Source organism: Pseudomonas sp. P39-UII1 (genome assembly GCF_039672635.1).
In the GTDB taxonomy this organism is placed as follows: Bacteria; Pseudomonadota; Gammaproteobacteria; order Pseudomonadales; family Pseudomonadaceae; genus Aquipseudomonas.
Genome location: NZ_JBDFPP010000017.1, coordinates 57,672 through 98,235, shown reverse-complemented (window position 1 = coordinate 98,235; position 40,564 = coordinate 57,672). Strand labels below are relative to the sequence as shown.

The 40,564-nt window shown below is 61.7% G+C and carries 41 protein-coding genes (1 of these 41 running past the window's edge); 20 read left to right on the top strand and 21 right to left on the bottom strand.

The genetic code is table 11. From position 1 onward, the window contains the following. Positions 1–359 precede the first annotated feature (359 nt). Positions 360–641, bottom strand: a complete 282-nt coding sequence (locus ABEH27_RS20000; RefSeq protein ID WP_346615223.1) for a hypothetical protein — start codon at positions 639–641, stop codon at positions 360–362. 504 nt (positions 642–1,145) lie between these two features. On the opposite strand from ABEH27_RS20000, the gene ABEH27_RS19995 reads away from it, so the two are divergent. Then, the gene (locus ABEH27_RS19995; protein WP_346615220.1) at positions 1,146–2,078 is read left to right on the top strand and encodes a KpsF/GutQ family sugar-phosphate isomerase; all 933 of its coding nucleotides are present in this window, start codon (positions 1,146–1,148) and stop codon (positions 2,076–2,078) included. Between the two features lie 96 nt (positions 2,079–2,174). Here the strand turns inward: ABEH27_RS19995 and kdsB are convergent, their stop codons facing one another. The 7 genes from kdsB to ABEH27_RS19960 all read right to left on the bottom strand — a co-directional run bounded on the left by kdsB (position 2,175) and on the right by ABEH27_RS19960 (position 10,675). Then, complete coding sequence (gene kdsB, locus ABEH27_RS19990) at positions 2,175–3,461, bottom strand: 3-deoxy-manno-octulosonate cytidylyltransferase (protein WP_346615219.1); 1,287 nt, start codon at positions 3,459–3,461, stop codon at positions 2,175–2,177. A gap of 24 nt (positions 3,462–3,485) precedes the next feature. Then, entirely contained in the window at positions 3,486–4,334 is an 849-nt protein-coding gene (gene kdsA / locus ABEH27_RS19985) for a 3-deoxy-8-phosphooctulonate synthase (protein ID WP_346615218.1), read from the bottom strand. A 128-nt stretch (positions 4,335–4,462) separates the two neighbouring features. Beyond that, on the bottom strand, positions 4,463–6,847 hold the full coding sequence (locus ABEH27_RS19980) for a glycosyltransferase (protein WP_346615217.1): 2,385 nt from the start codon (positions 6,845–6,847) through the stop codon (positions 4,463–4,465). Positions 6,848–6,971: 124 nt separating this feature from the next. Next, positions 6,972–8,063 carry a polysaccharide biosynthesis/export family protein gene (locus ABEH27_RS19975; protein ID WP_346615216.1) on the bottom strand — a complete coding sequence of 364 codons (1,092 nt, stop codon included), beginning with the start codon at positions 8,061–8,063 and terminating at the stop codon, positions 6,972–6,974. Further along, complete coding sequence (locus tag ABEH27_RS19970; RefSeq protein WP_346615215.1) at positions 8,056–9,162, bottom strand: ABC transporter permease; 1,107 nt, start codon at positions 9,160–9,162, stop codon at positions 8,056–8,058. Before ABEH27_RS19970 ends, ABEH27_RS19975 begins: the two co-directional genes overlap by 8 nt. Before the next feature lie 54 nt (positions 9,163–9,216). After that, positions 9,217–9,870, bottom strand: a complete 654-nt coding sequence (locus tag ABEH27_RS19965) for an ABC transporter ATP-binding protein (protein ID WP_346615214.1) — start codon at positions 9,868–9,870, stop codon at positions 9,217–9,219. 13 nt (positions 9,871–9,883) lie between these two features. Further along, the gene (locus ABEH27_RS19960) at positions 9,884–10,675 is read right to left on the bottom strand and encodes an ABC transporter permease (RefSeq protein ID WP_346615213.1); all 792 of its coding nucleotides are present in this window, start codon (positions 10,673–10,675) and stop codon (positions 9,884–9,886) included. Between the two features lie 444 nt (positions 10,676–11,119). Between ABEH27_RS19960 and rfbB the strand changes: the two genes are divergently transcribed. The 3 genes from rfbB (at position 11,120) to ABEH27_RS19945 (ending at position 13,599) form a co-directional block, all read left to right on the top strand. Next, a complete protein-coding gene (gene rfbB, locus ABEH27_RS19955; protein WP_346615212.1) occupies positions 11,120–12,202 on the top strand; it encodes a dTDP-glucose 4,6-dehydratase in 1,083 nt (360 codons plus the stop codon). Then, a complete protein-coding gene (gene rfbA / locus ABEH27_RS19950; RefSeq protein WP_346615211.1) occupies positions 12,199–13,098 on the top strand; it encodes a glucose-1-phosphate thymidylyltransferase RfbA in 900 nt (299 codons plus the stop codon). Before rfbB ends, rfbA begins: the two co-directional genes overlap by 4 nt. Before the next feature lie 168 nt (positions 13,099–13,266). Further along, positions 13,267–13,599 (top strand): ComEA family DNA-binding protein, encoded by a 333-nt coding sequence (locus tag ABEH27_RS19945; RefSeq protein ID WP_346615210.1) that lies wholly within the window; start codon positions 13,267–13,269, stop codon positions 13,597–13,599. Positions 13,600–14,031: 432 nt separating this feature from the next. Here the strand turns inward: ABEH27_RS19945 and ABEH27_RS19940 are convergent, their stop codons facing one another. Further along, a complete protein-coding gene (locus tag ABEH27_RS19940; RefSeq protein ID WP_016500979.1) occupies positions 14,032–14,199 on the bottom strand; it encodes a DUF2897 family protein in 168 nt (55 codons plus the stop codon). 182 nt (positions 14,200–14,381) lie between these two features. Between ABEH27_RS19940 and pyrF the strand changes: the two genes are divergently transcribed. Continuing rightward, entirely contained in the window at positions 14,382–15,083 is a 702-nt protein-coding gene (pyrF, locus tag ABEH27_RS19935; RefSeq protein ID WP_346615209.1) for an orotidine-5'-phosphate decarboxylase, read from the top strand. A 246-nt stretch (positions 15,084–15,329) separates the two neighbouring features. Here pyrF and kdsA (ABEH27_RS19930) read toward each other — a convergent pair whose 3' ends face one another. Together kdsA (ABEH27_RS19930) and ABEH27_RS19925 are read right to left on the bottom strand one after the other, a co-directional pair. Further along, complete coding sequence (kdsA, locus tag ABEH27_RS19930) at positions 15,330–16,172, bottom strand: 3-deoxy-8-phosphooctulonate synthase (protein WP_346615208.1); 843 nt, start codon at positions 16,170–16,172, stop codon at positions 15,330–15,332. A gap of 157 nt (positions 16,173–16,329) precedes the next feature. Then, the gene (locus ABEH27_RS19925; protein ID WP_346615207.1) at positions 16,330–17,331 is read right to left on the bottom strand and encodes an NADP-dependent oxidoreductase; all 1,002 of its coding nucleotides are present in this window, start codon (positions 17,329–17,331) and stop codon (positions 16,330–16,332) included. Between the two features lie 244 nt (positions 17,332–17,575). Here ABEH27_RS19925 and ABEH27_RS19920 point away from each other — a divergent pair, with 244 nt between their 5' ends. Next, the gene (locus ABEH27_RS19920; protein WP_346615206.1) at positions 17,576–18,337 is read left to right on the top strand and encodes an SDR family oxidoreductase; all 762 of its coding nucleotides are present in this window, start codon (positions 17,576–17,578) and stop codon (positions 18,335–18,337) included. Here ABEH27_RS19920 and ABEH27_RS19915 read toward each other — a convergent pair. Then, complete coding sequence (locus tag ABEH27_RS19915) at positions 18,324–19,493, bottom strand: MFS transporter (RefSeq protein ID WP_346615205.1); 1,170 nt, start codon at positions 19,491–19,493, stop codon at positions 18,324–18,326. The two genes, ABEH27_RS19920 and ABEH27_RS19915, sit on opposite strands and share 14 nt — an antisense overlap. Positions 19,494–19,833: 340 nt before the next feature. On the opposite strand from ABEH27_RS19915, the gene ABEH27_RS19910 reads away from it, so the two are divergent. Continuing rightward, positions 19,834–21,231, top strand: a complete 1,398-nt coding sequence (locus ABEH27_RS19910) for a PLP-dependent aminotransferase family protein (protein ID WP_346615204.1) — start codon at positions 19,834–19,836, stop codon at positions 21,229–21,231. A gap of 15 nt (positions 21,232–21,246) precedes the next feature. Here ABEH27_RS19910 and ABEH27_RS19905 read toward each other — a convergent pair whose 3' ends face one another. From ABEH27_RS19905 to ABEH27_RS19890, 4 genes are all read right to left on the bottom strand, one after another. Next, entirely contained in the window at positions 21,247–23,079 is a 1,833-nt protein-coding gene (locus tag ABEH27_RS19905) for an ABC transporter ATP-binding protein (protein WP_346615203.1), read from the bottom strand. A 63-nt stretch (positions 23,080–23,142) separates the two neighbouring features. Continuing rightward, positions 23,143–23,700: a peptidylprolyl isomerase gene (locus ABEH27_RS19900; RefSeq protein ID WP_346615202.1), complete on the bottom strand. Its 558-nt coding sequence runs from the start codon at positions 23,698–23,700 to the stop codon at positions 23,143–23,145. Continuing rightward, positions 23,694–24,506 (bottom strand): alpha/beta hydrolase, encoded by an 813-nt coding sequence (locus ABEH27_RS19895; protein ID WP_346615201.1) that lies wholly within the window; start codon positions 24,504–24,506, stop codon positions 23,694–23,696. Before ABEH27_RS19895 ends, ABEH27_RS19900 begins: the two co-directional genes overlap by 7 nt. Positions 24,507–24,519: 13 nt before the next feature. Continuing rightward, entirely contained in the window at positions 24,520–25,443 is a 924-nt protein-coding gene (locus ABEH27_RS19890; RefSeq protein ID WP_346615200.1) for a LysR family transcriptional regulator, read from the bottom strand. Between the two features lie 48 nt (positions 25,444–25,491). On the opposite strand from ABEH27_RS19890, the gene ABEH27_RS19885 reads away from it, so the two are divergent. The 4 genes from ABEH27_RS19885 (at position 25,492) to ABEH27_RS19870 (ending at position 28,691) form a co-directional block, all read left to right on the top strand. Then, the gene (locus ABEH27_RS19885) at positions 25,492–25,806 is read left to right on the top strand and encodes a 3-phosphoglycerate kinase (protein WP_346615199.1); all 315 of its coding nucleotides are present in this window, start codon (positions 25,492–25,494) and stop codon (positions 25,804–25,806) included. A 109-nt stretch (positions 25,807–25,915) separates the two neighbouring features. Beyond that, a complete protein-coding gene (locus tag ABEH27_RS19880) occupies positions 25,916–26,515 on the top strand; it encodes an FMN-dependent NADH-azoreductase (RefSeq protein ID WP_346615198.1) in 600 nt (199 codons plus the stop codon). 363 nt (positions 26,516–26,878) lie between these two features. After that, on the top strand, positions 26,879–27,754 hold the full coding sequence (locus tag ABEH27_RS19875) for a carboxylate/amino acid/amine transporter (protein WP_346615197.1): 876 nt from the start codon (positions 26,879–26,881) through the stop codon (positions 27,752–27,754). Position 27,755: 1 nt separating this feature from the next. Further along, positions 27,756–28,691: an AEC family transporter gene (locus ABEH27_RS19870; protein WP_346615196.1), complete on the top strand. Its 936-nt coding sequence runs from the start codon at positions 27,756–27,758 to the stop codon at positions 28,689–28,691. 118 nt (positions 28,692–28,809) lie between these two features. On the opposite strand, the gene ABEH27_RS19865 is transcribed toward ABEH27_RS19870, so the two are convergent. After that, positions 28,810–30,096 carry a mechanosensitive ion channel family protein gene (locus ABEH27_RS19865; RefSeq protein WP_346615195.1) on the bottom strand — a complete coding sequence of 429 codons (1,287 nt, stop codon included), beginning with the start codon at positions 30,094–30,096 and terminating at the stop codon, positions 28,810–28,812. A gap of 145 nt (positions 30,097–30,241) precedes the next feature. Here ABEH27_RS19865 and ABEH27_RS19860 point away from each other — a divergent pair, with 145 nt between their 5' ends. Then, positions 30,242–31,564: a DEAD/DEAH box helicase gene (locus ABEH27_RS19860; RefSeq protein ID WP_346615194.1), complete on the top strand. Its 1,323-nt coding sequence runs from the start codon at positions 30,242–30,244 to the stop codon at positions 31,562–31,564. A 31-nt stretch (positions 31,565–31,595) separates the two neighbouring features. On the opposite strand, the gene ABEH27_RS19855 is transcribed toward ABEH27_RS19860, so the two are convergent. Continuing rightward, positions 31,596–31,868: a hypothetical protein gene (locus tag ABEH27_RS19855; protein WP_046788065.1), complete on the bottom strand. Its 273-nt coding sequence runs from the start codon at positions 31,866–31,868 to the stop codon at positions 31,596–31,598. Between the two features lie 208 nt (positions 31,869–32,076). Between ABEH27_RS19855 and ABEH27_RS19850 the strand changes: the two genes are divergently transcribed. The 4 genes from ABEH27_RS19850 to ABEH27_RS19835 all read left to right on the top strand — a co-directional run bounded on the left by ABEH27_RS19850 (position 32,077) and on the right by ABEH27_RS19835 (position 34,092). Continuing rightward, positions 32,077–32,355, top strand: a complete 279-nt coding sequence (locus ABEH27_RS19850; protein WP_346615193.1) for a BrnT family toxin — start codon at positions 32,077–32,079, stop codon at positions 32,353–32,355. Further along, positions 32,333–32,587, top strand: a complete 255-nt coding sequence (locus ABEH27_RS19845) for a BrnA antitoxin family protein (RefSeq protein WP_346615192.1) — start codon at positions 32,333–32,335, stop codon at positions 32,585–32,587. Before ABEH27_RS19850 ends, ABEH27_RS19845 begins: the two co-directional genes overlap by 23 nt. A 77-nt stretch (positions 32,588–32,664) precedes the next feature. After that, a complete protein-coding gene (locus ABEH27_RS19840) occupies positions 32,665–33,060 on the top strand; it encodes a transcriptional regulator (protein ID WP_346615191.1) in 396 nt (131 codons plus the stop codon). A 105-nt stretch (positions 33,061–33,165) separates the two neighbouring features. Then, complete coding sequence (locus ABEH27_RS19835) at positions 33,166–34,092, top strand: DMT family transporter (protein WP_346615190.1); 927 nt, start codon at positions 33,166–33,168, stop codon at positions 34,090–34,092. A 129-nt stretch (positions 34,093–34,221) separates the two neighbouring features. Here the strand turns inward: ABEH27_RS19835 and ABEH27_RS19830 are convergent, their stop codons facing one another. Continuing rightward, on the bottom strand, positions 34,222–35,388 hold the full coding sequence (locus tag ABEH27_RS19830; protein ID WP_346615189.1) for an MFS transporter: 1,167 nt from the start codon (positions 35,386–35,388) through the stop codon (positions 34,222–34,224). A 106-nt stretch (positions 35,389–35,494) separates the two neighbouring features. Here ABEH27_RS19830 and ABEH27_RS19825 point away from each other — a divergent pair, with 106 nt between their 5' ends. Both ABEH27_RS19825 and ABEH27_RS19820 read left to right on the top strand, forming a co-directional pair. After that, positions 35,495–36,388, top strand: coding sequence for a LysR substrate-binding domain-containing protein (locus tag ABEH27_RS19825; RefSeq protein ID WP_346615188.1), 894 nt, complete (start codon positions 35,495–35,497; stop codon positions 36,386–36,388). Positions 36,389–36,512: 124 nt separating this feature from the next. Beyond that, complete coding sequence (locus tag ABEH27_RS19820; protein WP_008090807.1) at positions 36,513–36,641, top strand: PA1414 family protein; 129 nt, start codon at positions 36,513–36,515, stop codon at positions 36,639–36,641. Between the two features lie 96 nt (positions 36,642–36,737). Here the strand turns inward: ABEH27_RS19820 and ABEH27_RS19815 are convergent, their stop codons facing one another. Together ABEH27_RS19815 and speB are read right to left on the bottom strand one after the other, a co-directional pair. Further along, complete coding sequence (locus tag ABEH27_RS19815) at positions 36,738–38,117, bottom strand: sodium:solute symporter (RefSeq protein ID WP_346615187.1); 1,380 nt, start codon at positions 38,115–38,117, stop codon at positions 36,738–36,740. Positions 38,118–38,251: 134 nt separating this feature from the next. Continuing rightward, a complete protein-coding gene (speB, locus tag ABEH27_RS19810) occupies positions 38,252–39,202 on the bottom strand; it encodes an agmatinase (RefSeq protein ID WP_012315641.1) in 951 nt (316 codons plus the stop codon). A 225-nt stretch (positions 39,203–39,427) separates the two neighbouring features. Between speB and ABEH27_RS19805 the strand changes: the two genes are divergently transcribed. Then, positions 39,428–40,321, top strand: a complete 894-nt coding sequence (locus ABEH27_RS19805; RefSeq protein WP_346615186.1) for a LysR family transcriptional regulator — start codon at positions 39,428–39,430, stop codon at positions 40,319–40,321. A gap of 139 nt (positions 40,322–40,460) precedes the next feature. Continuing rightward, positions 40,461–40,564: the 5' portion of a PAS domain-containing methyl-accepting chemotaxis protein gene (locus ABEH27_RS19800; protein ID WP_346615185.1), read on the top strand. It continues 1,462 nt past the right edge of the window; 104 of the gene's 1,566 nt are visible here — the first part of the coding sequence; it begins with the start codon at positions 40,461–40,463; the stop codon falls past the right edge of the window.

Below are 40,564 nucleotides of genomic sequence, written 5' to 3'. Positions count from 1 at the left end.
CGCGGCGATGCGCAAGCTGCTGCACCTGGTTTACGGGGTGGTGAAGTCGGGGATACCGTTTGACCCCAAAATCGCTCTTGCAGGGTGAGGGTCAAGACGGTATCTACATTTGTTGCAACGCGCCGTTCCAGTCAGGCCGTGGTTGTCCGCCTTGGCGCATGACTGAAGACAGGTGAGGCGCCGGCAGCGCCAGCCGAAAAATTGGGTCATGCCAACAAGGCTGGCAACTATGGCCTCACAGGCCATGGCACGTTGCAACAAATGTAGGAGCGGGCTTGCCCGCGATGCGCCGCGCGGGCGGCGCTCGATCTCAAAGGCGCTGAAGATACCAAGGCAAGCGCTTCGCGGGCGGCGCTCGATCAATGCACCCCCGACGACCGCTCCATCGCCAGCGCCAACGCATCCGCCTGCCCCCAGGCAATCTGCATCGCCCGCAACCCATGCTCCAGCAACTGCCGCGTTTCTTCATCCTCGATTCGCTCAAGGGCACGCCGGCTGTCGCTGTAGGCAAACATCAGGTAATGGGTGACATTCATCAACACGAATTCCATCGGCACCATGTTTTCACCGATGGCGCGGGAGAGGGATTTGCCGGGCGGCAGTTCGAAAGTATGGGGTGGGTCGGGGACGATCTTTTTCATAATTGGCACCATATTGATCATGTGCCGCCCCTCAGTTTCCACACATTGGGGTGACAGCTGTACGCGGGGTGGAAAACCAGGCATATGGCGAACCCGGTAGGCCCAAGGGCCTCCCGCGCAAAGCTGTCATAACGACAGGAGCCATATGTTACTGCCAGGTTTCCACACCCGATCGCTGAACCCTCAGCGACCCCGAAAGCCTAGAGGGCTAGCTTTCCAGTAACAATCAGACGCCTGTCGACAGACTTTGTAGGGTATTTCCCTGGGTCTGATACCTCCAGCCCATTCCTGTAGGAAGAATCTGAATCCGCAGTAGGGCCATTCAATAATCCAGCTCCATCGGAGCAGATTGCCCCGCAGAGCGCGGTACAGTTGCCTCAAATCAAAAAAACCGCGACCCATCAGTCAGATAGCCCCCAATCCCCCGCCTATCGCGCTTTGATTAATGTGACAAAAACCTTACCATGCGCCGCTTCGCAATAACTGCAGTCGTCAGGGACGAACATGAATCATCTCAGCATCGCCAAAGAAGCTTTAATTGCCCAGGCCCAGGCTGTCACCCAGCTGGCCGACCGCCTCAACGGCGAGTTTCAGAGCGCCGTCGAGCTGATCCTCGGCTGCCAAGGCCGTACCGTGGTCTGCGGCATGGGCAAGTCCGGCCTGATCGGCCAGAAGATGGTTGCCACCTTCGCCTCCACCGGCACCCCAAGCTTCTTCCTGCACCCCGCCGAAGCCTTCCACGGCGACCTGGGCATGCTCAAGCCGATCGACGTGCTCATCCTTATCAGCTACAGCGGCGAAACCGAAGAGCTGATCAAGCTGATCCCAAGCCTGAAGTCGTTCGGCAACAAAATCATCGCCATGACCGGCAACGGCAAGTCCACCCTGGCCAAGCACGCCGATATCTGGCTGGACATCTCGGTCGAGCGCGAGGTCTGCCCGAACAACCTGGCACCGACCACCTCCACCCTGGCAACCATGGCCATGGGCGATGCACTGGCAGTAGCGCTGATCGAAGCCATCCAGTTCAAGCCAATGGACTTCGCCCGCTACCACCCCGGCGGCAGCCTGGGCCGCAAACTGCTGACCCGCGTTTGCGACGTGATGCACTCGCCAGCACCGGTGGTTACGCCTGCTACCAGCTTCCATGATTGCTTGCTGGTGATGACCCGCAGTCGCCTAGGCCTTACTGTCGTAATGGATAACGACAAGCTGGTCGGCATCGTGACAGACGGCGACCTGCGCCGCGCGTTGCTGGATAACGAAGGCACGATTCACGAAAACGTGGCGAAGTTCATGACTGCCAATCCGCACACTATCCAGGAAGATTCCCAGCTTTCCGAAGCTGAGGCCTACATGCTGGATAACAAGATTCGGGCGTTGGCAGTGACCGATGCACAGGGCGCAGTGGTCGGCGTGGTTGAAATCTTCGACTGACGCACTGCATAACAAAAAAGGGCCGATACAACTTGGTTGTATCGGCCCTTTTCATTGTTGGGTGCAAGCCCCCGCAGGGCTTGCCGATGACGCTTGTTACTGCGCCATCTTCGCCATCACCTTGGCATACCCTGCAGCACTACCCAGCACCGCCTCATTGCCTTGAGCAAAGAGAATGGCATCGGCGACTTCACGGAACGCCCCGGTACCACCGGCCGAAGTCAGGGTCTGCGTAGCGGCGGCCTTTACATAGACCGGCGCATCCGCCACCGCAAACGACATCCCACAGGCCGCGAACGCGGGCAGGTCGATGCAGTCATCACCGATGCAAGCGGTCTGCTCAAGCGTCACCCCAGCCTCGGCCATCAGCTGATTGCAGGCTGCAAGCTTGTCCTTCACGCCAAACTGGCAAAGGGTCACGCCCAGGTCGGCCACACGCTTGCGCAGTGTTGCCGAATCCCGCCCGGACAGCACCGCCACCCGTACGCCGTTCTCTTCCAGCAAGCGCATGCCCATGCCATCACGCACATGGAAGCGCTTGAGGCATTCGCCGGTGGCGTCATAGTAGATGCCGCCATCGGTCAGCACGCCATCGACGTCGGTGATCACCAGGCGGATGTCGGCCAGCGTTGGCTTTGCCACCGGGGCTTGGCCGGTCATCAACGCGCGCACCTGCTCCAGGCATTCAGGCGTATCCACGCCCGGGCCGGTTGGCTCTACCACGTACGCACGAATGCAGTAGCCGGCCGCCATCAAGCGCAACTGCTCCAGCTTTTCCGCGTGCTCCATCATCGGCTGCGGCAGGCTGGCGTATTCGGCCAGCACGTCGCGGCGATAGGCGTAAACACCGACGTGCTTGAGGTAGGTGGCGACTTCGCTGTCGCGCGGGTAGGGGATAGGCGAGCGGCTGAAGTACAGCGCGTTGCCATTACTTGCCAGCACCACTTTGACGGTGTTGGGGTTGCCCGCTTCATGCGCATCGATCGGGTGGCACAGGGTGCCGACATTGACGCTGGCATCCGCCAGCATGCCGGCCGCCAGGGCTTCGATATCTGACGGGCGCACCAGTGGCTCGTCGCCTTGCAGGTTGATGTAGATATCTGCATCAACCTGGGCCATGACTTCGGCAAGGCGATCGGTGCCGGACGGGTGATCCGGGGACGTCATCACGCACACGCCACCAAAACCGCGTACGGCCTGGGCAACGCGCTCGTCGTCAGTGGCAATGACCACCACTTGTGCGTTGGCAACCTGCAGCGCGCGTTCGTAAACGTGCTGCACCATCGGTTTGCCGGCGATATCGGCCAGCGGCTTGCCCGGCAAGCGGGTGGAGCCGTAGCGGGCCGGGATGACGATCGCGACCCGTTGTTCAGAAGTTGCCATGCTCACAATCCTTGTTGCCGAGGCTTACGAAATGGCCAGGGGCGGGAAGCCCTTGATCAGGTCGTCCAACGCTTTGATCTGCGCCAGGAACGGCTCCAGCTTGTCCAGCGGCAGGGCGCTCGGGCCGTCGCACTTGGCTTGGTCCGGGTTGGGGTGCGCTTCCAGGAACAGGCCAGCCAGGCCAACGGCCATGCCCGCGCGTGCCAGGTCGACGACCTGTTCGCGGCGGCCGCCGGAGGCTGCGCCCGACGGGTCGCGGTTCTGCAGGGCGTGGGTCACGTCGAAGATGATCGGCAGGTTGTCACAGGTGCGCTTCATCACGCCAAAGCCCAGCATGTCGACCACCAGGTTGTCGTAGCCCATGCAGGTGCCGCGGTCGCAGAGGATCAGCTGATCGTTACCGGCTTCCTTGAACTTGTGCACGATGTTCTGCATCTGCGAAGGGCTGAGGAACTGCGGCTTCTTGATGTTGACCGGCTTGCCGGTCTTGGCCAGGGCGACCACCAGGTCGGTCTGGCGAGCCAGGAAGGCGGGCAGCTGGAGCACGTCGACCACTTCGGCGACCGGGGCGCATTGGTAGATTTCATGCACGTCGGTGATGATCGGCACGCCGAATTCGGCCTTCACCTTTTCGAAGATGCGCAGGCCTTCTTCCATGCCAGGGCCACGGTAGGAGTGGATGGACGAGCGGTTGGCCTTGTCGAAGCTGGCTTTGAAGACGTAGGGGATACCCAGCTTCTGAGTGACGCGCACGTATTCTTCACAGGCCTTCAGGGCAAGGTCTTCGGACTCGAGGACGTTGATGCCGCCGAAAAGGACGAAGGGCGCGTTGTTAGAGCACTCGATGGTTGGGGTTATATTCAAGAGATTCACTCGGAAAGATCAAGATCGCAGGTGATAAATGCGAATCGATGATGAAAGCGTCAACTGGTTTGGCTATAGATGATCTATTTGAAAGGTTCGGGCATCAATTTGATGCCCGAATTTTCTCAATACTCTATCTATTTAGCCGCTACAGTTTGTGGTTCCTTCATTGGTCTTACAAATAGCTTCAGGCCCATTCGGAATAGTGGGCCGTGATACTTTTCAATGAAGAAGAATCGGAGGCTTCTCACCATCGGTTTCTTCGCGTCTTTGAAGTACAAGTAGGGGGAGCTGCGAAGCTTTTTATTTAGCTTATATTGCTTATATTCCTTGCTATTGGTTAGCGCAAGTTCGTTCGCAGCTTTTTTTGGTGCCGTTTTCACAGGCTCTGGAGCACGCGCCGCAGGCTTAGCTGCAGCTTTCGGTGCGGCAGCAGGTGCTACAGGAACAGCTGGAGCCTTGTGGTAGATGTTATATTTTGCTGCAAGATATGAGCTCTTGAAGTAAGTGCGATCTTGTCTGGAGGGTTTGACGTCGATGTGGTAGTCATCGATATTCAGGCGCTTAGGTAGAATATTTCTGTAGGCATGTGATTTTCTATCCCCAAAATCTCGCACTACGGAGTCGGCCAAGAAGTACGAGTATTTTTTATGAGCCAGCCATCCTACAAAATTGAATACTGTGCTAGCCACGACCGTGTCTGAGCTGTCATCTTGGATCGCGTTCAGCGCGTGCTCTAGGTCCGGTACCTTTTTAGCTAGGCCGGCAGAGTGGCTGTAGAAGGAATTACCAACGGTGTAGGTTTCTTTGCCATGGATTAAGCTCAGCAACCCGACGCCGCTGTTGTAGCAAATTACTGCGTCACTAAGGTCGATAAGCGCATGCACGTTATCTGAATGGTCGCAAACGATTACGTTGTTTTGCGGGAAATCAAGTTTGCTAGCGGACAGTGGGTGGGGCTTAATGAAAACGACTGTGTCTTGATCAATTTTTTCGCAAATTGAAAGTACAGAGTCATAATGCGCGCTATAGCTTATGTGTCCCTCGGTGTATCGAGTAACAGCCATGTCGTCATGGAGTTGCAATGGGATGAAGATTGTTTTTTTTGCGAGGGCCGATACGAGGGAGTGCTTGTCATATGTAGACTGATAGTCTGACAGCTTCTCCAGAGTCTTACCGCCACCTTGCAGCTCCTCAATAAGCGCAGCGGTAGCTTCCGCCTCAGAGCTGGAAGGCGTCCAGTTGAGGTAGACTTGATTCTTGTAATCGGAATCGTTGTAGGCTACTTCGGGGGCGTAATACCAGCTGCCTGGCAGTGCGCCTCGTTCGACTACAATCGTCTTAATTCCGCACTTTTTCGCTAGCTCGTGATAGGGGCGGATGGATTCGTGGGACTTCATGTAAGGGTTGAAAATGGATACGGCGTCGTAATAGCCACTTTCAATTTTGTCCACTACTCGCTCGGGCACATGTTCGCCTGGTAGCAAGACTTCAATGGAATAGCCTGCAGATCTGAATGGCAGGAAATATTCATATTGGTCCTTGTGCTTTAGTAGCACAAGAATTTTTTTATCCCGTGGCAACCAATTCTGTTCAAGAATTCTCCACGGAGTCTTCATTACCTTTTCAAGTTCGATGTTAAAGTTGCTGCGCTTCCAGTCGTTTTTGGAGACCCAGTCACTAACTACCGGCTTGTCATGGTGGAGGTGTAGTACTTTCAAGCCAAGAAGTTCTGCGGGTGCGGAAAGGACTTCAAAAAGCCTCCGATACCCTTTGTATTCTTTCAGGTCGGTGTAGTACGCGTCACGTAGTGGGCCGTAGAAGTCCTTGTCCATATGTGCAGGAGTCGGCAGGTACTTACTGATCAGTGCATATCTAATGAGGAATTCGAAGTCCTCGGACCCATGGCCTCGGAAGGTTTCGTTATAGCCACCGAGATGTTCGAAATAGTCCTTCCTGATCAGGAATACATTACTGTACGGCGCAACGAAATCTACGTGCTGACGTCTCCAGGACGCCAGCGATTTGTGCGCTGTCTGCTCCATTCGAAGTGACATCTGCGAGTTTGCTTCAGGCTCAGATGTATAGTCCTGAACAATTTCTTTTGTGGCATCTTCCGTCAGGTGGTAAACCGGCATGTTAAGCATGCGGTCCCAGTACTGATCCAGTTGCTCAATGTTGGCGGCGTGCGCTAACTTTGAGAAGAAGTCAGAAGTCCAGAAGCAGTCAATGTCGTTGAAGAAAATCAACGGAGTTTTTACGTGGTTGACAGCAGCGTTTCTTGCGATTGCGGGAGAGAATGTTTCGTAATCTTCAACGAACTGATAGTCAAAGCCGTGTTGGCTGCAAATCTCTTTGATTTGGGTGCTTTGCTCTTCTGGTGAGCCGAAGTCTACAATTACAACCTTTGGGAGCGGGTTGTAGTAACTTCCAACTAAGGCTAAGCGTTCAAGAACCCATGGGTTGTAGTCGCGCGCCCTGATGCCAAAAACTAGAGTGATGTCATTATGAGAGTAGCTCATGCATATTCCTTCCGCATGTCTGAATGGCGAGTTTGAAAATTGGTTGATTTTCAAAGACCGGTAACCACCGCCAATCGTCGGCGAGTTATTTGAGTTACCGGTCTGTTAGATTTGGTGCCTGAACTCAGTTAACTGCGCCCGTGGCGCGTCCCAGCAACATCGTCTGAACGATAGGCGAAATAACTTTCTGCCATTCATAGACAGCTGCGTTAGTGACATAAATCGTGTCATCCGGCTTAACCGCAATCTGCCGCGCATAGAAAATCGCCGCCGGATCACGCATGTCCAACCGCAGCACGGTCGGCTTGCCATTGGCTGCATCAGCCATGCGGAACACAAACACACCTTCCGGGTTCGCATTCTGCTCGCGCAGCCCACCTACGCTACCCAGTGCATCCAGCAGGCTGGTGTTCTGGCTAGGCAGGTCCTTCAACCCTGGCTCACCCACCGCACCCATCGCCACAAACCGCTGACGCGCACGGTCCAGCACCACTTCAGAGTTCGGGCGCAGCACCATATTGTTGCCCGCCAGAATGTCTTCGTAGTTGAACTGCTGCACCTGCTTGCCGTTACGCACAGTCACGTTGACCAGGTGCGGTTCCAGCACCGGGCCACCGGCCTGGTTGACCGCATCCAGCAGGGTCAGCGGACCTTGCAGGGTGCTGAAGCGCCCCGGGGTCTTCACTGCACCGGCAACCAGCACCGAGCCGGAAAGGTCACCGACCAGCTCAACGTGTGTTTGCACGTCGGTGGTAATGCCTTTCAGCTGGCGGCGGATCATGTTCTCGACTTCGTTGAGGGTCATGCCCGCAACGAACTGGCGGCCAACGTAGGGCAGCGACAGCATGCCCTGCGAGTCGATGCGCGTTTTCAGCTGGGTGCCGCCAGTTGCCAGGGGGGCGAACAGAGCAGAGCCTTCCGGCGCGGTATCGGCGATCAGCACGTTCAGCACGTCGCCGGCGGCCAGGCGCACTTCGGCCGAGACCGGCTTGGTGACCGAGGCCAGGGCAGGGCGCGGGGCGCCGAACATGAACGGCGCGATGGTGCTGGCGTTGATGTCGACGAGGTTGTAAGCCTCGTTCTTGGTTTCGATCGTGCCCTTGTACGGGCCGGCGCCAGACAAGGTGCCGCCGCAGCCCGCCAGGCCCAGGGTCGCCAGGGCCAGTGCTGCCAGTTTCAGGTTGACGCGTTTGGAGACAGCCAGGGATTTAATCACGATGATCCTCGATCGAAGCCAGAATGAAGCGGGTGATGCCGAATACCATCAGCAGGCCAAGCAGAATGGTGGCCAGGTTGTACAGGCGCTCTGGGTACAGGGCGAGCTGCGGAGTGTTCGGGCTGACTACGGTCACCAGGGTGCGGATTTTCTTGCTCGCTTCAATGCGGGCATTGTCCAGCGCGGCGACGGCAGTCTTGTAGGTTTCTTCGGCAATGCCGGCGTCAAGCATCAGCTGCTGGTAGCGCGAAGCAACCACGTTCAGCTGCGAGCCTTGCGGCGACGACACCAGCAGGCGCTTTTCTTTGGCCAGCTGTTGGGTGATGGCCTCGACCTTCTGCTTCTGCTGGCGTACCTGGGGGGCGTTGGCGCGCAGCTTGAAGTTCATCTCGGTGAGCGATGCCTGCTCTTTGGTGTACTGGCCTTCAAGGTCGGCAATGATGGTCGCGCGGCTCTGCGCGGTGTTGCCACCGTCCAGTACCTTGTTGTCGTTCTGGAAGGTCAGCAGCTGGGTTTTGCGCTTGGCGTAGTTCAGGCGTGCGTTTTCCAGCTCGCCCTGGGCGAACTTCATCTGCTCGCGGGCAATGTTGTGGCTCACTTCGTTGACGAAGTGCTCACTGGCCTGAAGGATCTCGCGCAGCATCTGCTCGGAAAGCTCCGGGGTGAACGCTTGCACTTCTACACGCAGCAGGCCGGTGGTTTCGTCGTAGTGGGCCGACACCATGCGCTGGTAGTACTCAAGCAAGTCTTCGCGCGCGGCGTCCTTGTCGAGCCAGAAGAACACGTCACCGCGCTGGGTGGCGTACTGCTCGATCCAGTGCAGTTTGTTTTCCAGCAGCAGCATCATGTCCATCGAAGTGATGTATTCGCGCAGGTACAGGGTTTCTTCGCGCGAAGCCGGGTTGGCGCCGGTCAGCAGGGTGGCCAGGCCAGGCACCTGGGCGCCCTGGTTGTTGCCGTCCTGGCGTACCACCACCTGGGCGGAGCTGACGAAACGGTCGACAGCGAACACGCCGTAGTACACGGCCGCCAGGATCATTGGCAGAACCACCATGGCCAACGCCAGGCGCCAGCCCTTCTTGTTACCCGTACTGCTCATAGTTGGATGCATCCTTGATATGGAACGGTGCTGCTGAATTGGAAGAGGGTTTGCTCAGCTGTTGTAAGCCTTGATGCCTTCGGCGACGTCTTCGTACACCTGGATGCCGCCGTCACGCACCAGCAGCACGATGTCGCACAGCTTTTCGATCTCGGGCATGGAGTGGGAAACCAGCACCACGTTGGCTTTTTGCAGCTTTTCTTTGAATACGTCGGCGCACTTGCGCTTGAACTGCGCATCGCCCACCGACATCACTTCATCGATCAGGTAGTAGTCGAAGTCGAAGGCCATGCTCAGGCCGAATGCCACGCGCGAGCGCATGCCGGAGGAGTAGGTCTTGATCGGTTCGTCGATCCAGTCGCCGATTTCGGCGAACTCCTGCACGTAACGGATCTTTTCGCGCATCGCATCGCCCGTGGCGCCGTATACACGGCAGACGAACTTGATGTTGTCGCGGCCGGTCATGCTGCCTTGGAAGCCCCCGGTCAAACCTACCGGCCACGAGATGCTGCGGTCGGTGACGATGGTGCCGGAGTCGGGCACATCGGCACCGCCCAGCAGGCGCATCAGGGTCGATTTGCCGGCGCCGTTGCGGCCGATCAGGCCGATGTTCTTGCCGGGCGGGATGGCCAGCGACAGGTTGCGGAAGACGTACCGGCGACCATTGGGCGTCAGGTAGGACTTGGTGACGTTTCTGAGCTCGAACACGGGTGGCCTGTACTTAACCGTTCTTGGTGGAAATCAGGTGCATCCTGCGGGCGCGGTAGGCCCCAAGGGACAGGAACAGCAGAACCATGGTGAAGGCGATGACATAGGTTTCGGACACGCCATCGACCGGGGTGTAGTGCGGCAGCACCTCGGCGCGGATCAGCTCGAGGATGTGCAGGAAGGGGTTGAGCAGCAGCACCGGCATCATCGCAGGGGGCAGGTAGGACGCGGGGATCAGCACGCCAGAAATGAAGTACAGCGGGAAGAAAGCCATGCGGATGACGATCTTCAAGCTGGGCAGGGCGTGGGTAATCAAGGCCAGCAGCATGCCCAGGCCAAAGGCGAACAGCAGGCCCAGCAGCAGGCTGGCTACCCATTGCAGCGGGCTGTGCACCGACATGTCGAAGCCGTACCAGGCAAAGCCGAACACCAGAATGGCGTACACCGTGGCGGCGATGCAGGTTTCCACGATCACCCGGGCTATATAGGTGTCCAGCGGTTTGATCTGTTTGTAGCCGAATAGCGAGCGGTTTTCGCGCAGGCTGTCCATCAGCCGCAGGGCGGTGTTGCGGTAGAGCAGGAAGGGGGCCATGCCTACCAGGATGAACACGGGGTATTCCACACCGGAAACCGTGCGGCCGCGCAACATGCCAAGCAGCAGGGAGAAAATCAGCAGGTGCACGATCGGTTCAAGCAGCAGCCACACAGCGCCCAGGCGGCGGTCGCCGAGACGGGAGCGCGCTTCACGCAGCACAAGGGCGAAGATGACCGACTTCTGAATCTGGAGGGAGGAACGAGGCTTCAAGATGGTAACCGCAAAGCAAAGCAGCGCGCCAAAGGCACGCCGGGATTCATCTTCAGGAAAGGACCGAGCCCGTCGGCGTTGTGCCGGCGTATGTTCCGGAGACTTCCATGTTCTAAGGGCCGCGAGGTTAAGCGCGAGAGGGTATAAGCGTCAAGGTCGTACCACGTCTTTATCGGAAAGTTCCTACCGATTATTCGGCTATTTCTGCCGTTAATCGTGTTTCATGAGACACACATGATGGCGTTTTGCCTGGCAACTACCGTGTGTCGTTTTAATGAATCTGGCGACCGGTGGTATCCGGGTGGTCGGTAGGGCTTCTTCATCACCCGCGCAAAATTACCCACCCAACCATCCTGCGATGGTGTGCGCTGCCGATAACGCTTTCATCAATCGCGTTTACACTTACGTCACTTCTTACCACCAGCTCGGGAATGACCTGACCCTATGACAATCCTGGTAACCGGCGGCGCCGGCTTCATCGGTGCGAACTTCGTGCTGGATTGGGTGAGCCAATCGGGCGAGACCATCATCAACCTGGACAAGCTCACCTACGCCGGCAACCTGCAGAGCCTGGCCAGCCTGGAAGGCAACCCGCAGCATGTGTTCGTGCAGGGCGACATTGGCGATGGGCCGTTGGTGCAGCGGCTGCTGGCTGAATACCAGCCGCGGGCGGTGCTCAATTTTGCTGCCGAATCGCATGTCGACCGCTCCATTCATGGGCCGCAGGCGTTCGTCGAAACCAATGTGGTCGGCACCTTCCAGCTGCTCGAAGCGGTGCGCGCTTACTGGCAGGGCCTGGGCGAAGCGGAGCGGGGGGCGTTTCGCTTCCTGCATGTGTCCACCGACGAGGTGTATGGCTCGCTGAAGGCCGATGAGCCGGCGTTTACCGAAACGCACCAGTACCAGCCCAACAGCCCTTACTCGGCGAGCAAGGCGGCCAGCGACCACCTGGTGCGCTCTTACCACCACACCTACGGGCTGCCGGTGCTGACCACCAACTGCTCGAACAACTACGGGCCGCTGCACTTCCCTGAAAAACTCATCCCGCTGATGATCGTCAACGCGCTGGCGGGCAAGGCGCTGCCGGTGTATGGCGACGGCCAGCAGATACGTGACTGGTTGTACGTGAAGGACCACTGCAGCGCCATCCGCCGTGTGCTGGACGCTGGCACGGTGGGCGAGGTGTACAACGTGGGCGGCTGGAACGAGCAACCCAACCTGGACATCGTCAACCGCGTGTGTGCGCTGCTGGACGAGTTGCAACCGCGTGCCGACGGCAAGCCCTACGCGCAGCAGATTACCTACGTTACCGACCGCCCCGGGCACGACCGCCGCTACGCCATCGATGCGCGCAAGCTCGAACGCGAACTGGGCTGGAAGCCGGCGGAAACCTTCGACACCGGCATCCGCAAGACGGTGCAGTGGTACCTGGACAACGCAGCGTGGGTCGAGGGCGTGCAGTCGGGCAGTTACCGCGAGTGGGTTGAAACGAATTACACCGGGCGTTCAGGGAAGTACGAAAAATGACCACGATCTCACAGCGTAAAGGCATCATTCTGGCAGGCGGTTCGGGCACCCGCCTGCACCCGGCGACACTGGCCATTTCCAAGCAGTTGCTGCCGGTGTACGACAAACCGATGATCTACTACCCGCTGACCACTTTGATGCTGGCGGGCATCCGCGACATTCTGATCATCTCCACCCCGCAGGACACGCCGCGTTTCGAGCAGTTGCTGGGCGATGGCCACCAGTGGGGTATCAATATCACCTACGCGGTACAGGCCTCGCCAGATGGCCTGGCGCAAGCGTTCATCATTGGCGAGCAGTTCATCGGCAACGACCTGTCGGCCTTGGTGCTGGGTGACAACATCTATTACGGCCACGACTTCCACAAGCTGCTGGACGGCGCCATGGCGCGGGGCGAGGGGGCGAGTGTGTTCGCTTACCACGTGAACGACCCCGAGCGGTATGGGGTGGTCGAGTTCGACGCGCACGGCAAGGCCATCAGCCTGGAAGAGAAACCGCTGCAGCCCAAATCCAACTATGCGGTAACCGGGCTGTACTTCTACGATCAGGATGTAATCGAAATGGCCAAGGGGCTAAAACCCTCGGCGCGCGGTGAACTGGAAATCACCGACCTTAACCGGATTTATCTCGAGCGTGAGCAGCTGTCGGTGGAAGTGATGGGGCGCGGCTATGCCTGGCTCGACACCGGCACCCACGACTCACTGCTTGAAGCCAGTGGTTACATTGCCACACTCGAACGCCGCCAGGGCCTCAAGGTCGCTTGCCCGGAAGAAATGGCCTTCCGCCAGAACTGGATCGATGCAGAACAGCTGCAAGCCCTGGCTGCGCCGTTGAGCAAGAATGGTTATGGGCAGTACCTGCTGCGCTTGTTGCGCGACCCTATCCTGCAGGGTTGAAGGCCTTGTGCACGCTTGCCGTGGGAAGTTTTACCGGTAAGCGTGCAACATGCCGTGACGTCTGATTTGGTAACCATTCCCCAGTGGGTTTAGTGCCTGTGAGCCGCTAGTTTGAAGGGGCAGCCAAGGAAACTGCTGCACGCAAACTCAACTCACAGGAGTGACCTCATGCGCAATATTGTCCTCAATTACCTGCTGTTGCCGCTGTTCGCTGGTTTGTCGTTCTCTGTTGCTGCCGCGCCGGGGGCCGCGACGATGCCCAAAGAGCCGGTGCCGGTGGTGAGCCAGATGGATGCGGCGGCGGGCAAGGTAAACCTAAATACGGCGGATGCATTGACGCTGCAGAAGGAGCTGAACGGCATCGGCAAGGCCAAGGCGGAAGCCATCGTCGCTTATAGGGATGCCCATGGGCCGTTTGCTTCGGTGGATGAGCTGATGGAGATCAGGGGGATTGGCACTGCATTGCTGGAGCGGAATCGGGACAAGGTGATGGTGGAGTAAGGCGTTAGAGCGTCAGGCACCGGTGCTGTAGGGCCCTGGAGATTGAGCGCCGGGCCAGGCGTAAATGCTATAGCGCCCATGAGATCGAGCGCCGCCCGCGCGGCGCTTCGCGGGGCAAGCCCGCTCCCACATTTGTTGCAACGTGCCATGGCCTGATAGGCCATAGTTGCCAGCCTTGTTAGCACGACGCGATTTTTTTGGCTGGCGCTGCCGGCGCCCCACCTGTCTTCAGCCGTGCGCCAAGGCGAACAACCATGGCCTGTCTGGAACGGCGCGTTGCAACAAATGTGGGAGCGGGCTTGCCCCGCGAAGCGCCGCGCGGGCGGCGCTCGATCTCAACATCGCTGTACAGCCCGCGGCGTACACCCGAATCCCCCGTAAATCTGCCGGCAAACACCCGAGTTAACCACGGGCACAGCCGCAACTTAGCTCCTACCTATCCTGCGCATCCTTGGCATCCGCCTCGGCATTGCGCTCATGCACCTTGCGCAATTGCTCATCGGTCAGGGGCAGCTTTTTCGCTGTGTCGCGCAGCATCATCAGCCCACCGACGATCGAGCCGAGGGCTATGATGAGTATCAGCCAGGCATACCAGGGCATTGTCGTTCTCCTATGAGCATCGGGGGCATTGCGTATCTGAAATTTTGAGCAAATACCTTGACCGTTGGTTCAATTATAGGGCCGAGACCCAGCCGGGCCAATTCTAGTGACCCACGGCCCCCAAAGGCACCGTCACTTCGTTTACAATGCGCGCCGTTTTCGACTTGCCAAGAGACCCGACCATGTCCGCCTGCCAGACGCCCCTGATCGTCGCCCTGGATTTCCCAACCCGTGAAGCCGCCCTGAAGCTGGCCGACCAGCTCGACCCTGCCCTGTGCCGGGTCAAGGTGGGCAAGGAACTGTTCACCAGCAGTGCTTCGGGCATTGTCGAGACGTTGTGTGCGAAAGGCTTCGAAGTGTTCCTCGACCTCAAGTTCCACGACATCCCAAACACCACCGCCATGGCGGTGAAGGCGGCGGCCGAAATGGGCGTGTGGATGGTAAACGTGCATTGCTCGGGCGGCCTGCGCATGATGTCGGCCTGCCGTGAAGTGCTGGCCCAGCGCAGCGGCCCGCAGCCGTTGCTGATCGGCGTGACGGTGCTTACCAGCATGGAGCGTGAAGACTTGGCCGGCATCGGCCTGGATATCGACCCGCAGGAGCAAGTGCTGCGCCTGGCTGCACTGGCCGAGAAGGCTGGCATGGACGGGCTGGTGTGCTCGGCGCTGGAAGCCACGGCCTTGAAGGCGGCACACCCGTCGCTGCAATTGGTGACACCGGGTATCCGCCCGGCTGGCAGCGCGCAGGATGACCAGCGCCGCATCCTGACCCCGCGCCAGGCACTGGATGCCGGTTCCGACTACCTGGTAATCGGTCGCCCGATCAGCCAGGCAGCAGACCCTGCGCAGGCGCTGGCGGCGGTGGTGGCGGAAATTCGCGGCTGATAGAGGCTGACCCATTATCTGTGGGGGATTAGCCAGCCCTTCTGGCAGCGCTGTCGCGCAGAGAACAAAGCCCGCGAGCGAAGCGGGGGCGGTGGATGGCACCGGCTTTGCCGGTGATCGCGGGCAAGCCCGCTCCTACAGGGATCGCGACAGGTTCTGAAGTTTTGGGCAATAAAGCTGCGCTTGCAGGATGAAAAAAGGGCCGACATGCAGTGCGCATGTCGGCCCTTTTTTGTTGCCCTTGAATCAGGCAATGACCAGTGGCTGGAAGCCCTTGATCAGGTCGTCCAGCGCTTTGATCTGCGCCAGGAACGGCTCCAGCTTGTCCAGCGGCAGGGCGCTCGGGCCGTCGCACTTGGCTTGGTCCGGGTTGGGGTGCGCTTCCAGGAACAGGCCAGCCAGGCCAACGGCCATGCCCGCGCGTGCCAGGTCGACGACCTGTTCGCGGCGGCCGCCGGAGGCAGCGCCCGACGGGTCGCGGTTCTGCAGGGCGTGGGTCACGTCGAAGATGATCGGCAGGTTGTCGCAGGTGCGTTTCATCACGCCAAAGCCCAGCATGTCGACCACCAGGTTGTCGTAGCCCATGCAGGTGCCGCGGTCGCAGAGGATCAGCTGGTCGTTACCGGCTTCCTTGAACTTGTGCACGATGTTCTGCATCTGCGAAGGGCTGAGGAACTGCGGCTTCTTGATGTTGACCGGCTTGCCGGTCTTGGCCAGGGCGACCACCAGGTCGGTCTGGCGGGCCAGGAAGGCGGGCAGCTGCAGCACGTCGACCACTTCGGCGACCGGGGCGCATTGGTAGATTTCATGCACGTCGGTGATGATCGGCACGCCGAATTCGGCCTTCACCTTCTCGAAGATGCGCAGGCCTTCTTCCATGCCAGGGCCACGGTAGGAGTGGATGGACGAGCGGTTGGCCTTGTCGAAGCTGGCTTTGAAGACGTAGGGGATGCCCAGCTTCTGAGTGACGCGCACGTATTCTTCACAGGCCTTCAGGGCAAGGTCTTCGGACTCGAGGACGTTGATACCGCCGAAAAGGACGAACGGGGCGGAGTTGGAGCACTCGATGGTTGGGGTGATCTTGATCATGGTCTTCTCTGTAAATCCCTGTCACTGATTCAGTGGCGATGGGCAATCTTACAAGATCTCGGCTGCCTGTGCCGACGCTTTCGCGGGGCAAGCCCGCTCCCACAGGCCCCCCGCTGAAGTTGAATAGGGAAAGCGTTGGCACAGCCTTACAGCATCCTCAAACCTTCAGCACCAACTTGCCAAAGTTCTCCCCGCTGAACAGCTTGAGCAATGCCTCTGGGAAGGTTTCCAGCCCTTCCACCACGTCCTCCTTGCTCTTGACCTTGCCGCTGGCTAGCCAGCCGGCGATTTCCTGCGCTGCCTTGCCGTACTCCTTGGCGTGGTCCATCACCACAAAGCCTTCCATGCGCGCACGGTTCACCAGCAGCGCCAGGTAGTTGGCCGGGCCTTTGACTGCTTCCTTGTTGTTGTACTGGCTGATCGCGCCGCAGATGACGATGCGGGCCTTGAAGTTGATGCGGGTGAGCACGGCATCGAGGATCTCGCCGCCAACGTTGTCGAAGTACACATCAACGCCTTGCGGGCACTCGCGCTTGAGGCCGGCCAGCACGTCTTCGGCCTTGTAGTCGATGACGCCGTCGAAGCCCAGTTCGTCCTTGAGGTACTGGCATTTCTGCGCGCCGCCGGCGATGCCGACCACGCGGCAGCCTTTGAGCTTGGCGATCTGGCCGACGATGCTGCCGACCGCGCCCGCAGCGCCGGAGATGACCACGGTTTCACCGGCCTTGGGCTGGCCCACGTCGAGCAGTGCGAAATAAGCGGTCATGCCGGTCATGCCCAGGGCCGACAGGTAGCGGGGCAGGGGGGCGAGCTTGGGGTCGATTTTGTGCAAGCCCTGGGGCTCACCGGTGAAGTAGTCCTGTACACCGAGGGCGCCGCTGACGTGGTCGCCGGGCTTGAAGTCGGGGTGGTTGGAGGCCACCACTTCGCCCACGCCGAGGGCGCGCATCACCTGGCCGAGGCCCACGGGCGGGATGTACGACTTGCCTTCATTCATCCAGCCGCGCATGGCTGGGTCCAGCGACAGGTACAGGTTGCGCACCTGGATCTGGCCTTCGGCGGGGGCCTGCGCGGGTACGGTCTCGAAGGTGAAGTCGTCACGGCGCACGGCGCCGACCGGGCGTTTGGCGAGCAGGAAGCGGCGGTTGGTCTGGGTCATGGCAGGGTCCTTGAGGGCAAGAGGCTAAGTAGGCAATTTAACGCGGTGATGCCGGTTGGTCTGCAAAATCACTGGAAAGCATGGTAGCCCAACCGCTGGCCTGATGATGCTGCCCAGTTGGATGAGTGGCTGACTAGACTCTGGTCAAACCCGCGGCCTGTTGTGTGTGGGAGCAGCCATGGGCCGCGGCTGCCACACACAGGCGTGAGCCCGCTTTGAACATTCATTCGCTGTGGAGCTAACGATGAGCATGACCTTTTCCGGCCAGGTAGCCCTGGTCACCGGCGGCGCAGCAGGCATCGGCCGGACGACGGCACTGGCGTTCGCCCGTGAGGGCCTGAAGGTGGTGGTGGCCGACCTCGATCCTGTTGGCGGCGAGGCCACGGTGGCCCTGATTCAACAAGCCGGTGGCCAAGCGCTGTTCGTGGCCTGCGACGTGACCAAGGACGCCGATGTGCGTCACTTGCACGAACAGGTCATCCACGCCTACGGCCGCCTGGACTACGCCTACAACAATGCCGGCATCGAGATCGAGCAGGGCCGCCTGGCCGAGGGCAGCGAGGCGGAGTTCGACGCCATCATGGGCGTCAATGTGAAGGGCGTCTGGCTGTGCATGAAGTACCAGCTGCCCCTGCTGCTGGCCCAGGGCGGTGGGGCGATCGTCAATACCGCCTCGGTGGCCGGTTTGGGCGCAGCGCCGAAGATGAGCATCTACAGCGCCTCCAAGCATGCGGTGATCGGCCTGACCAAGTCGGCGGCCATCGAATATGCCAAGAAGGGCATCCGGGTAAACGCGGTGTGCCCGGCGGTGATCGACACCGACATGTTCCGCCGGGCCTACGAGGCCGACCCGCGCAAGGCCGAGTTCGCTGCGGCGATGCACCCGGTCGGGCGTATCGGCAAGGTCGAGGAAATCGCCAGTGCCGTGCTGTACCTGTGCAGCGATGGTGCCGCTTTCACCACCGGGCACAGCCTGACGGTAGATGGTGGGGCTACTGCAATTTGAGTGGTTCGCTATAGGCGCTGTCGCGAGCGGACACTACCAAGGCCAGTGCGACAGCGGCACACCCCAGCAACAGCACACCCCCGAACATCAGCAACGCCATCCCCGACCCCAGCCGATCACTCAGTACCCCAGTGAAGATCACCGGGACGCTGAACCCCAGGTAGGCGAGCAGGAAGAACCCGGCACTGGCCCGGGTTTTCTCGCTGCCCGCCAGCTGGTTCACCGCCGCCAGCCCGCCCAGGTAGATAAAGCCATAGCAGGCGCTGCTGGCCGCCACCGCGCCCAGCAGCACGGCGCCCAAGTGCCCTGCGTTGGCGCCCCAGGCCAGCAGTGCATAGCTGCACGGCAGTATTGCCAGGCCGAGCAACGTGGCCTTGGTGCTGGCCATGCGCCGCGCCAGGGGCTGGAACAACAGGCCGCAGCTGGTGACGCAGAACGTCGAGAAGCCCGACCAGGCGCTCAGGCCATGCTGGCGCAGTATGCCCGGCAGCAAGGCGATGACCAGGCCGGTGCCGGCCCAGGCCAGCAGAATGGCCAGGCCATACACCGCGCTGCCGCGGGGATAGAAGGGCAGGCGCAGCATGGCGCCACGTTGTGCCGGGCGTGGGTCGGGCAGGCGCCAGGTCAGTACCAGGGCGATGCCAGCCAGCAGCAGTTGCAGATGAAAACTGCCGGGTGTGAGGCTGGGCCCGCGCAGCAGGAACAGGCTGGTCAGCGCCGCGCCGAGGCCAAAGCCCAGCGAGGTGCTCGCAGTTACCCAGTTGGCGGCGCGGGCGCTGCTGGCGCCACCCATCAATTCGCCCATATAGGCCGTTGCAGTGGCTGTGGCCAGGCCGGTACCCAAGCCCAGCACCAGTCGCGCCAGGGCCAGCGTCTGAAGGCCTGGCGCCACCAGCATGAGCAGAGTAGCCAGCATCGACAGCAACAGTGCGGCGATAATCAGCGGCCGCCGCCCAACCCGGTCGGCCAGGCCGCCCAGGGCCAGCAGCACGGGGAGCACACCTACCACATAAGCGGAAAAGGCCACTGCTGTGGCGGCGGCGCCTTGGCCGGAGAGGTCGGCGTAGGTGATGTACAGCGGGGCCTGCAGGTTGACTGCCAGGGTGATCAGGCACAGCGCGAAGGCCAGCAGGGCAGGGTTGGAGCGCGAGGGCATGGGAGGGTCCTGGTTTCGGGGTTGTGAGTACCGGCCCTATCGCCGGCAAGCCGGCTCCCACAGAGTCCTCAGGCGCCTGGGCCATTGGACTTCCCCAAGGGTTGGATGGGTGTCCCACTTCTTGGGGGCAGTCCAGAATCCTCAGGCGCCTGGGCCATTGGACTGCCCCCAGGGTTGGATGGGTGTCCAACTTCTTGGGGGCAGTCCACATTGTGGGAGCCGGCTTGCCGGCGATAGGGCCGGTACTGCCAACAGTGCTGCCAAGCCGAACCCTCAACAAGGCACACCACAATCCTATTTATGCTTAACTGTTCGCTCAAAACCAACAAACACCAAGCCCATGCACCTCCCCCTGGACCGCCAAAGCACAACCCCCCTGGTAAAGCAGCTCACTGACCACCTGCAAGCCTGGATCGAACAGCAGCGCCTGCGCCCCGGCGCGCGCTTGCCATCGATTCGTGCGCTGGCACGCGACCAGGCCGTCAGCGCCTCTTGCGTGATCGAAGCCTACGATCGCCTGGTCGCCAGCGGCTGGCTCGAAGCCCGCCACGGCACCGGCTTCTTCGTCGCTGAGCGCAAATCCGCCATGGCCGCGGACGACGCGCCGGTGTGGGACGAAACCGGTAACGGCAGCTGGCGCCAATTTCGCGAAGGCCATGAGCAATTGCTCAAACTCGGCTGCGGCTGGCTGCCCAGCGCCTGGCGGGCGGACGCCGAACTGGCGCAGGCCATCCGCCAGGTCAGCCGCGGCAATCCGCAGGACCTGTTCGACTACTGCCCGCCCCTGGGCCTGGCCAGCCTGCGCCTGCAGTTGCACAAGCGCCTGGCGCGGCTGGACATCGCCGCCGCCCCCGAGCGCATCCTCACCACCCAGGGCGCCAGCCATGGCCTCGACCTGCTGGTGCGCACGCTGCTGCGCCCAGGCGACACCGTGCTGGTAGAAAACCCCGGCTACTACAACCTCTACAACCTGCTGCGCCAGCACCAGGTGCGCATGCTGCCGGTGCCGCGCACGGTGGCGGGGCCCGACATCGACGTGCTTGAGCGCCTGCTGGCGCAGCACCGGCCCCGCTGCCTGTTCGTCAACAGCTTGTACCAGAACCCGACCGGCACCAGCCTGACGCCCAAAGTGGCCTACCGCCTGCTGGAGCTGGCCCGTGAGCATGACCTGCGCATCGTCGAGGACGATATCTACGCCGACTTCCAGGACGGGCCTGCCACACGCCTGGCCACCCTCGACAGCGAGCAACGGGTGATCTACATGGCCAGCTTCTCCAAGACCCTGAGCAGTTCGCTGCGGGTCGGTTACCTGGTGGCCGACCCGCCGCTGCTGGCGCAACTGGCCGAGCTGAAAATGGTCAGCGGCATCGGCACCTCGCGCTTCGCCGAACAGGTGGTGGGGCAGATGCTCGCCAGCGGCAGCTACCGCAAAAGCACCCAGCGGTTGAGGGGGCGCCTGGCCCAGCACATGGCCAAGCTGCTGGGGCAGCTCGAACAGTACGGTTGGCAGGTGTTCTGCGAGCCTTACGGGGGCATGTTCGTCTGGGCGCGGGTGCCGGGGCGCGACTTCGCCAGCCTTGAGCAGCTGGCCTTGCAGCATGAGGTGCTGCTCACCCCGGGCAGCGCCTTCGACTTCGAAGGCGCTGCCACCGAGTGGCTGCGCATCAATGTCGCCTATGGGCAGGACTCACGTGCCCAGGCCTTCCTCCAGCACGCTGGCGCCGGTCCTGAAAGCTGAAGGGCAGGCGTGGCGTCAATCCACGCCGACGAAGCCACCGGTCTGGTGGTGCCACAAGCGGGCGTACAACCCTTGCTGTTCCAGCAACTCGCTGTGGCTGCCACTCTCAACGATGTGCCCTTGGTCCAGCACCACCAGGCGGTCCATCCGCGCGATGGTCGACAGGCGGTGGGCGATGGCGATCACCGTCTTGCCTTGCATCAGGGTTTCCAGGCTTTCCTGGATCGCCGCTTCAACTTCGGAGTCCAGCGCTGAGGTGGCCTCGTCCATGATCAGGATCGGCGCGTTCTTCAGCAGTACCCGGGCAATTGCGATGCGCTGGCGCTGGCCACCGGACAGCTTGACCCCGCGCTCACCCACATGCGCATCGAAGCCGGTGCGGCCCTGGGCATCCGACAGTTGCGGGATGAACTCGTCGGCACGCGCCCGGCGCACGGCCTCGCGCAACTCCGCCTCGCTGGCGTCGGGGCGCCCGTACAGCAGGTTGTCGCGGATCGAGCGGTGCAGCAGCGAGGTGTCCTGGGTGATCATGCCGATCTGCGCGCGCAGGCTGGCCTGGGTTACCTCGGCGATGTCCTGGCCGTCGATCAGGATGCGCCCGCCCTGCACGTCGTAAAGCCGCAGCAGCAGGTTGACCAGGGTCGACTTGCCGGCGCCCGAAGGCCCGATCAGGCCAATTTTCTCCCCGGGGCGAATGTCCAGGTTCAGCGCTTCGATCACGTTGCGCGCCTTGCCGTAATGGAAGTCGACGTCATCGAAACGCACGGCGCCACGGGTGACTTTCAGCGGCGCTGCATGGGGCTTGTCGGTCACGGTGACCGGCTGGGCGATGGTCTGCAGGCCGTCCTGGACCATGCCGATGTTTTCGAAGATGCCGTTGACCACCCACATGATCCAGCCCGACATGTTGACGATGCGGATCACCAGGCCGGTGGCCAGGGCAATGGCACCCACGGTGATCAGCGACTGGCTCCACAGCCACAGGGCCAGGCCTGTGGTGGTGACTACCAGCAAGCCGTTGAGGGTGGTGATGACCACGTCCATGCTGGTGATTACCCGTGAGGCCAGCTGGGTTTTTTCGGTTTGCTCGCGGATCGCCTCACGGGCGTACTGCTGTTCGTAGTCGGTGTGGGCGAACAGCTTTAGGGTGGCAATGTTGGTGTAGCCGTCGACGATGCGCCCCATCAGCTTGGAGCGGGCATCGGACGAAATCACCGAGCGCTCCTTCACCCGTGGCACGAAGTAGAACAGCGCGGCGACGTAGCCGGCGATCCAGATCAGCAGCGGCAGCATCAGCCGCCAGTCGGCCTCGGCGAACAGCACCAGCGAGGTGATCGCGTAGATCAGCACGTGCCACAGCGCGTCCACCGCCTGCACCGCCGAGTCACGCAGCGAGTTGCCGGTTTGCATGATGCGTTGGGCAATGCGCCCGGCGAAGTCGCTCTGGAAGAAATTCAGGCTCTGCTTGAGCACGTAGGTGTGGTTTTGCCAGCGGATCAGGCTGGTCATGCCGGGGTTGATGGTCTGGTGCACCAACAGGTCGTGCAGGCCGAAGAAAATTGGCCGCAGCAGCAGGACCACCACCAGCATCCAGGTCAGCTCGCCGCTGTGCTCGCTGAAGAAGTTGGCATTGGGTGTGCCCTGGGCCAGGTCGATGATGCGGCTGAGGTAGCTGAACATCGCCACCTCGATCAGCGAGGCGACCAGGCCGACCACCAGCAGGGCGAGAAAACTCGGCCACACCTGGCGCAGGTAATAGAGGTAGAACGGCCACACCTGGGTGGGTGGCGACTCGCTGGGCGCGTCGCGGAAGATGTCGATCAGTTGCTCGAAACGGCGGTACAGCATGGGTGACAACACTCCTGTTCAACCCGACCCTCAGGCGGTTTCACGTCCTTGTGAAGCCTGCGGTCAGTCGATGCGTTTGGCAGACTTGATGAACACCGGGTCGGCCGGCACATCGCGCATGCCTTTCTTCACGGTGGTGGGGGAATTGACGATCTGGTCGACCACTTCCATGCCCTTGGTGACTTTGCCGAACACCGCGTAACCACGGTCACGGCCGGGGTTGAGGAAGTCGTTGTCGGCCACGTTGATGAAGAACTGGCTGGTGGCCGAGTTAGGGTCGGAGGTGCGGGCCATCGACAGCGTGCCGCGGGTGTTCAGCAGGCCGTTGCCGGCTTCGTTGCGGATCGGGTCATTGGTTGGCTTCTGGTTCATTTGCTCGGTAAAACCACCGCCTTGCACCATGAAGCCCGGGATCACGCGGTGGAAGATGGTGTTGTTGTAGAAGCCGCTGTCCACGTACGCGAGGAAGTTCTTGGTACTGATCGGCGCCTTCTCGGCATTGAGCTCGATTTCGACCTGACCGAAGCTGGTGTCCAGCAACACGTGAGGGGTCTTGTCGGAGGCCATGACGCTGGTGGCGAAGGCGACCGAGCAGGCGGTGAGCAGGAGTTTTTTCAGCATGGGCTCAATGATCCTTGAGAGGTGGAAGCGGCTGCGAGGAACTGCAGCAAAGTCTGGTTGAAGACCTCGGGTTGATCGAGGGGCGTAGCGTGCCGGGAATCGTCGATGACTACCAGCTTTGCCTGGGGTATCAGGGCCACGTAACGCTCTTTAAGGTGTATCGGGGTGTAATCGTGGTCGGCGGCGATCACCAGCGTGGGACAGCGAATCTGCCCGATGCGTTCCTGCACGCCCCAGTCGACGATGGCGTCGAAGCTCTTGAGGTAGGCGCGTTTGTCGTTGCGCGCCCAGCGCTCGGCCATCTTCTGGCGCAAGTCGGCCTGTTCGGGCTTGGGGAACAGCCGCTCGGCCAGGCCCTTGCCCACGGTTTCGACACTGAGGATGCGCGCCATGCCCCAGCGCTTGGCCCACCACACCCAGTCGCTGCGGGTGCGGCGCTTGACCTCGGGGGCGCTGTTGACGATGCACAGGCTGCGCAGCCATTGCGGGTGGTCGACGGCAAACTGAAAGCCCACCATGCCGCCCATGGACAGCCCGACGAAGTGCACCGGGCCGGTCTGCAGGTGTTCGAGCAGGGCCAGCAGGTCGGCGCTGAAGGTGGCGATCTGGTAGCCGTCACGGGGCTTGTCGGAGCGGCCGTGGCCGCGGATGTCCATGAGGATCACCCGGTACTGGCGGCTCAGTTCGGGTACTTGCAGTTCCCAGTCCTGGCTGCTGGAGCCCAGGCCGTGCAGCAGCACCAGGGGTTCGCCCTGGCCGTATTCCTGATAATGCAGCGAGCATCCTTCATGTTCGAAATAGGCCATGGGCGCGGTCCTCTCAGGCTTGCGGGGGGGCTGCGAAGGGCACGTCCAGGGGCGCAGTGTCGAAATTGCGCAGCAGGTCGATGAGAATCTGCGTGGCCGGGCCCAGGGTCTTCTCTTTGCTCGAATAAAGGTAGAACAGTGGGTGGCGGCTGCCACCCTGATCGAGCGGCAACGGCTTGAGCACGCCATCGCGCAGTTCGCGTTCGATCATGTGCCGAGGCAGCCAGGCAAAACCCAGGCCGCTGCTGACGAAGGTGGTGGCGGTGCCCAGGCTGCCGACGGTCCAGCGCTGTTCGGCGCCCAGCCAGCCGACATCGCGCGGCTGGGCGCGGCCCGAGTCGCGAATCACCACTTGCAGCTGGCTTTCCAGGTCCTGGAAGGTGATCTCCCGGCCCAGGCGGTGCAGGCCGTGCTCGGGGTGGGCGACGGCGACGAACTCTACCGCGCTCAGTTCCGTGCCCAGGTAGCCGCCGATGCTGTAGCTGCTGATGGCAAGGTCGGCGATGCCTTCGTGCATCACTTCCTCGACCCCCGACAGCACTTCCTCACGCAGGCGCACCCGGCAACCGCGGCTTTGCGGCATGAACGCGGCCAGGGCGCGCACCAGACGGGCGCTGGGGTAGGCGGCATCGACCACCACGCGCACTTCAGCTTCCCAGCCTTGTTCCATGTGGTGGGCCAGGTCTTCGAGCTGGCTGGCCTGCTTCACCAGGTGCCGCGAGCGGCGCAGCAGCACGTTGCCGGCCTCGGTCAGCACGGCCTTGCGGCCATCGATGCGCAGCAGCGGCACGCCCAGTTGCTCCTGCATGCGCGCCACCGTGTAGCTGACCGACGACTGCGACCGGTGCAGGGCTTCGGCGGCCTGGGCAAACCCGCCGTGATCGACCACTGCCTGCAGGGTCCGCCACTGATCCAGGGTTACGCGCGGCGCTTTCATCTTTGGCTCCTGTTGTCCTAAGCTGCGCGCTCACAAGGAGAGCGCCCCATGAAAAAATGTTGTGTGGCAATTTTGCTGTGCCTGCCCCTTGGGGCCATGGCTTACCCCATTGATGTGGAGAAGGAGCTGACCGGGGTCAAGCTGGACTACAACGCCTACGACACCGCCTACGACATCGGTGCCATTACCCTGAACAACTATGGGCAAGTGCCGGCGGCCTGCAAGGTGACGTTCCGCAATGGCCCGGAGGCGCCACGGGTGCGCCGGGTGAATGTACCGGCCGGCAAAAGCGTGGATGTGACGGCCAAATTCAACCGGCAGATCATCAAGCTGCGCATTGCGCTGGACTGCAAAGCGCAATAAAACTGATTAATCGATAGATTGAACCCACTTTTTACGCTTTTTTATCGATAGGTCAAGCCTTAATCTTCCCTCCATCGAATCGCACCCTATTTGCCGATGGAGGCACCCCATGTCCCGCGTACTGATCATCGAAAGCAGCGCCCGCCAGCAGGATTCCGTATCCCGTCAACTGACCCGGGACTTCATCGAGCAGTGGCAAGCGGCGCACCCGGCTGACGAAATCACCGTACGCGACCTGGCCGTCACCCCGGTGCCGCACCTGGACGCCAACCTGCTGGGTGGCTGGATGAAGCCTGAAGAGCAGCGCAGCGCTGCCGAGCTGGACGCGCTGGCGCGTTCCAACGAATTGACCGATGAGTTGCTGGCCGCCGATGTACTGGTGTTGGCTGCGCCGATGTACAACTTCACCATCCCGAGCACCCTGAAGGCCTGGCTGGACCACGTGCTGCGTGCCGGCATCACCTTCAAGTACACCCCAACCGGCCCGCAAGGCCTGCTGACTGGCAAGCGCGCCATCGTCCTGACTGCCCGTGGCGGCATCCACGCCGGCGCCACCAGCGACCACCAGGAACCGTACCTGCGCCAGGTGATGGCATTCATCGGCATCCACGATGTGAACTTCATCCATGCCGAGGGCCTGAACATGAGCGGCGACTTCCACGAGAAAGGCCTCAACCAGGCCAAGGCCAAGCTGGCCGCGGTGGCCTGAGCTTCAACGCATTCCCAACCCTGACACCTTGTTTGCTCCTTGGGTGTACCTGCCCGGCCTTGATGGCCGGGTTTTTTTTTGCCTTTACTGGCCCCATCGCCGGCAAGCCGGCTCCCACAGGGTATGCGGCGCGCTCGCGGGCTTTGTTCTCTGCGCGACAGCGCAGCCCGAAAGGCAGAGAGCGCCGCTGTGCCTGTGGGAGCCGGCTTGCCGGCGATGGGCTGCAACGCAGCCCTTTCCGCACGGTCCGGCGCCCCGGCAAGGCCGCTCCCCAAAAAATAAGCGCAGCCCCCACATTCCTCATGGTTGAACACATCAGCTGCAACCCGCTAAGGTCGCGGCCTTGATTTACGAGAGGCAACCATGGGCTACCTGATAATCGTCGCGCTGATCCAGGCGTTTTCCTTCAGCCTGATCGGCGAGTACCTGGCTGGGCATGTCGACAGCTACTTCGCCGTGCTCGCGCGGGTGTTGCTGGCGGGGCTGGTGTTCCTGCCGCTGACCCGCTGGCGCCAGGTCGAGCCGCGGTTCTTGCGTTCGATGCTGCTGATCGGCGCGCTGCAATACGGCATCACCTATGTCTGCCTGTACCTGAGCTTCCGCGTGCTGACGGTACCGGAGGTGCTGTTGTTCACCATCCTCACCCCGCTGCACGTGACCTTGATCGAAGATGCCCTTAACCGCCGCTTCAACCCTTGGGCACTGCTCGCGGCCCTGGTAGCGGTCGCGGGCGCGGCGGTTATTCGCTTCGACAGCATCAGTGGCGACTTCTTCATCGGCTTCCTGTTGCTGCAACTGGCCAACTTCACCTACGCCGCCGGCCAAGTGTTGTACCGCCACCTGGTCGCCCGCCACCCCAGCGACCTGCCGCACTACAAGCGCTTCGGCTACTTCTACCTGGGCGCATTGATCGTGGTGCTGCCGGCCTTCCTGCTGTTCGGCAACGCCCAGCACCTGCCGAGCACCGACGTGCAATGGCTGGTGCTGCTGTTCCTCGGCTTGTGCCCGACGGCACTGGGGCTGTACTGGTGGAACAAAGGCGCGTGCCTGGTTTCCGGTGGCACCCTGGCGGTGATGAACAACTTGCACGTGCCGGTAGGGCTGCTGCTCAACCTGCTGATCTGGAACCAGCACGAGCCCCTGGGGCGGCTGTTCATCGGTGGTGCAATCATCCTGGCGTCGGTGTGGCTCAGCCGCCTGGGCAACCGCACCGAAGCAGCGCTGCCCGGCAAGGCGTGATATGCACACCATCTTCGTCATCGTTGCACCGATCTTTGCCCTGATCCTGGTCGGTTACCTGTGCCGTCGCACCAACAAGCTTGGCGACAAGGCTGCGGCCGAGATCAACAAGATGGTGGTCTGGCTGTGCCTGCCGGCCTTGCTGTTCAAGGTGACGGCCACCGCGACCTGGAGCGAGATCTGGCACCCGGGCTTTATCGTCGCGTTTGGTGCGGGGGCGCTGGCGATGTTCGTGGCCACGCTGGCTTGGCGCCTGTACAGCGGCCATGGCCTGGTGGCGGCGAGCATCGACGGGCTCAGCGCAGGCTATGCCAACACCGGCTATATCGGCATCCCGCTGTGCCTGCTGCTGTTTGGCCAGCCAGGGCTGCAGCCGGCGCTGATCTCGTCGCTGATCGTGGTGTGCCTGGTGTTCGCGATCTCACTGACGCTCATCGAGATCGGCCTGCAGGAAGAGCGGCAGATTGGCCGCGCCATGGTGGTGGTGTGCAAGGCGCTGGCGAAGAACCCGTTGGTGATTTCGCCGGTGCTGGGGGCTGCCTGGGCCATGTCGGGCTTGGGCCTGGCGGAACCGGTGATGCACTTTCTGGACATGCTGGCCTTGGCAACCACGCCGTGCGCGCTGGTGTCGCTGGGGGCGTTTCTGGCAGAAAAACGCACGGGCGCCCAGGCCAGCCCTTGGCCACTGGTGGCGATGAAGCTGGTGGGGCAGCCGGCGTTGACCTGGGTGCTGGCGTTCAAGGTGTTCAGCCTGCCGACGATGTGGGCGGCGTCCGCCGTGCTGCTGGCGGCGCTGCCGACCGGGACCGGGCCGTTCATGTTGGCCGAATACTACAACCGGGAGGCGGGGCTGATTTCGCGGACCATCCTGTTGTCGACGGTGGCTTCGCTGGTGACCTTGACCGGGTTGTTGTACCTGCTGGGGTATGCGGGGTAGTCAAGGGCCCTATCGCGGGCAAGCCCGCTCCTACAGGTTTTGCGCAGGTCTCAGGCCTGCGCTGTACCTGTAGGAGCTGGCTTGCCGGCGATAGGGCCGCAAAGCGGCCCCGACAATCTCAAGCCTCGCTCAGTTCTTCCAGCCGCTGCGGCACACGCCCAGCCAACCCCACCCGCATGTCATTCCCACTCGGCTGCTGATACAAACTCAGCCCAAACTCCGGCAACACCGCCAGCAGGTAATCGAAGATATCCCCCTGAATCCGCTCGTACTCGGCCCACACCGTGGTCGTGGTGAAGCAGTAGATCTCCAGCGGCACCCCTTCGGCGCCGGTCTGCATCTGCCGGACCATGCAGGTCATGCCCTGGTGCACATTGGGGTGGTTCCTCAGGTAAGCCAGGGCAAAGGCGCGGAAGGTGCCGATGTTGGTCAGCTTGCGGCGGTTGGCAGCAAGTTCCGCCACCGGCCCCAGCGCCTCGTTCCAGGTCTGCAGCTCCTGGCGCTTGCCGGCCAGGTAGTCGCCCAGCAGGCGCACCCCGCTCAGGCGCTGTTCTTCTTCGCGGGTCAAAAATCGCACACCGGCCGCATCGATGAACAGGCTGCGCTTGATCCGCCGCCCGCCCGATTGCTGCATGCCGCGGTAGTTGCGGAACGACTCGCTCATCAAGCGCCAGGTGGGGATGGAGACGATGGTCTTGTCGAAGTTCTGCACCTTCACCGTGTGCAAGGTGATGTCCACCACATCGCCGTCAGCGCCTACCTGGGGCATTTCGATCCAGTCGCCCACGTGCAGCATGTCGTTGCTGGTCAACTGCACGCTGGCCACGAACGACAGCAAGGTGTCCTTGTACACCAACAGCAGCACCGCCGACATCGCACCCAGGCCCGACAGCAGCAACAGTGGCGAGCGGTCGATCAACGTGGCGACGATGACAATGGAAGCGAAGATCCACAGCATCATCTTGGCCAGCTGCACGTAGCCCTTGATCGAGCGGGTGCGGGCGTGTTCGGTGCGGGCATAGATGTCCAGCAGGCCATCGAGCAGGCACGACAGCGCCAGGGTCATGAACAGCAGGGTAAAGGCCAGCGCGACATTGCCGAGGAAGTGCTGGGCGGTGTCGGACAGCTCCGGCACCAGCTTCAGGCCGAACTGGATGACCAGCGACGGTGTGGTTTGCGCCAGGCGGTGGAAAACCTTGTTGTGACGCAGGTCGTCGAGCCACTTGAGCGCTTGCTGGCGTGCCAGCAGGCGCGTGGCATGCAGAACCAGAAACCGCGCCAGGCGGCCCATTACCAGGGAAATCAGCAGCAGCACGGCCAGGCCGATGGCGGCGTGGAGCATGGGGTGTTGGTCGAGGGTGCCCCACAGGTCGAGGCTGTCACGCCAGATTTTTTGCATATCCATGAGCTTTAGAACGGTCTTTGCTTGCGAAACGAAGCGCCATTAGAGCGCGGATGGCGACAAAGTTGCCAAAAGAAATTCGGCTACGGCGGCAGAAAACGTTACCCTATGCAACTGAATTTCCCCGCACTTGCCTGAGGTTACCTCCGTGTTCTCCCAATTCGCCCTGCATGAACGCCTGCTTAAAGCCGTGGCCGAGCTTAAATTCGTCGAGCCAACCCCGGTGCAGGCCGCGGCCATCCCCCTGGCCCTGCAAGGGCGCGACCTGCGCGTGACCGCGCAGACCGGCAGCGGCAAGACCGCAGCTTTCGTCCTGCCGCTGCTCAACCGCCTGGTCGACCTGAAAGGCGGGCGCGTCGAGATCCGTGCGCTGATCCTGCTGCCAACCCGCGAGCTGGCCCAGCAGACCCTCAAGCAAGTGCAGCTGTTCTCGCAGTTCACCTACATCAAGGCGGGCCTGGTCACTGGCGGTGAAGACTTCAAGGAACAGGCCGCCATGTTGCGCAAGGTGCCGGACGTGCTGATCGGCACCCCGGGCCGCCTGCTCGAACAGCTCAATGCCGGCAACCTCGACCTGTCCCATGTGCAGGTGCTGATCCTCGACGAAGCCGACCGCATGCTCGACATGGGCTTTGCCGAAGACATGGAGCGCCTGTGCAAGGAATGCGAGAACCGCGAGCAAACCCTGCTGTTCTCTGCCACCACGGGCGGTGCGGCCCTGCGCGACATCATCGGCAAGGTGCTGAAAGACCCTGAGCACCTGATGCTCAACAGTGTCTCGCAACTGGCCGAAGGCACCCGTCAGCAGGTCATCACCGCTGACCACGACCAGCACAAAGAGGCCATCGTGCAGTGGCTGCTGGCCAACGAAAAATTCGACAAGGCGATCATCTTCACCAATACCCGCCTGCTCGCCGATCGCATCTACGGCCACCTGGTGGCCAAGGATGTGAAGGCCTTCGTGCTGCACGGTGAAAAGGACCAGAAGGACCGCAAGCTGGCCATCGAGCGCTTCAAGCAGGGCAGCTCCAAGGTGCTGGTCGCCACCGACGTGGCGGCCCGTGGCCTGGACATCGACGGCCTGGACCTGGTGATCAACTTCGACATGCCGCGCAGCGGCGACGAGTACGTGCACCGCATCGGCCGTACTGGCCGTGCCGGCGGCGAAGGCCTGGCGATCTCGCTGATCACCCACAATGACTGGAACCTGATGTCCAGCATCGAGCGCTACCTCAAGCAGCAGTTCGAACGCCGGGTGATCAAGGAAGTGAAAGGCACCTACAACGGGCCGAAGAAGGTCAAGGCGTCGGGCAAGGCGGCCGGCACCAAGAAGAAAAAGACCGAGAAGAAGAGCGGCGACAAGAAGGCCACTGCCAAGCGCAAGCCGACTGCCAAGCCGAAGGCCAACGCACCGCTGACCAGCTCCGATGGCCTGGCGCCGCTGAAGAAGCGCAAGCCTGCGGCTGAGTAATCAGCCTGCGCCATCGCGAAAAAGCCGACCCCTAGTCGGCTTTTTTCTCTGCCTCCTTCAGCTCCTTGATTCGCTTGTCGATCAGCTGACACTTGTCGGGCAAGTCCTTGCTCGCCGTCCCCAGCTCCATCCCCTGGAGCTCATCGTTGATCTCCTTGGCCTTCTGCGGGTTCTGTTCGGTCAGCTGGCTCACCAGCCCGGCCAGTTCTTCACGCTTCTGTGTGGCCTCTTCCGGCGTGCATGCCCAGGCGGGCAGGGCGCAGAACAGGGCGGTTGCACAGGCGATGCGTAGCAGCGGTTTCATCCTTTATACCTCCGGCGGTGTTCATGATCGATGGAGGAACTGAGGGCTTGGAAGTTCAGCGCTAGTGACGAGAGGGTCTCCGATTTCCCTCGCGACTGTAGGCCTTTTCTGAATAGCCTCCTGGCCCATTGATGCGTGTGCAAGGTTCTCCTAGTCTCGCAATCAAAGAGGAGGTATCGTATGTACATCTGTAAATACAAGGCGCCCCATGATATTTGAGTGGGACGCAACGAAAAATCAAACCAATATCCGCAAGCACGGTATTGACTTCGCTGATGTCCCCGACATGTTCAACCATCCTATGTTGACCTTGCGGGACGATCGCGCAGATTACGCTGAGGAGCGCTGGATAGGCTTGGGATGGCTCAAGGCCTTGCTTGGCGTGGTCGTGTACACGGAGAGGCAGGGTGAGGTCATCCGGATCATATCTGCACGTAAAGCCACCAGATGGGAGGCCAAATACTATGACCAAATCATCGAAAACTGATTGGAGCCGCCTGGCTCAGATGGACGACAAAGATATAGATACCTCGGATATCCCGGCGTTGGACGAGGCTTTTTTTCAGCAGGCCGAACTGCGTGTGCCGGCGAAGCAGGCAGTGACTATCCGCCTGGATTCTGATGTGCTTGCATGGTTCAAGGACCAAGGTGCGGGTTATCAGACGCGGATCAATCTGCTGCTGCGTCAATACATGCAGGCCCAGCAGCGCCAGCGCTGAGATCTTTTGGAACGCTGCAGACCCCCCACCGGTCCCAAGCTGTGTATTCCTTTCGTCCACAGCAAGAGGCCACTGCCATGAGCACCACCTACGACTGGGACCTGATCGAGCGCTTGCTGCACGAGGTGCAGAACGGTGCCGGTCACAGCTTCACGCCACGCCCCTATGCCGAGCAGCATGCCGCGGCCAAGGCCGCCGAGGGCCAGCCGGTGGGGGATGTCGACCATCTGAAAACCCGTGCCTGCGAGTATGAGAAACTGCTGTTCGAGCGCGGCTTCGTCGAAAGCCGCCCGCCTGAGGAGGGCGGCAACGGCGAGAACTTCGTGCTCACCGAGCGGGGTTCGCGGCTGTTGAGCCTGATCGACAGCAGCATCCCGGGCTTCGAGCACCCTCGTCAGGTGCTGGATGAACAGGAAGATGCGCTGGACGAAACCACTTTCGAGCACGTTTCTGCAAAAGCGCAGATCGCTTGAGGTCGTTTTGAGGCTGGCAAGGTTGGGCATGGAAAACCGATAATCGGCATTCCTTGAAGTCTGCCGAGCCATGCCCATGCTATTGATCTACCAGGAGGGCCGCCCATGAGCGCGGCCCGCAAGAACCCCGATGCCTTCGCCTTCCAGGTGATGCTAGGGCTGTGCCTGATCTGGGGCTGCCAACAGGTACTGATCAAAACGGCGGCGGTCGACATTGCCCCGGTGATGCAGGCAGCGCTGCGTAATGGCCTGGCCGCGGTGCTGGTGGGGCTGATGATCTGCTGGCGAGGTGGCTGGGGCCAGGTAGGCAGTACCTGGCGTGGCGGGCTGCTGGCTGGCGCGCTGTTTGGCCTTGAGTTCCTGTTTATTGCCGAGGGGCTGAAGCTCACCTCGGCGGCGCACATGTCTGTCTTCCTCTATACCGCACCGGTGTTTACCGCCCTTGGGCTGCACTTCATGCTGCCCAGCGAGCGCCTGCGCCTGCTGCAGTGGCTGGGTATCCTGCTGGCTTTTGGCGGCATTGCCACGGCGTTTGCCGGAGGAATGTCGTTTGCCGAGATGGACGGGCGCATGCTGCTGGGCGATGCCTTTGGCGTGCTGGCCGGGCTCGCGTGGGGCGCGACCACGGTGGTGGTGCGTGGCTCGCGGTTGTCGGAGGCGCCGGCGACATTGACGCTGTTTTACCAGCTGGCGGTCGGCTTTGTCGGGTTGCTCTGCATTGCCTTGCTAAGCGGGCAGATCGGCAGGGTGTCGTGGACGCCATTGGCGATCGGCAGTGTATTGTTCCAAGGCATTGTGGTCTCGTTCGTCAGCTACCTGACCTGGTTCTGGTTGCTGCGTAAGTACCTGGCCTCGAACCTGGCGGTGTTTTCGTTCATCACCCCATTGTTCGGCGTGACCTTTGGCGTGCTGTTGCTGGATGAGCCGTTGAGTGTGAATTTTGTGCTCGGGGCTGTGATGGTGTTGCTCGGGGTGGTGCTGGTCAGTGCCGAGCCTTGGGTGAAGCAGCAATTGCGCAGGTTTGTGGGATAGGCGTAACTGTCACGGGCCCTTCTTCGGCAAGCCTCCACCCACAGGCACAGCACAGCATTCAAGACCCGCGCAGCACATGTGGGAGCCGGCTTGCCGGCGATAGGGCCGGTTCTGATCAGCCTTGATTGATCAGGCCACCCGCCCTGTAATACGGCAGCTCTGGCTAGTGCGGGTGCCGGTGAGCACCAAAACCCCCGCCAGCCCCAACCCAGCAGCCGCCAGCATCAGCGCCGGCTGCAGGCTCCCGCTGTAATGGTTGCTCAGCGCCGCCAGCAATGGCCCGCTCAATTGCCCCAGGGCGAAGCACGCAGTCAGCAGCCCGGCATTACGTTGCGTGGCATGCGGCGCCAGCTCCCGCGAGCGTTGCATCACCAGCTGCATGCAGGCCAGAAACGGCGTGCCGCACAGCACCACGCCCAAGGCCAGGCCAAGGCCGCCGCCCATCAGGCAGGCCAAGACCCCCAGGCCTTGCAGCCACAAGGTTGCGGTCAGCCAAGCCGATGTCCGGCCGCCGCGCCGCAGGCTCACCAGCACCACGCCCAATGCTGCAGCAACACCAAACCCCGGCCAGAACAGGTCGGCCATCCAGTTGCCCTGGAACTGGTGGTTGGCCATCTGCGACAGGAAAGTCGCTGGCAGGATGTAGCCGACGCCGTACAAGGCATACACCAAGGCAAGGCGGCCGATACCCACGCGGCGGGTAGCACCCGGCACAACGTTCGCGGGTAGCGCAGGCTCCATGGCGCGGGGCAGCCAAGGGCGTACCGCCAGCAACATCACCAGCGCCGCCACGGCATACACCAGCCATAGCGCTGCCGAGCCCAGGCCCAGCAGGTGTGCACCCAGTGCCAGCAGGCCGGTGAGGGCGATGCCCAGGCCCGGCCCGGCAAACACCAGGGCACCCAGGCGCTGGCGGTTGTGGGCGTTGGCCACCTGTTGGCTGAGGCTGGTGATCATCACCAGCACCCAGGCACTGGCCACACCGGTACCAAAGCGCAGCAGCAGGTGGCTCCAGAACCCTTGCGCGGCCCACGAGGCCAAGGTCAGCACCACACAAAGCCACAGGCCGCCCTGCAGGCGCAGCCTGACCTGGGCCGGCTTGCGGGCGAACATTGCATCTGCCGCACCCAGGAAGTAACCCAGGTAGTTGGCCGCCGCCACCAGGCCGGCGGCGGTCAGGTCGAACTGGCCTTCAGCGATCAGCTGCGGGAGTTGCGGGGTGAGGGCAAAGCGGCCGATGCCCATGGCCATCATCAGGGCCACGGCGCTGGCCAGCAGTTGTACGAACGGCGACATGAGGACACTCCTGCACGGATGTAAGCGATGGAAGGCAGGTTAGGGCGCTTTAACTTTCAATAAAATTGAATAATGATGATCAAGTTGTTCTGTTTTGGAGAATGTCGTGGAATTCAGCCAGCTGCGTATCTTTCAGGCCGTCGCCGAAGAGGGCTCTATCACCCGGGCTGCCGAGCGCTTGCACCGTGTGCCTTCCAACCTGTCCACGCGCCTGCGCCAACTTGAAGAGCAACTGGGCGTCGAGCTGTTCCTGCGCGAGCGCCAGCGGCTGCAGTTGTCGCCAGCCGGCAAGGTGCTGCTGGATTACGCCAACCGCCTGGCGGCGCTGCGCGATGAAGCCATGGCGGCGGTGCAGGGTGGCCAGCCGGCCGGCGATTTCGTGCTGGGTACCATGTACAGCACGGCGGCCATCCACCTGCCCGCATTGCTGGCGCGCTACCACCAGGCATACCCAGCGGTGAACCTGCAGGTGCAGGCGGCGCCCAGCGGCGAACTGCTCGAAGGGTTGCTCAGCCACCGCCTGGATGCTGCGTTGGTGGATGGCCCGCCAAGCCTGGCCGGGTTGGACGGTGTGCCGTTGTGCGAAGAGGAGCTGGTGCTGATTACCAGCCCGGAGCACCCCCCCGTGCACAGCGCCCGGGACGTGGCGGGCAAGGCGGTGTTCACCTTCCGCCAAGGTTGTTCGTACCGCATGCGCCTGGAGGCCTGGTATGCCCACGCGCATACGCCTATGGGTCGGGTGATGGAAATCGAGTCCTACCAGAGCATGCTGGCGTGCGTCATCGCTGGCGCAGGGGTGGCGCTGATGGCCCAATCGATGCTCGACAGCCTGCCCGGGCGTCACCGCGTACGGGCTCATCGGCTGCAGGCGCCGTTCGATCAGGCGGTAACTTGGCTGATGTGGCGGCAGGGCATGCGCGGGGCAAATTTGCAGGCGTGGGTCGACATGCAACAAAGCGAAACGATTAACCAACCGTCGGAATGCAGCGTTTCCGCTTGATTCACGTCAAACTCACCCTTATCTGTAAGAACAAGGGCATGCGTAATACAGGACATCGGACTATGATCTGTATGAAACATCGCAGGATTGATTGACCGTGAGGCTGACCCGTCAAGGGGGCACTATGAAAAACCAAATGTTCAACTGGCTCCACGACTTGGCTGTTGCCTTGGGGCTGATACCACCACCCTTGCAGCCGGTGCCGATCCCGACTGATGAAGAGCAGCGCCGGCGCCAACCGCGCCGCCGCTGAAAACAAAAAGGCCGCCGCATCAGTGATGATGCCGCGGCTTTTTTGATTGTGCAGGTTTTGCAGGCTGGGCTGGCCTTATCGCGGGCCGGCCCGCTTCTACGCCAGTTTTACCACGGCGACTGGTTTGCGCGACAGGGCGCTGACCAGCACAAAGCTCACCAGCCCCACTGCCAGGCTGTAGTAGATCGGCGTGTTGGCATCGAGCCCATCCTTGAACATGAAGAACAGCGCGGTGGCAAAGCCCAGCGACATGCTGGCGATGGCCCCTGCGGTGGTTGCACGCTTCCAGAAGATCGCCCCGATCAGCGGGATCAGCATGCCGCCCACCAGCAGGTTGTAAGCCAGGGTCAGGGCGCTGATCACATCGTTCACCGCCAGGGCGATGCCCAGCACCACCAGGCCGGTGAGCAGGGTGAACAGGCGGCTGACGCCCAGGCTCGACTGCTTGCCACCGCGCAGCTTGGGCAGCAGGTCTTCGGTAATGGTGGTCGAAGCGGCCAGCAAGCCGGCACTGGCAGTCGACATCATCGCGGCCAGGGCAGCGGCCATCAGCAGGCCACGGATACCGTCAGGCAGCTGGCTCTTGATCATCTCGGCGAACGCGTTGTTCGGGTTGGCCAGATCTGGCATCAGCACATGCGCGGCCATGCCGATCAGGGCGCAGGCCAGGCCGTACACCACGCAGTACACGCCTGCCGTGGTGCCGGCGCGTTGGCATACCTTCTCGTCACGGGCGGTGAATACCCGCTGCCAGATGTCCTGGCCGATCAGGATGCCGAAGAAGTAGATCAGGAAGTAGGTGATGATGGTGTCCCAGCCGATGGTGGTCCAGCTGAAGCTGGCCGCCGGCAGCTTGGCTACCAGGGTGTCCCAGCCGCCAGCGTTGTACAGGCACACCGGCAACAGGATGAACATCAGGCCCACGGTCTTGATCACGAACTGGACGATGTCGGTCAGGGTCAGCGACCACATGCCGCCGATGGTCGAGTAGACCACTACCACGCCGCCGCCCAGCAGCAGCGACATCCAGAACGGCAAGTCGAGCAGCACCTGCAGGACCGTGGCCATGGCCAGGGTCGAGGTAACGCCGATCATCAGCGCGTACGCCAGCATGATCGCGGCGCTGGCCTGGCGTGCCATGGGGTTGTAGCGGCGCTCCAGCACCTGGGTCACGGTGAAGATCTTCAGGCGCAGCAGCGGTTTGGCGAGGAACAGGTTGAGGGCGATGATGCCCAGGCCCAGGGCTGCGCACAGCCAGAAGCCGGAGATGCCGTGGACATAGCCCAGGCGCACGGTGCCAACGGTGGACGCACCGCCCAGCACGGTGGTGGCCATGGTGCCCATGTACAGCGTGGGGCCCAGGTTGCGCCCGGCCACCAGGTAGTCTTCGTGGGTTTTCGCGCGCCGCATGCCATACCAGCCAAGCCCGAGCATGCCGGCGGTATAGATCATTACAACAATGATGTCCAAGGCCATTGGGGTTCTCCCGATTATCTTTATTATGGCGAGATCGACCGCGCGGGCGTTTCACGGCGCCCGGCGGTCTAGTCTTGTGTTGGCGGGCCTCTATGGCCCTCCCGCATGGCTCCTGCCGGGGTAAAACAGCCGTATCAGCGGCGCACGACGCCTGGCAGCACGCAAAGCATCTCGAACAGCAGGTTGGCACCGAGCAGCGAGGTGTTGCCGGTGGTGTCGTAAGGTGGGGAGACTTCAACCAGGTCACAGCCGATCAGGTCCAGGCCGTGGCAGCCGCGAATGATCTCCATCGCCTGGATCGTGGTCAAGCCGCCAATCTCAGGGGTGCCGGTGCCTGGGGCCCAGGCCGGGTCGATGCCGTCAATGTCGAACGACAGGTACACCGGGCCGCCGCCGACTTTTTCGCGCACTTCGGCCATCAGCGGTTCCAGCGATTTGTGCCAGCACTCTTCGGCCTGCACTACACGGAAGCCCTGGCGGCGGCTCCAGTTGAAATCGTCGGCGGTATAGCCCTGGGCGCGCAGGCCAATCTGCACCACGCGGTCGCAATCGAGCAGGCCTTCTTCCACGGCGCGGCGGAAGGTGGTGCCGTGGGCGATCTTCTCGCCGAACATGTGGTCGTTGACGTCGGCGTGGGCATCGATGTGCACCAGGCCGATCTTGCCGTGCTTCTTGTGCAGGGCCCGCAGGATCGGCAGGGTAATGGTGTGGTCGCCGCCCAGCGTCATCGGGATGACGTTGTGCTCGACGATCTCGTCGTAGGCTTCTTCGATGATGCGCACGGCGTCGAGCAGGTTGAAGGTGTTGATCGCCACGTCACCGATGTCGGCGACCGACAGCGAGTCGAACGGGGCGGCACCGGTGGCCATGTTGTACGGGCGGATCATCACCGATTCGGCGCGGATCTGGCGTGGGCCGAAACGGGTGCCGGAGCGCAGCGAGGTGCCGATGTCCAGGGGCACGCCGATGAACGCGGCGTCCAGGCCTTCGGCGCTTTGCAGGTGGGGGAGACGGAGCATGGTGGCGATGCCGCCGAAACGCGGCATTTCGTTGCCGCCCAGTGGTTGATGGAGAACTTTGTCCACGGTGGGCCTCATCAGTCGGTCGATTGTTTTGTTTGTTCGAACCTGTGCCGCCGCGCGCCTTCGAGTGTGGTTATGCCGGCGGGCAGGGACATTTCGGCCAAGTCTGCTGGAAGGTAGTGCGCGGGGAAAATCGCTACCGGCAAATACTTACTTCAGGATTTTCTAAACTAAAGCCCGCCGCAGCGGTTAGACTGCGCGCAAATGTCACAGCGGAACCGTTGCACCATGGCCTCGACCTTGCCCGACCTGAAACTGCTGCGCATCTTCGTCAGCGTGGTGCGCCACCAGGGCTTTGCCAACGCCCAGCGCGAGCTCAACTTGTCGACCTCGGCCATCAGTACCTACATGAGCCAGCTCGAAGGCGCCCTGGGCATCGTGCTGTGCCACCGGGGGCGTGGTGGCTTCAGCCTGACCAGCAAGGGTGAGCTGTTCCACCAGGAGACCTTGCGCCTGCTGGCCGAACTGGACGGTTTCGAACAGTACGCGGCCGCGCTCAAGGGCGAGTTGCGCGGCACGCTCAACCTCGGGGTGATCGACTCCACCGTCGGCGACCGTGCGCTGCCGTTGGCCGAGGCGATCGGTGCCTACAGCCAGGAGCACCCGGCAGTGCACTTGCACCTGTCGGTGTCCAGCCCCTACGAGCTGCAACTCGGCGTGCAGGACAACCGCCTGGACCTCGCCATCGGCGCGTTCTCCTCGCGCATGAGCGGCCTGGTGTACCAGCCGCTGTACCGCGAGCAGCACTGGCTGTACTGCAGCAGCCGCCACCCGTTGTACGCCGAGCGGCGGATCCCGGAGCCGGTGGTAACCCAGCAGCGCATGGTCGGGCGCGGGTACTGGAGCCAGGCCGAACTGGCCCGGCATGGCTTCAAGCACAGCGCCGCGACGGTGGAGAGCATGGAGGCGCAGCTGATTCTGATCCTGTCGGGCGCGTATATCGGTTACCTGCCGGAGCACTACGCTCAAGCCTGGGTCGACAAGGGTGATTTACGCGTGCTTTCCCCGGCGACATTCGGTTATCAGGCGCCATTTTCGTTGATCGTGCGCCGTGGGCGCAGCCGCGAGCCGTTGATCCAGACCTTCCGCGACTTGCTCAAAAGCCAGCTTAACGTCGGATGATAAACAGGGCGTTCAAGTCATTCCGTCGGGATCAGCAGATTTCCTACAAAACCTGACCACTGTGCCTTTTGCCCTCTGCTAAACCTCTACTTGCTTTGATGATTTTCCCTTTCATCTATACAAGCAAGGATCGCCCGAGATGCGCATGAATTTGCCCGTCACTGAGCACGAAAGAACGTTTCCCAGCGACCAGCGCCTGATCTCCACCACGGACCTCAACAGCCGCATCACCTACTGCAACGA

Excerpts from the sequence above, each read along its gene's own strand:
- ABEH27_RS19820 (WP_008090807.1), top strand. The coding sequence starts at position 36,513 with ATGAAAAACCAAATGTTCAACTGGCTCCACGACTTGGCTGTTGCCTTG.
- rfbA (WP_346615211.1), top strand. The coding sequence starts at position 12,199 with ATGACCACGATCTCACAGCGTAAAGGCATCATTCTGGCAGGCGGTTCG.
- ABEH27_RS19940 (WP_016500979.1), bottom strand. The coding sequence starts at position 14,199 with ATGCCCTGGTATGCCTGGCTGATACTCATCATAGCCCTCGGCTCGATC.
- ABEH27_RS19845 (WP_346615192.1), top strand. The coding sequence starts at position 32,333 with ATGACCAAATCATCGAAAACTGATTGGAGCCGCCTGGCTCAGATGGAC.
- ABEH27_RS19970 (WP_346615215.1), bottom strand. The coding sequence starts at position 9,162 with ATGAGCAGTACGGGTAACAAGAAGGGCTGGCGCCTGGCGTTGGCCATG.
- ABEH27_RS19855 (WP_046788065.1), bottom strand. The coding sequence starts at position 31,868 with ATGAAACCGCTGCTACGCATCGCCTGTGCAACCGCCCTGTTCTGCGCC.
- ABEH27_RS19895 (WP_346615201.1), bottom strand. The coding sequence starts at position 24,506 with ATGGCCTATTTCGAACATGAAGGATGCTCGCTGCATTATCAGGAATAC.
- ABEH27_RS19925 (WP_346615207.1), bottom strand. The coding sequence starts at position 17,331 with ATGACCCAGACCAACCGCCGCTTCCTGCTCGCCAAACGCCCGGTCGGC.
- ABEH27_RS19830 (WP_346615189.1), bottom strand. The coding sequence starts at position 35,388 with ATGTCGCCGTTCGTACAACTGCTGGCCAGCGCCGTGGCCCTGATGATG.
- ABEH27_RS20000 (WP_346615223.1), bottom strand. The coding sequence starts at position 641 with ATGAAAAAGATCGTCCCCGACCCACCCCATACTTTCGAACTGCCGCCC.
- ABEH27_RS19915 (WP_346615205.1), bottom strand. The coding sequence starts at position 19,493 with ATGCCCTCGCGCTCCAACCCTGCCCTGCTGGCCTTCGCGCTGTGCCTG.
- ABEH27_RS19905 (WP_346615203.1), bottom strand. The coding sequence starts at position 23,079 with ATGCTGTACCGCCGTTTCGAGCAACTGATCGACATCTTCCGCGACGCG.
- ABEH27_RS19890 (WP_346615200.1), bottom strand. The coding sequence starts at position 25,443 with ATGAAAGCGCCGCGCGTAACCCTGGATCAGTGGCGGACCCTGCAGGCA.
- ABEH27_RS19865 (WP_346615195.1), bottom strand. The coding sequence starts at position 30,096 with ATGGATATGCAAAAAATCTGGCGTGACAGCCTCGACCTGTGGGGCACC.
- kdsA (WP_346615208.1), bottom strand. The coding sequence starts at position 16,172 with ATGATCAAGATCACCCCAACCATCGAGTGCTCCAACTCCGCCCCGTTC.
- ABEH27_RS19835 (WP_346615190.1), top strand. The coding sequence starts at position 33,166 with ATGAGCGCGGCCCGCAAGAACCCCGATGCCTTCGCCTTCCAGGTGATG.
- ABEH27_RS19980 (WP_346615217.1), bottom strand. The coding sequence starts at position 6,847 with ATGAGCTACTCTCATAATGACATCACTCTAGTTTTTGGCATCAGGGCG.
- ABEH27_RS19870 (WP_346615196.1), top strand. The coding sequence starts at position 27,756 with ATGCACACCATCTTCGTCATCGTTGCACCGATCTTTGCCCTGATCCTG.
- ABEH27_RS19900 (WP_346615202.1), bottom strand. The coding sequence starts at position 23,700 with ATGCTGAAAAAACTCCTGCTCACCGCCTGCTCGGTCGCCTTCGCCACC.
- ABEH27_RS19880 (WP_346615198.1), top strand. The coding sequence starts at position 25,916 with ATGTCCCGCGTACTGATCATCGAAAGCAGCGCCCGCCAGCAGGATTCC.
- pyrF (WP_346615209.1), top strand. The coding sequence starts at position 14,382 with ATGTCCGCCTGCCAGACGCCCCTGATCGTCGCCCTGGATTTCCCAACC.
- ABEH27_RS19875 (WP_346615197.1), top strand. The coding sequence starts at position 26,879 with ATGGGCTACCTGATAATCGTCGCGCTGATCCAGGCGTTTTCCTTCAGC.
- ABEH27_RS19920 (WP_346615206.1), top strand. The coding sequence starts at position 17,576 with ATGAGCATGACCTTTTCCGGCCAGGTAGCCCTGGTCACCGGCGGCGCA.
- ABEH27_RS19945 (WP_346615210.1), top strand. The coding sequence starts at position 13,267 with ATGCGCAATATTGTCCTCAATTACCTGCTGTTGCCGCTGTTCGCTGGT.
- kdsB (WP_346615219.1), bottom strand. The coding sequence starts at position 3,461 with ATGGCAACTTCTGAACAACGGGTCGCGATCGTCATCCCGGCCCGCTAC.
- ABEH27_RS19910 (WP_346615204.1), top strand. The coding sequence starts at position 19,834 with ATGCACCTCCCCCTGGACCGCCAAAGCACAACCCCCCTGGTAAAGCAG.
- ABEH27_RS19885 (WP_346615199.1), top strand. The coding sequence starts at position 25,492 with ATGAAAAAATGTTGTGTGGCAATTTTGCTGTGCCTGCCCCTTGGGGCC.
- ABEH27_RS19805 (WP_346615186.1), top strand. The coding sequence starts at position 39,428 with ATGGCCTCGACCTTGCCCGACCTGAAACTGCTGCGCATCTTCGTCAGC.
- ABEH27_RS19995 (WP_346615220.1), top strand. The coding sequence starts at position 1,146 with ATGAATCATCTCAGCATCGCCAAAGAAGCTTTAATTGCCCAGGCCCAG.
- rfbB (WP_346615212.1), top strand. The coding sequence starts at position 11,120 with ATGACAATCCTGGTAACCGGCGGCGCCGGCTTCATCGGTGCGAACTTC.
- ABEH27_RS19840 (WP_346615191.1), top strand. The coding sequence starts at position 32,665 with ATGAGCACCACCTACGACTGGGACCTGATCGAGCGCTTGCTGCACGAG.
- ABEH27_RS19850 (WP_346615193.1), top strand. The coding sequence starts at position 32,077 with ATGATATTTGAGTGGGACGCAACGAAAAATCAAACCAATATCCGCAAG.
- ABEH27_RS19815 (WP_346615187.1), bottom strand. The coding sequence starts at position 38,117 with ATGGCCTTGGACATCATTGTTGTAATGATCTATACCGCCGGCATGCTC.